Annotated in this window: 53 protein-coding genes (2 of these 53 only partly in view); 29 read left to right on the forward strand and 24 right to left on the reverse strand. The window is 67.5% G+C overall.

All coding sequences use genetic code 11. The features are described from left to right. Positions 1-28 carry the 5' portion of a TonB-dependent receptor gene (locus tag ACQR50_RS16430; RefSeq protein WP_428969131.1) on the reverse strand. 2,768 nt of this gene lie to the left of the window's left edge, so only the first 28 of its 2,796 coding nucleotides appear in the window; it begins with the start codon at positions 26-28; the stop codon falls past the left edge of the window. Between the two features lie 202 nt (positions 29-230). Between ACQR50_RS16430 and ACQR50_RS16435 the strand changes: the two genes are divergently transcribed. From ACQR50_RS16435 to ACQR50_RS16445, 3 genes are all read left to right on the forward strand, one after another. Continuing rightward, on the forward strand, positions 231-1,454 hold the full coding sequence (locus ACQR50_RS16435) for a histidine-type phosphatase (protein ID WP_428969132.1): 1,224 nt from the start codon (positions 231-233) through the stop codon (positions 1,452-1,454). A gap of 87 nt (positions 1,455-1,541) precedes the next feature. Continuing rightward, positions 1,542-2,222, forward strand: coding sequence for a response regulator transcription factor (locus ACQR50_RS16440; protein WP_428969133.1), 681 nt, complete (start codon positions 1,542-1,544; stop codon positions 2,220-2,222). Next, positions 2,219-3,586 (forward strand): ATP-binding protein, encoded by a 1,368-nt coding sequence (locus tag ACQR50_RS16445; protein ID WP_428969134.1) that lies wholly within the window; start codon positions 2,219-2,221, stop codon positions 3,584-3,586. The genes ACQR50_RS16440 and ACQR50_RS16445 overlap by 4 nt, the downstream gene beginning before the upstream one ends. 187 nt (positions 3,587-3,773) lie before the next feature. Here ACQR50_RS16445 and ACQR50_RS16450 read toward each other — a convergent pair whose 3' ends face one another. Continuing rightward, the gene (locus ACQR50_RS16450) at positions 3,774-6,182 is read right to left on the reverse strand and encodes a TonB-dependent receptor (protein WP_428969135.1); all 2,409 of its coding nucleotides are present in this window, start codon (positions 6,180-6,182) and stop codon (positions 3,774-3,776) included. 109 nt (positions 6,183-6,291) lie between these two features. Beyond that, a complete protein-coding gene (locus ACQR50_RS16455; RefSeq protein WP_428969136.1) occupies positions 6,292-8,760 on the reverse strand; it encodes a DUF3772 domain-containing protein in 2,469 nt (822 codons plus the stop codon). 196 nt (positions 8,761-8,956) lie between these two features. Here ACQR50_RS16455 and ACQR50_RS16460 point away from each other — a divergent pair, with 196 nt between their 5' ends. From ACQR50_RS16460 to ACQR50_RS16490, 7 genes are all read left to right on the forward strand, one after another. Beyond that, a complete protein-coding gene (locus ACQR50_RS16460; RefSeq protein WP_428969137.1) occupies positions 8,957-10,516 on the forward strand; it encodes a sensor histidine kinase in 1,560 nt (519 codons plus the stop codon). Continuing rightward, positions 10,513-10,896, forward strand: coding sequence for a response regulator (locus ACQR50_RS16465; protein WP_058745339.1), 384 nt, complete (start codon positions 10,513-10,515; stop codon positions 10,894-10,896). Before ACQR50_RS16460 ends, ACQR50_RS16465 begins: the two co-directional genes overlap by 4 nt. After that, complete coding sequence (locus ACQR50_RS16470) at positions 10,893-11,669, forward strand: Crp/Fnr family transcriptional regulator (RefSeq protein ID WP_428969138.1); 777 nt, start codon at positions 10,893-10,895, stop codon at positions 11,667-11,669. The genes ACQR50_RS16465 and ACQR50_RS16470 overlap by 4 nt, the downstream gene beginning before the upstream one ends. A 280-nt stretch (positions 11,670-11,949) precedes the next feature. Continuing rightward, positions 11,950-14,625, forward strand: coding sequence for a TonB-dependent receptor (locus ACQR50_RS16475; RefSeq protein ID WP_428969139.1), 2,676 nt, complete (start codon positions 11,950-11,952; stop codon positions 14,623-14,625). Next, a complete protein-coding gene (locus ACQR50_RS16480) occupies positions 14,625-15,719 on the forward strand; it encodes a phosphatidylinositol-specific phospholipase C1-like protein (RefSeq protein WP_428969140.1) in 1,095 nt (364 codons plus the stop codon). The genes ACQR50_RS16475 and ACQR50_RS16480 overlap by 1 nt, the downstream gene beginning before the upstream one ends. Positions 15,720-15,875: 156 nt before the next feature. Continuing rightward, entirely contained in the window at positions 15,876-17,384 is a 1,509-nt protein-coding gene (locus ACQR50_RS16485) for a DUF1800 domain-containing protein (protein ID WP_428969141.1), read from the forward strand. 9 nt (positions 17,385-17,393) lie between these two features. Further along, positions 17,394-18,605, forward strand: a complete 1,212-nt coding sequence (locus ACQR50_RS16490) for a DUF1501 domain-containing protein (protein WP_428969142.1) — start codon at positions 17,394-17,396, stop codon at positions 18,603-18,605. Here ACQR50_RS16490 and ACQR50_RS16495 read toward each other — a convergent pair. From ACQR50_RS16495 to ACQR50_RS16505, 3 genes are all read right to left on the reverse strand, one after another. After that, the gene (locus ACQR50_RS16495; protein ID WP_428969143.1) at positions 18,543-19,043 is read right to left on the reverse strand and encodes an Rrf2 family transcriptional regulator; all 501 of its coding nucleotides are present in this window, start codon (positions 19,041-19,043) and stop codon (positions 18,543-18,545) included. The genes ACQR50_RS16490 and ACQR50_RS16495 overlap by 63 nt on opposite strands. A 321-nt stretch (positions 19,044-19,364) precedes the next feature. Next, on the reverse strand, positions 19,365-20,159 hold the full coding sequence (locus ACQR50_RS16500; protein ID WP_428969144.1) for a glutaminyl-peptide cyclotransferase: 795 nt from the start codon (positions 20,157-20,159) through the stop codon (positions 19,365-19,367). Then, positions 20,156-20,719 carry a helix-turn-helix domain-containing protein gene (locus tag ACQR50_RS16505; protein WP_056435693.1) on the reverse strand — a complete coding sequence of 188 codons (564 nt, stop codon included), beginning with the start codon at positions 20,717-20,719 and terminating at the stop codon, positions 20,156-20,158. The genes ACQR50_RS16500 and ACQR50_RS16505 overlap by 4 nt, the downstream gene beginning before the upstream one ends. A 122-nt stretch (positions 20,720-20,841) precedes the next feature. Here ACQR50_RS16505 and dapF point away from each other — a divergent pair, with 122 nt between their 5' ends. Then, on the forward strand, positions 20,842-21,777 hold the full coding sequence (gene dapF, locus ACQR50_RS16510; RefSeq protein ID WP_428969145.1) for a diaminopimelate epimerase: 936 nt from the start codon (positions 20,842-20,844) through the stop codon (positions 21,775-21,777). A 353-nt stretch (positions 21,778-22,130) separates the two neighbouring features. Continuing rightward, complete coding sequence (locus tag ACQR50_RS16515) at positions 22,131-22,955, forward strand: oxygenase MpaB family protein (RefSeq protein WP_428969146.1); 825 nt, start codon at positions 22,131-22,133, stop codon at positions 22,953-22,955. Positions 22,956-22,958: 3 nt separating this feature from the next. Here ACQR50_RS16515 and ACQR50_RS16520 read toward each other — a convergent pair whose 3' ends face one another. From ACQR50_RS16520 to ACQR50_RS16545, 6 genes are all read right to left on the reverse strand, one after another. Continuing rightward, positions 22,959-23,879: a winged helix DNA-binding protein gene (locus ACQR50_RS16520; protein WP_428969147.1), complete on the reverse strand. Its 921-nt coding sequence runs from the start codon at positions 23,877-23,879 to the stop codon at positions 22,959-22,961. 146 nt (positions 23,880-24,025) lie between these two features. Further along, positions 24,026-25,549: an NAD(P)(+) transhydrogenase (Re/Si-specific) subunit beta gene (locus ACQR50_RS16525; RefSeq protein WP_428970728.1), complete on the reverse strand. Its 1,524-nt coding sequence runs from the start codon at positions 25,547-25,549 to the stop codon at positions 24,026-24,028. Between the two features lie 20 nt (positions 25,550-25,569). After that, a complete protein-coding gene (locus ACQR50_RS16530) occupies positions 25,570-25,869 on the reverse strand; it encodes a proton-translocating transhydrogenase family protein (RefSeq protein ID WP_056435707.1) in 300 nt (99 codons plus the stop codon). Then, positions 25,857-26,186, reverse strand: a complete 330-nt coding sequence (locus ACQR50_RS16535; protein WP_428969148.1) for an endonuclease domain-containing protein — start codon at positions 26,184-26,186, stop codon at positions 25,857-25,859. Before ACQR50_RS16535 ends, ACQR50_RS16530 begins: the two co-directional genes overlap by 13 nt. A gap of 183 nt (positions 26,187-26,369) precedes the next feature. Beyond that, positions 26,370-27,497, reverse strand: coding sequence for an NAD(P) transhydrogenase subunit alpha (locus ACQR50_RS16540; RefSeq protein WP_428969149.1), 1,128 nt, complete (start codon positions 27,495-27,497; stop codon positions 26,370-26,372). A 4-nt stretch (positions 27,498-27,501) separates the two neighbouring features. Beyond that, the gene (locus tag ACQR50_RS16545; protein WP_042485366.1) at positions 27,502-27,648 is read right to left on the reverse strand and encodes an aa3-type cytochrome c oxidase subunit IV; all 147 of its coding nucleotides are present in this window, start codon (positions 27,646-27,648) and stop codon (positions 27,502-27,504) included. 250 nt (positions 27,649-27,898) lie between these two features. Here ACQR50_RS16545 and ACQR50_RS16550 point away from each other — a divergent pair, with 250 nt between their 5' ends. After that, on the forward strand, positions 27,899-29,320 hold the full coding sequence (locus ACQR50_RS16550; RefSeq protein ID WP_056435710.1) for a sigma-54-dependent transcriptional regulator: 1,422 nt from the start codon (positions 27,899-27,901) through the stop codon (positions 29,318-29,320). Positions 29,321-29,453: 133 nt separating this feature from the next. Here ACQR50_RS16550 and ACQR50_RS16555 read toward each other — a convergent pair whose 3' ends face one another. Continuing rightward, positions 29,454-30,338, reverse strand: coding sequence for a bestrophin family protein (locus ACQR50_RS16555; protein ID WP_428969150.1), 885 nt, complete (start codon positions 30,336-30,338; stop codon positions 29,454-29,456). Positions 30,339-30,607: 269 nt separating this feature from the next. On the opposite strand from ACQR50_RS16555, the gene thiD reads away from it, so the two are divergent. From thiD to ACQR50_RS16595, 8 genes are all read left to right on the forward strand, one after another. After that, positions 30,608-31,435: a bifunctional hydroxymethylpyrimidine kinase/phosphomethylpyrimidine kinase gene (gene thiD / locus ACQR50_RS16560; protein WP_428969151.1), complete on the forward strand. Its 828-nt coding sequence runs from the start codon at positions 30,608-30,610 to the stop codon at positions 31,433-31,435. Between the two features lie 173 nt (positions 31,436-31,608). Beyond that, a complete protein-coding gene (locus ACQR50_RS16565; RefSeq protein ID WP_428969152.1) occupies positions 31,609-32,205 on the forward strand; it encodes a ribonuclease HII in 597 nt (198 codons plus the stop codon). Between the two features lie 338 nt (positions 32,206-32,543). Beyond that, a complete protein-coding gene (locus ACQR50_RS16570) occupies positions 32,544-33,683 on the forward strand; it encodes a site-specific DNA-methyltransferase (protein ID WP_428969153.1) in 1,140 nt (379 codons plus the stop codon). 140 nt (positions 33,684-33,823) lie between these two features. Then, positions 33,824-34,879, forward strand: a complete 1,056-nt coding sequence (gene folP / locus ACQR50_RS16575; RefSeq protein ID WP_428969154.1) for a dihydropteroate synthase — start codon at positions 33,824-33,826, stop codon at positions 34,877-34,879. 39 nt (positions 34,880-34,918) lie between these two features. After that, on the forward strand, positions 34,919-35,680 hold the full coding sequence (locus ACQR50_RS16580) for an exonuclease domain-containing protein (protein ID WP_056435726.1): 762 nt from the start codon (positions 34,919-34,921) through the stop codon (positions 35,678-35,680). A gap of 78 nt (positions 35,681-35,758) precedes the next feature. Continuing rightward, positions 35,759-37,273: a sensor histidine kinase gene (locus ACQR50_RS16585; RefSeq protein ID WP_428969155.1), complete on the forward strand. Its 1,515-nt coding sequence runs from the start codon at positions 35,759-35,761 to the stop codon at positions 37,271-37,273. Continuing rightward, entirely contained in the window at positions 37,274-37,717 is a 444-nt protein-coding gene (locus ACQR50_RS16590; RefSeq protein ID WP_042485336.1) for a response regulator, read from the forward strand. It abuts the gene before it with no gap. Between the two features lie 10 nt (positions 37,718-37,727). After that, on the forward strand, positions 37,728-38,774 hold the full coding sequence (locus tag ACQR50_RS16595) for a sensor histidine kinase (RefSeq protein WP_076714031.1): 1,047 nt from the start codon (positions 37,728-37,730) through the stop codon (positions 38,772-38,774). Positions 38,775-39,177: 403 nt separating this feature from the next. Here the strand turns inward: ACQR50_RS16595 and ACQR50_RS16600 are convergent, their stop codons facing one another. Both ACQR50_RS16600 and gyrB read right to left on the reverse strand, forming a co-directional pair. Further along, positions 39,178-39,927: a class I SAM-dependent methyltransferase gene (locus ACQR50_RS16600; RefSeq protein ID WP_428969156.1), complete on the reverse strand. Its 750-nt coding sequence runs from the start codon at positions 39,925-39,927 to the stop codon at positions 39,178-39,180. A 122-nt stretch (positions 39,928-40,049) separates the two neighbouring features. Then, complete coding sequence (gene gyrB / locus ACQR50_RS16605; protein WP_428969157.1) at positions 40,050-42,542, reverse strand: DNA topoisomerase (ATP-hydrolyzing) subunit B; 2,493 nt, start codon at positions 42,540-42,542, stop codon at positions 40,050-40,052. 195 nt (positions 42,543-42,737) lie between these two features. On the opposite strand from gyrB, the gene ACQR50_RS16610 reads away from it, so the two are divergent. Beyond that, the gene (locus ACQR50_RS16610; protein WP_428969158.1) at positions 42,738-42,965 is read left to right on the forward strand and encodes a hypothetical protein; all 228 of its coding nucleotides are present in this window, start codon (positions 42,738-42,740) and stop codon (positions 42,963-42,965) included. A gap of 320 nt (positions 42,966-43,285) precedes the next feature. Here the strand turns inward: ACQR50_RS16610 and recF are convergent, their stop codons facing one another. The 3 genes from recF to ACQR50_RS16625 form a co-directional block, all read right to left on the reverse strand. Further along, positions 43,286-44,329, reverse strand: a complete 1,044-nt coding sequence (gene recF, locus ACQR50_RS16615) for a DNA replication/repair protein RecF (protein ID WP_428970729.1) — start codon at positions 44,327-44,329, stop codon at positions 43,286-43,288. A 180-nt stretch (positions 44,330-44,509) separates the two neighbouring features. Further along, positions 44,510-45,625, reverse strand: coding sequence for a DNA polymerase III subunit beta (gene dnaN, locus ACQR50_RS16620; protein WP_056435738.1), 1,116 nt, complete (start codon positions 45,623-45,625; stop codon positions 44,510-44,512). Between the two features lie 151 nt (positions 45,626-45,776). Next, positions 45,777-46,385, reverse strand: a complete 609-nt coding sequence (locus ACQR50_RS16625; RefSeq protein ID WP_240456398.1) for an outer membrane protein — start codon at positions 46,383-46,385, stop codon at positions 45,777-45,779. A gap of 145 nt (positions 46,386-46,530) precedes the next feature. Between ACQR50_RS16625 and ACQR50_RS16630 the strand changes: the two genes are divergently transcribed. The 3 genes from ACQR50_RS16630 (at position 46,531) to rlmN (ending at position 49,031) form a co-directional block, all read left to right on the forward strand. Further along, positions 46,531-47,187, forward strand: coding sequence for a histidine phosphatase family protein (locus tag ACQR50_RS16630; protein WP_428969159.1), 657 nt, complete (start codon positions 46,531-46,533; stop codon positions 47,185-47,187). Beyond that, on the forward strand, positions 47,184-47,651 hold the full coding sequence (locus ACQR50_RS16635) for a hypothetical protein (RefSeq protein ID WP_428969160.1): 468 nt from the start codon (positions 47,184-47,186) through the stop codon (positions 47,649-47,651). Before ACQR50_RS16630 ends, ACQR50_RS16635 begins: the two co-directional genes overlap by 4 nt. A 171-nt stretch (positions 47,652-47,822) precedes the next feature. After that, positions 47,823-49,031: a 23S rRNA (adenine(2503)-C(2))-methyltransferase RlmN gene (gene rlmN / locus ACQR50_RS16640; protein ID WP_042485348.1), complete on the forward strand. Its 1,209-nt coding sequence runs from the start codon at positions 47,823-47,825 to the stop codon at positions 49,029-49,031. Between the two features lie 132 nt (positions 49,032-49,163). On the opposite strand, the gene ACQR50_RS16645 is transcribed toward rlmN, so the two are convergent. Genes ACQR50_RS16645 through ACQR50_RS16655 form a run of 3 tightly spaced genes read right to left on the reverse strand, consistent with a single transcriptional unit; the run spans position 49,164 to position 51,895 of the window. Then, on the reverse strand, positions 49,164-50,390 hold the full coding sequence (locus ACQR50_RS16645; protein WP_184105607.1) for an SAM-dependent methyltransferase: 1,227 nt from the start codon (positions 50,388-50,390) through the stop codon (positions 49,164-49,166). Positions 50,391-50,408: 18 nt separating this feature from the next. Further along, positions 50,409-51,164: a molybdopterin-dependent oxidoreductase gene (locus ACQR50_RS16650; RefSeq protein ID WP_428969161.1), complete on the reverse strand. Its 756-nt coding sequence runs from the start codon at positions 51,162-51,164 to the stop codon at positions 50,409-50,411. Next, entirely contained in the window at positions 51,161-51,895 is a 735-nt protein-coding gene (locus ACQR50_RS16655) for a cytochrome b/b6 domain-containing protein (protein ID WP_428969162.1), read from the reverse strand. Before ACQR50_RS16655 ends, ACQR50_RS16650 begins: the two co-directional genes overlap by 4 nt. 25 nt (positions 51,896-51,920) lie before the next feature. On the opposite strand from ACQR50_RS16655, the gene ACQR50_RS16660 reads away from it, so the two are divergent. From ACQR50_RS16660 to ACQR50_RS16670, 3 genes are all read left to right on the forward strand, one after another. After that, a complete protein-coding gene (locus ACQR50_RS16660; protein WP_428969163.1) occupies positions 51,921-52,544 on the forward strand; it encodes a flavin reductase family protein in 624 nt (207 codons plus the stop codon). 101 nt (positions 52,545-52,645) lie between these two features. After that, entirely contained in the window at positions 52,646-53,113 is a 468-nt protein-coding gene (locus ACQR50_RS16665; protein ID WP_428969164.1) for a hypothetical protein, read from the forward strand. A gap of 465 nt (positions 53,114-53,578) precedes the next feature. After that, positions 53,579-54,031: a hypothetical protein gene (locus ACQR50_RS16670; RefSeq protein ID WP_428969165.1), complete on the forward strand. Its 453-nt coding sequence runs from the start codon at positions 53,579-53,581 to the stop codon at positions 54,029-54,031. On the opposite strand, the gene ACQR50_RS16675 is transcribed toward ACQR50_RS16670, so the two are convergent. The 3 genes from ACQR50_RS16675 to ACQR50_RS16685 form a co-directional block, all read right to left on the reverse strand. Next, a complete protein-coding gene (locus ACQR50_RS16675; RefSeq protein ID WP_056435770.1) occupies positions 54,013-54,771 on the reverse strand; it encodes a sulfite exporter TauE/SafE family protein in 759 nt (252 codons plus the stop codon). The two genes, ACQR50_RS16670 and ACQR50_RS16675, sit on opposite strands and share 19 nt — an antisense overlap. Positions 54,772-54,916: 145 nt before the next feature. Continuing rightward, positions 54,917-55,321: a hypothetical protein gene (locus ACQR50_RS16680; protein ID WP_056435773.1), complete on the reverse strand. Its 405-nt coding sequence runs from the start codon at positions 55,319-55,321 to the stop codon at positions 54,917-54,919. Next, the gene (locus ACQR50_RS16685; protein WP_042485259.1) at positions 55,318-55,749 is read right to left on the reverse strand and encodes a TIGR01244 family sulfur transferase; all 432 of its coding nucleotides are present in this window, start codon (positions 55,747-55,749) and stop codon (positions 55,318-55,320) included. Before ACQR50_RS16685 ends, ACQR50_RS16680 begins: the two co-directional genes overlap by 4 nt. A gap of 160 nt (positions 55,750-55,909) precedes the next feature. On the opposite strand from ACQR50_RS16685, the gene ACQR50_RS16690 reads away from it, so the two are divergent. Beyond that, a protein-coding gene (locus tag ACQR50_RS16690; protein ID WP_428969166.1) for a YncE family protein crosses the window boundary here: on the forward strand, positions 55,910-56,523 show its 5' portion. The gene runs 412 nt beyond the window's last position; 614 of the gene's 1,026 nt are visible here — the first part of the coding sequence; it begins with the start codon at positions 55,910-55,912; its stop codon lies beyond the right edge, outside the window.

Raw genomic sequence — 56,523 nt, forward strand, 5'->3', positions numbered from 1 at the left:
CATGCGCCCGCTTGGCCGAAGCGGTCATGGAATTTCCCCTGGATCAATTGCGATGGCGACGCCCCCCAGGACGCCTTCGACGGCCCCGCTAGGGATGGCATGTGACAGCGCGATGACTTATTGACCGAATTTTGATGACTTCTCAAAATTCTTGCCGGGCCGGTGGTCTATCCTGGTAAAGCCGTGGCCAATGTCACAGTCCTGACCCGAAATAGGTCCAAAGCCGCGCGATGACCGCCTTCTCCCGCCGCCTGATCGCACCGCTCGCCCTCTATGCCCTGTCCATGCTGGCCGCGCCGGTCGCAGCGCAGGATGCCCCCGCCCCCAAGGGGCTGACGCTCGACCGGGTGGTGGTGCTGATGCGGCATGGCGTCCGCGCGCCGCTGGACGGCGAGGTGCCGCACGGCACGCGCACCGCCAAGCCCTGGCCGATCTGGACCACGCCCGAAAGCGAACTGACCCCGCGCGGGGCCGAGGCGCTGGCCGCCGAGGCGCGGGCCGATCGCGCCGCCTGGGTCGCGCGCGGCCTGTTGCCGCAGGGGTGCCCCACGCCCGGCAGCATCCGCATCCGCACCAACAGCTCGTCGCGCACGATCGCCAGCGGGGAGGCCTATGCCAAGGCGCTGACCCCGGGTTGCGCGGTGCCCGTCGCGCATGATCCGATGGGCCAGGTCGATCCCCTGTTCGAGCCGCTGCGCGCCCGTGCCACCCGTTTCGATGCCGACGCGGCGGTGGCGGACATCAACCGCTTCACCGGCGGCATGGATGCGCTGGTCGCGCGCCACCGCCCGGCACTTCGGCTGCTGGACCAAGTGCTGGGCTGCGGCGATGCCAAGGGCTGCGATCCGGCAGGCCCCGCCCGGCTGACGCCTTCGGCCGATGGCCATGGCATCGACCTGACCGGGCCGATCCGCACCGCCTCGGGCACCGCGCAGGTGCTGCTGCTGCAATATGCCGAAGGGCTGTCGCCCTCGGTCGGCGGCGTGCCGGTCGACGGCAGGATGCTGGCACGGCTGGGTACGGTCCATGCCGCGCTGTTCGACGTCTATTCACGCTCGCCCTATATGGCCGCGCACCAGTCGGCGGCGTTCGGGCGGCACATGATCGACGCGCTGACCGCGAAGGACGGCGCAAAGCTGGACATGCTGGTCGGGCACGATACCAATGTCACCGCGCTGGCCGCCTTGCTCGGCTTCGATCTGGTCGCGCCGGGCTATGCGGTGAACGACGCCGCGCCAGGCGGGGCGATCCTGATCGAACGCTGGCATGATGCGAAGGACCGGGCCTTCGTTACCGTCCATTACCGCACCCAGTCGCCTGCACAGATCCGCGCCCATTCCGCCGCCGTCTCGACACGGGCCGTGACGGTGCGCGGCTGCCCCGCCAATGCGCCCTGCCCGCTCGACCGTTTCGTGCGGCTGTTCGGCGAGCGACTGGCCCCGCTGGCCCGGTGAAATTGGTGGGGTAGGATCGGCGGGGCAGGACTTGCCACCGCGCATTTGCCCGGTAGGGCGGATGCCATCACGGTCTGGATGATATCGATGAGCCTGCATCTTCTTCTGGTCGAGGACGACGCCACCTATGCCCATGGCCTCGCCGCCGACCTGATGGGGCTGGGCCACCGGGTCGAACATGTCGCCGATGGCCGCTCCGCACTCGCCGTGATCGACCGCGAGCAATATGACGCGGTGATCCTCGACCGGATGATGCCGCGCCTGGACGGGCTGTCGGTGGTCGAGACGCTGCGCGCGCGTGGGATCACCCTGCCCGTCGTCATGCTGACCGCCCTGTCCATGGCGACGGACAAGGTCGACGGACTGGAAGCGGGCGCGGACGATTATGTCGTCAAGCCGGTCGAGCCGCAGGAACTGGTCGCGCGCATCCAGGCGGTGATCCGGGGCCGCCGCTGGACGGTCAGCGAAACCGACACCATCCGCGCAGGGAACATCGTGGTCAGCCCGACCAGCTTTCGCGCCTGGCGCGACGGGCAACCGATCACGCTGGCCAATCTGGAGCTGAAGCTGCTGGCCGAGCTGGCCCGCCATGCGAGCGAGGTTCTGACCCGCGCCATGCTGATCGAGCGGGTCTGGGGTTATGATTTCGAGCCGGAGACGAACATCGTCGACGTCTATATCCGGCGCCTGCGCATCAAGTTGACCGAGAATGGCGGCGAGGATCCCATCGAAACGGTGCGCGGAATCGGCTATTCGCTGAAACCATGATCAAGCGCGCGATCCGTCGTCTGTCGCTGCGCGGGCTGACCATCGCCGTCCTGGCCCTGTTCCTGATCGCCACGGTCGCCACCGGCATCTCGATCCTGGCCGCCAACCGGTTGACGGTCGCACGCGCGGTCGATCGCCGGATCGAGGCGATCGCCGATCTGGTGCTGGAGCGGGATGCGGGCGAGACGCTGCTCCCCACACCGCTGCTGCTCGCGCGGATCGCCACCTTGTCGGGGCAGCGCGATACCGGCGATATCGGCCTGTTGCTGCTGGGGGCGGACGGGCGGCGGCTGGGCGGCAATATCGCCCCGCGCTTCACCCTGCCGATGGGCCGGTCGGACCTGCGCCAGCGCGACGGGATCATCGGCCTGTCGCATGGCCGCGCGCTGGTTCGCGATGCGGGCGAAGGGCGGCGGCTGGCGGTGGTGGCGGAGACCGAACCGTTCGACAGCCACCGGGCGACGCGGACGCGCATCTATCTGACCGGGTTCGGCTCGATCATCCTGATCGTGGTCGGCGGCGTCATCGCCTTTTCGATGCTGGTCGGCCGCCGCATCGCCGACCAGCGCGCCACGGTCGAGGCGATCATCGCAGGCAATATCCGCCACCGTGTCCCCGTGACCGGATCGGGCGACGAGTTCGACCGCCAGGCCGCCGCCTTCAACCGGATGCTCGACCGCATCGCCGAGCTGATGGACGCGATGCGCAGCCAGTCCAACGACATCGCGCATGACCTGCGCACGCCCCTGTCGCGGCTGCGCGGCCAGCTGGTGCGCATGGTCGAGGACGCCCGCGACCCCGCCCAGGCCGAGCGCGCCGGTGCCGCGCTGGCCCAGTGCGACGCGCTGCTCGCCATGTTCGCCGCCCTGCTCCGCATCGCCGAGATCGAGGCGGGGCACCGTCAGGCGGGCTTCGCCCCCTTCGACCTGTCCGCGCTGGTCCGCGACACGGGCGCGATGATGATTCCCGTCGCCGAGGATGCGGGCCATTCCCTGAGCATCGCGGTCCATGCCGCGCTCCCGGATTTCGTCGGGGACCGGCAGTTGCTGACCCAGGTGCTGGTCAACCTGATCGGCAATGCGATCAAATATGGCGCGGCGGGCGGCACGATCCGGGTGTCGCTGGACGCGGGCGAGGAGGGCGTGACCCTGAGCATCGCCGATAACGGCCCCGGCATCGCGCCTGAGAATCGCGCCCATGCGCTGCGCCGTTTCGGACGGCTCGACACCGCGCGGGCGGCGGCGGGGGGCCATGGCCTGGGTCTTCCGCTGGTCGAAGCGATCGCGCGGCTGCATCGCGGGCGGCTGACGCTGGAGGACGCCGCGCCGGGGCTCCTCGTGTCGATCGTCCTGCCCACCCAGTAGGACGGAATCATTCCTCCCCTGCAAGGGGAGGGGGACCATGCGCAGCATGGTGGAGGGGTGTCCCGCTATCGAGAGGGTGACACCCCTCCGTCAGGCCTTCGGCCTGCCACCTCCCCTTGCAGGGGAGGAACGATAAAAAAAGGGCCACCCCGAAGGGCGGCCCTGAGGTCGGGTATCCGGGTCGGGATCAGAAGCGAACCGTGCCCTCCAGACCGATGGTGCGCGGCGGGTTGAAGTTGCCGTAATCGCCCAGCGTCGCGGCATTGGCGGCCGAGCGGCGATAGACGAAGCTGTTGTTGAGCAGATTGCGGCTCCACAGCGACAGGGTCATCTTCGTGCCGCCCTCGGTCAGCGGCAGGTCGGCCAGCGCGATGCGGCCGTTCATCACGAAGGTCTTGTCGGTGCGCGTCGTCTCGTTCTGGAAGCTGTAGGCCGGGTCGGCATAGTTGGCGTCCAGGTGGAAACGGACCTTGGCCTCCGAACCTGCCAGCGGCACTTCGTAATCGGCATAGGCCGAGGCGGCGTTGCGCGGCGTATAGACCACGAACACCTGGGTCAGCGCGTTGCCCAGGAACGGGTTCGGCGTCAGCGGCACGTTGGTGTAGGTGTAGGCGTAGGAGGCGCCGACCGTCATGCCCTCGATCGGGCTGGTCGTGATGTCAGCCTCGACCCCGCGAATCTTGGACGTGCCCGGCGCGTTGCGGGTTTCCTCGGTGTGCAGGTTGTAGGTCGGGCTGGCCGGGTTGGTGTCGACATTGTCGAAGTCGATCTGGGTGCCGGTGCGGTCCATGATATAGCCCGCCAGGTTCAGGCGGACGCGCTTGTCGAACAGGTCCATCTTCGACCCGATCTCATAGGACTTGACCGCTTCGGCGCCGAACGAGGCGAAGGTCTGCGACCGGTCATTGGCACCGCCCGCACGGTAGCCGGTCGAATATTTCGCATAGAGATGGACCGTGTCGGTCGCGTCGAACGCCGCCGTCACCATCGGATCGAACCGGCTGTTGTCGAAGGTGAAGGGGAAGTTGGTCGACTTGCCCTGCACCAGGTACAGCGTGCCGTTGCGCTTGTCGTGGGTGTAGCGCCCGCCCAGCGTCAGGTGGAAGGCATCGAAGCCCGCCGGGGTATAGGTCGCCTGCGCGAAGGCCGCATAGCTATAGGCGCGGGCGAAGCTGCCGCGCTGGAAGAAGAACGAGCCCGGTGCCCAGCCCTGGTTGCCCGAACCGATGGTGCCCAGCGCGGTCTGCGACAGGATGGTGTAGCCGGTGCCGTCCGCATTCCACTGGTTGGTCGACGGGGTCGCCGCCGTCTCGCGCGCGTTTTCGGTGAAGTAGAACAGGCCCGCCACGTAATCGAGCTGCGGCAGGCTGCCCACCGCCTGGAATTCCTGGCTGAACTGGTGCTGCTGCATGAAGGACAGGCTGTAGCGGCTGAACTTGCCGTTCGGCAGGAACACGGTGCGGTGCGCGCCGCCCGAATTGTCCCACTGGTCGGTCGACACGCCGCGCCATGCGGTGATCGAGCGCAGCTCCAGGCCCGGCGCCACGTCATAGTTTAGCTTGGCGGAAAAGCCGTGGGTGCGGTCGACGCTGTACTGCTGCGGCACGCCGATATCGGCGGTCTTCATGCGATCGTCGCCCGACACGACGACCAGAGGCGACAGCGGCGCGATGGTGCCGGAGGGCAGCTTGCCGCCATTGGCGTTGATCTGCGCGATGGTCGCGACCGGCAGGCCGCGCGGGTTGTAGTTCAGCAGCTGGCTGTAGAAAGGCGAGTTCTCGTCCTTCGCCTGGTCATAGGACAGTTCGGCCGAGAAGCCGTCGACCGGCTTCCAGAGCGCCGCGACATGGCCGCCCACGCGGTTGTACGCGCCCCAGCCCACGCTGCCGGGCAGCGGGTTCTTCACGAACGGGTTCTGGTGCTGGATCACGCCATCCAGCTTGATCGAGATGTTGTTGAACTCGGGCAGGTTGACGTGCGCGGCGGTGTTGTACGCACCGTAATTGCCGAAGCCCGCGGTCAGCGAGCCGCCGAACTTGCCGGTCGGCTTGGCGGTGACGATCGACAGTGCGCCGCCCTCGGTATTGCGGCCGAACAGCGTGCCCTGCGGCCCGCGCAGCACTTCGACGCGCTCGATGTCGAACAGCGCGGCGTTCAGGCCCTGCGAACGCCCCAGATACACGCCGTCGAAATAGACGCCGACGCCGGTGTCGCGCGCGGTCTGGTTCTGGTCGAACGGCACGATGCCGCGGATACCGACGGTCAGCGCCGACTGGCGCGCCTCGAAGGTGGCGACGCGGAGCGACGGCACGGTGCCGTCGGCCAGGTCGAGCAGGCTCTGGACGTGACGGTCCTTCAACACGGTCGGGTCGATGACCGAGATGGCGATCGGCGTCTTCTGAAGGCTGGTCTCGCGCTTGGTCGCGGTGACGACGATGTCCCTCAGCTCACCCGAATCGGTGGCGGGATCGGTCGCCGCGGCGGCGGGTGCCGGATCGGCGGCAGGCTTGGTGTCGGCGGCGAAAGCAGGCGTGGCGGCGAGTGCCAGAAGCGCGGAACCGCCCAGCAGCGCGGCGCGAACGAAATTGGTGTTCATGGTGGTTATTATCCCTATCCCCCGATCGACCTTCCGGTCGTCGCTGGCCGCGCGGATAGGGATGCTCCAAGAAGCTGGTGTTACCTTTCCATGACCAATCCCAACTTGTTCATTTCATCCTGGTTTCATCTTGGCCTTGTGCGGCAGGCGCAGCCGGGCTGGCCGTCCCGCCATGGCGCACCAATTCCATCTTCTGCGGCAGGGTGCCGATCTCGATATCCTTGTCCCGGAGCGCCGCGAGCAGCGCGAACAGCACCGCGCTGCGCGTGCCATAGGCCGCACGCGGGCTTTCGACATGGGCGAAGCAGTTGAAATGGATTCGCCCGTCGACGATCGAGTCGATGAACGCCTTGGGCGGCGGATCGGCCAGCACCGCCTCCTCGGCGGTGAAACAGTCGAGCACGATGCCCCGCACCATATCCGCATCCGTCTCGATCGGGACCGAGAACTGGATCTGGACGCGCCCCAGCGGCCCGGCCAGCGTCTTGTTGAGCACCGATTTGGTGATCAGCTCGGAATTGGGGACGATCAGCGTCGAATGGTCGGCCAGTTCGATCTCGGTCGAGCGCACGCTGATCCGCTTGACGTCGCCCTCGTCGGTGCCGACCCGGATCAGGTCGCCGATCTTGATCGGCCGCTCGGCCAGCAGGATCAGACCGGAGACGAAATTCTGGGTGATCGCCTGAAGGCCGAAACCGATACCGACCGACAAAGCCGACAGCAGAAGCGCGATCCGCTCCACCCCGATGCCCAGCGATGCCAGCGCCCAGATCACCGCCAGTGCGATGCCGATATAGCGCGCGACCAGGCTGACCGAGTTGCGCCCCGACCCGTCCAGATCGGTCGCGGGCAGATAGCGTTGCTCCAGCCAGCGCATGAACAGGCGCACCAGCCCCAGCCCGACGAACAGCACCGCCAGCCCGCGCAGGATCGCACCGGGCGAGATCCAGACATTGCCGATCTTGACCCCGTCGGCGACGCTGGTGATCTGGTCGAACACCGCCCCCGGATCGCCGCTCGCCCCGAACGGCTGGAGCAGCACGCCCAGCGTCAGCAGCACCAGCACCAGCCGGATCATGCCCGACAGGACCAGCCCGAACTGGTCGATCATGCTGCCCCGCACGCCCAGCGCGCGGGTCAGGGTGACGCCGACCTTGCTGTCGCGCACGAAGACCGAGGTGGCGATATCATCGGCCGCCACCAGCATCAGATAGAGCGCCGAGCCGAGCAGCACGGTCCACCCGATCATCAGCGCGACGAACCAGCTGAACCAGATATAGCCGACCAGCAGCGCCAGCCCGGCCACGCCGACCGCGATCCAGGCGACGAGCGTCGCAACGCTTAGCCCCGCACTGACCCCGGCATGGGTCGCGGCATCGGCCTGCGCGACGCGGCGGGCGCGCAACTGGCCCAGCACCACCAGGGTCGCAACGATCAACAGCAGGTGAAGCAGCGCCTCGACCGCCTGGCTGGCGATCACCGCGCTGCGGCTGCTGCCGATCGCGCCCTCGAACGACATCACCATCGTGGTGATGAAGGTCAGCAGGGTCAGGCCCCAGGACAGGGGCCGCAGCCGCTGCGCCGTTTCATTGTCGAGCGGCGCGATCCGCCACGAGGGCTGGCTGCGCATCAGGACGGCGCCGGTCACCGCCGCGGTGAATCCCGCCACGCCCGAGGCGAAGACGAAGCCGTCGAGGAAGCTCGTCCAACGCTGTGGCAGCAACCCCGCCCAGCGCAGCCCCTGAACGAAGACGAAGGCGGCGGCGAGCGGGCAGAGCGTGCCCACCGCCACCCGCCAGAAGGTATAGGCCGAGCGCCGCACCCGGCTGGGCGGCGCCTCGGCGATCAGGCGGCGCTGCGCCAGCCGGTGTCCGCCCAGCCGTACCGGGCCGATCAGGATGACCGCCAGGGCAAAGCCCAGCAGCGCCTGCCACGGGATGCCGCCGCGCCATTGCTGCGCGATCTGTTCGCCGCCCTGTTTCAGGAACAGCCCGACCCGCCGCCAGTCGCGCGGGGCCTGTTCCAGCACGATGGTCCAGAAGGCGGGGCTCAGCGGCGACGGCGCCTTGGACGACAATTTCTCGTTGAACTGCGCGGCCTTGCTCTGGTCGATCTCGTCGACCAGCTGCCCCGCCTCGACCCCTGCCAGCCGCCCGCGCTTGATTGCCGCATCGATGGTCGAGCGCAGCAGCGACAGCGCCTTGCGCTGCGCGACCAGCTCGGGGGCCTCCGCCTCGCCGGGCGTCGGCGTGCCCAGCCCGGTGATCCGCGCATTCACCAGCGCCAGCTGCTCGGTCAGGTCGGACACCGCCTGGTCGGTCGAGTCCTTGGCCCCCTGCGCCCGGTCGCGCAGTTCGCGCCGGTCGTCATCATCGACCTTGGAGTCGAGCGCGCGGTCGACCGCGCGCACCTCCGCCTCGGCCTCGGCGATACGGGTGGCCGAGGCCGTCGCCGGATTGCCCTGCGCCGACACCGGCACCCCCGTTCCGACTAGCCCGACCATGATGCAGGCCAGGACGAGGAAGCGCAGGACAGCGGAGGGCGCGGGACAGGACAGCGCAAAAGAGGACCGGGACATGGGGCATGCTCATAACCCCCCGCCGCCGGTCAGGCGAGAGGCTGACGGTTCCGCGCGTCCATTCGGTCCATCCCGGACATTTGCCACTTGATCCGAAATCGTGTGTATCGGGGAGCCCGCACCGGCCGGGATCGTTGACACCGATCGGACAATTTTGCGCATGACTGAACTCGCCTCCCCTCACGGACAAACGCCCTTGTCCGCTCCCCCCAGGGAACCGCTGCCGCACGACTCGCATGTGCTGGCGGGGATCAACCGCATCCTGCAGGAAGCCCTGCGCGCCTCGACCGAAGAGGAACTGGGCCAGCTGTGCCTGGCGGTGGCCGAGGACCTGACCGGCGCGGCGTTCAGCTTTTTCGGCGAGCGGCGGGACTCGCACGACCGGCTGGATCATATCGCGATCAGCGAGCGCGGCTGGGCCGCCTATGCGGGCGACGATCCCGACTTCAGTCAGCGCCAGCTGCCCAACGGCATGAAGATCCACGGCATTTTCGGCCAGGTGATCCTTCAGGACCGCAGCATGATCGTGAACGACCCCGCCAACCACCCCGACCGGGTGGGCACGCCCGAGGGTCATCCCATGTTGCGCAACTTCCTGGGCGTGCCGCTGCGCCGCGATGGCGAGACCTTCGCGATGTTCGCCCTGGGCAACCACCCCACCGGCTTTACCGAGCGCGAACGCGCCATCGCCGAGGAACTGGCCCCCGCCATCGTCCAGGCCCTGTTGCGCAAGCGGGCCGAGATCGCCTCGCGCGCCAGCCAGCGGCGGTTGCTGAGCCTGATCGAGGGTATCCCGCAACTGGTCTGGACCGCGACGCGCGACGGGCAATGGACCTGGGTCAGCCCGCAATGGGTCGCCATGACGGGGCTCAGCGTCGAGGAAAGCCTGGGTCATGGCTGGCTGGCCGCCGTCCACCCCGACGACCGCGATGCCGCGCGGCGTTTCTGGAACGGCGCGGGCGAGCATGGCGAACTGGCCATGGAGGGGCGGCTGCGCCATGGCCAGACCGGCCGCTATCGCTGGTTCAAGACGCGCGCGACGCCGGTGCGGGACGATCACGGCACCATCGTCGAATGGTTCGGCACCTCGACCGATATCGACACGCTGCGCCGTCTTCGCGAGCGGCAGGAGACGCTGGTCGCCGAGTTGCAGCACCGGGTCCGCAACATCCTGACCATCGTTCGTTCGATCTTCACCCGCACCGTCGAAAGCGGCGGGCCGATCGACGAGATTTCGGATCATTTCCGCGGACGGCTCGACTCGCTGGCCCGCACCCAGGTGGTCGCGACCCAGACACGGTCGGGCCGGGTGGACCTGGAAAACCTGATCCGCGACGAGCTATTGGGTGTGGGCGCTATCGAGGACGACCGGCTGTCGATCGAAGGGCCGGACATCTCGCTGCCCGCGGATACGGCGGAAACCATGGGTCTGGCGATCCACGAACTGACCACCAATGCCCTGAAATATGGGGCGCTGCGCCATCCCGCCGGCCGGTTGTCGATTGCGTGGGCGATCGAACTTAAATCAAATAGCGAATGCGAACTGATTGTAAAATGGGATGAAACAGGTGTACCAGCAATGCCGGTCCCGCCTGTACGTCAGGGATTCGGGACCGAGTTGATCCGTGAAGCCTTGCCTTACGGGCTGGGCGCACGGACCAGACTGGAATTTCGCGGTGGCGGCGTCCTATGTGTGATAACGCTACCATGGGCTGCAGATGACGCCGACGCGTTGAACCGGAGCACCGAGGGATGAACCGCCGATCGCCGCTGGCCGACAAGCGTATCCTCGTGGTCGAGGACGAGTATTTCATTGCGCGCGACCTGGAGCGCGCGCTGCGCGCCGCCGACGCCATCGTGGTCGGCCCCGTCGCCACGCTGGAACAGGGGCTCGACCTTGCCGAGAACCAGCCGCTCGACGCGGCGGTGCTCGACGTCAATCTGGCGGGCGAACGCGCCTTCGAGATCGCGGACCGCCTGTCGGCGCGCGACGTGCCCTGGACCTTCCTGACCGGCTATGACGAATGGGCGCTGCCCGCCCCCTATCGATCGGCCTCGATCGTCGCCAAGCCGTTCCAGCCCGATCGCATCATCCGCGCGATCGGCGCCTTGATCCCCGACAAAGGATGCGCATGACCTCTTCCACCGCCGCCCTGTCGTCTGCCTCCTCCCCGGCCGCCGCGTCCGAGGGGATCGCCGGCGCTGCGATCCGTCGGTTGACTGCGCTGACGCCGCTGGCCGATGCGGACCGCGCGCTGCTCGACGCCGCTGCCGACCGGGCGCTGACCTATCCGGTGCGCCACACCTTCCAGACGATCGGCCGTCCGGTGGCCGACCCGCTGCTCCTGTTGCAGGGCTGGGCCGCGCGGGTGCGCATCCTGCCCGATGGGCGGCGGCAGTTCATGAGCTTCTACCTGCCCGGCGACGTCATCGGTTCGGCGCATCATGCGCACCCCATCGCCTCCGCGACGGTGGTGGCCATCACCGAATGCGTCGCCTGCCCCGCCCCCGCCGCCCCGGCCGGATCGGGACTGGCCCAGGCCTATGCGGTCGGCGAGGCGCTGGACGAGGCCTATCTGCTGGGCCATGTCGTCCAGCTCGGCCGACTGAACGCGCAGGAGCGGATCAGCGACTTCCTGCTCGAAATCTATGAGCGGCTGTCGCTCGCCGGGCTGACCGTGGGCGGCAGTTTCGAGATGCCGCTGACCCAGGAAATGCTGGCCGATGCGCTGGGCCTGACCCCGGTGCACGTCAACCGGATGATCCAGCAGGCGCGACGCGACGGCGACCTGATGTGGAAATCGGGCCGCGTCCTGCTCCGCGATCCCGAACGCACCGCGCGCACCATCGGCCGGTTGAGCCCGCAGGTGACCAGCACCCAGACCATGCCGCAGGCGAAAGCGGACTGATCCTCCCCGCTCGCGGGGAGGTGGCAGGCCGCAGGCCTGACGGAGGGGAATCGCCGCCAGAGACGTCCTTTGCGGCGAGCCCCCTCCACCAGCCCCGCTGGTCCCCCTCCCCGTGCCGGGGAGGATTTTGAAGGCCACCCGTCATTCCCGCATCATTCTGATGGCTTTCTGACCCGTTCGGCCGGTTTCACACATTCGTCATCAATTTTACGCCAAGCTGACACCGACCGATCCTAACGCCCCCGCCGAACCGGCAAGACAGCCGATGGGGGATCAAGACATGCTGACGTTTCGCGGCCTGCTGAAGGCATCGGTTTCGCTTATTCTGGTGACGGGCCCGCTCGCCGCCCATGCGCAGGACAGTGCAGGCGCCACCGCCGCCGCGCCGCAGGCCGCGCAGGCGACCGATGCCGACGCCATGGGCGAGGATATCGTCGTCAACGGCACCTATGCGCGCAGCCTGGCGGCGGGCATCGAGACCAAGCGGCGCGCAGCATACGGCGTCGACTCGATCAGTTCGACCGATATCGGCAAGTTCCCGACCCAGAACGTCGCCGAAGCGTTGCAGCTCGTCCCCGGCGTGGCGATCACCCGCCCGCGCGGCGAGGGCCTGTATGTCAGCGTCCGTGGCCTGGGGCCGCAGTTCCAGAACACGCTGATGAACGGCCGCACCGTCGCGCTGAACGACCTGATCGAGAATGGCGGTGCCGCCGGGCGTCAGTTCCGCTTCGAGATGCTGCCCGCCGAATTCACCTCCAGCATCGACGTGGTGAAGACGCCGACCGCCGACATGAGCGAGGGCGCGCTGGGCGGCAATATCGACGTCAAGACCTTCCGCCCGCTGGAGGTCGGCAACAAGACGACCGTCAACATTCGCGGCACCTATACGACCCAGACCAAGGATGTTCGCCCCAACGTCACCGTGCTGACCAGCGCGAAGAACGGCGACGGCACCTTCGGCATCCTGGCGGGCGCGCAATATTGGGGCAAGACGGTCCGCAACGACCGCTTCATGAATTTCGGCTGGCTGACCGACCGCTATACGGCGGCCAACAAGGGCGGCATCCCCGCCGGTCTCTACTCGCCGACCCGCACCCGTCCGACCGTCGAGACCGAGGATCGCAAGCGCATCTCGGGCATCGTCTCGGCCCAGTGGCAGCCGACGCCCGAGCTTCAGACGACGCTCGACGTGGTCGCGACGCGCCTCGACGTCGCCTATGACGAGTTCGGCCTCGACATCTATCCCGATGACGGCGGCACGGCGGGCGGCCCCCCGGCGCAGATCCAGCCGGGCTATACGGTCGTCGGCGATACGATCACCAAGGCGACGATCAACAATGTCCGCTTCATGGGCACGCGCGAATACAGCCTCAATCGCCACGACCTGCTGACCGTCGGGCTGAAGCAGACGTGGAACCCCGACCGCTGGCATGTCGCCGCCAACGTCAACTGGTCGGCGGCGCACAGCTATCACCCCGACTACCGCACCGGCACCGTGCGCAGCCGCGCCTATTTCGTCGCGCCGCTGACCTATGACGCAAGCGCCGGTTACCAGTCGGTGCCGACCTTCACCACGCCGGTCGATGTCACCAACCCGGCCAATTACAAGCTGTTCCAGTTCAACATCGCGCCGAAGGACAGCAAGGACTGGGACTTCTACTCGCGCCTCGATATCGGTCATGATTTCGACGGCTTCCTGTCGAAGCTGCAGGCGGGTGGCGAATATCACTGGCGCAAGCGCGACTATTTCCGTCGCGATTACCTGATCGATACCGCGACCAACCAGCCGCTGACCAACCTGGGCGCGGGCGCGTATCAGCAGCTTCCCTATGACGACTTCCTGTCCGGCGTGTCGGGCAACGGCTTCCGCAACTGGCTGGTGCCCGTCAGCCAGGCCTATGTCGGCAATTTCTTCACCCCCGCCATCCAGGCGCAGCCGATCACCAATGGCGATCGCCGTTCGTCCTTCGTCGTGTCGGAAAAGATCGCGGCGGCCTATATTCGCGCCGATTACCAGTTCGACGCAGGCGCGGTGCCCATCACCGGCAATCTGGGCGTCCGCTATGTCCACACCGATCAGGTGGCCAGCGGCACGCTGACCAGCGGCAATCTCGCCACCCCGGTCAGCTACCCGAAGACGTTCAACAATGTCCTGCCCAGCTTCAACCTGCGCGCCGACCTGTCGCCGTCGCTCGTCGGTCGTCTGGCCGCCAGCCGGGTGCTGACCCGTCCCAACGTCACCGACACCGCGCCGCGCATCACCGTGTCGACCGACGCGCCGACCGCCAGCGGCGGCAACCCGCAGCTGGTGCCGTTCCTCGCCACCCAGTTCGACGGGTCGCTGGAATGGTATTTCGCCCCCTCGGGCATGCTGTCGGGTGCGGTCTTCTACAAGGCGATGGACAATTACATCACCCAGTCGAATACCGAGATCACTATTCCGGGTCGCGGCACCGTCCGCCTGTCCAGCTCGGTCAATGGCGGCAATGCCAAGGTCTACGGCGCGGAAGCGGCCTATAGCCAGGTCTTCACCTTCCTGCCCGAGCCCTTCGACGGCTTCGGCGTGCAGGGGTCCTACACCCACACGGAGGTGAAGGCCGACTACACGGCGGGTTCGCGCACCATCAAGGACCAGCTGATCGGCCTGTCGAAGAACAGCTTCAACCTGGTCGGCTTCTACGACAAGGGGCCGCTGTCGGCGCGCCTCTCCTATGTCTGGCGCGACAAGTATCTGTCGAGCACGGGCAGCACGGTGCAGGCGCCCACTTACGTCGCCGCCTTCGGTTCGCTCGACGGCCAGCTGTCGGTGCGCGCCGCCGACAATCTGACGCTCAGCCTGGAGGCGATCAACATCGCGGGCGCGCATCAGGACACCTATAACGACAATGCTCTGCGCTTCGGCGAGATCAACTATTATGGCCGGACGATCCTGTTCGGCATCCGGGCGGAGTTCTGATGAAGGCTTTCCTCACCCTGGCGGCGGTCCTCGCGACCGCCGCCGCTCCGGCGCCGCGACAGCCGCTCCGGATGAACGACATCCAGGTCGTCGGATCGCACAACAGCTATAAGAAGCGGATCGCGCCTGCGGTCTTTGCCGAACTGGAACGGCGCGACCCGAAGCTCGCCGCCGCGCTGGATTACGATCATCTGACGCTCGCGCAGCAGCTCGACCGGGGCGTGCGCCAGTTGGAGATCGACATCTTCGCCGATCCCGAAGGCGGGCGCTTCGCCCATCCCAAGGGCGAGGCGTTGGCCAAGGCGGCGGGCCAGCAGACCGGCTTCGACGAGGCCGCCATGATGAAGCCCGGCTTCAAGGTCTTCCACATTCCCGAAGTCGATTACCGGTCCTGCGGCACCTTCAAGCAGTGCCTCGGCCAGATCGACGCTTGGTCGCGCGCGCATCCGCGCCACTTGCCGATCATGGTGACGATCAACGCCGCCGACCGGCCGATCAACAAGCCCGGCGTCACCGATCCGCTGCCGCTGACCGCGCCGCTGCTCGACGCGCTGGATGCGGAAATCCGCGACGTGCTGACGCGCAACCGGATCCTTACGCCCGATGACGTGCGCGGGAATGCGAAGACCTTGCGTGAGGCGGTGACCACCAAGGGGTGGCCGACGCTGGAGCAGGCGCGCGGAAAAATCTACTTCGTGCTGGATACCCCCGGCGACGTGTCCGACCGTTACCGCGCCGGGCATCCCTCGCTGAAGGGTCGCCCGATCTTCGGCTGGTACGACACCGACCAGCCCGAGGCTTCGGTCGAGATCGTCGGCGATCCGCGCACCGACGGCGCAAAGATCAGGGAATGGGTGAAGCAGGGCTTCATCGTCCGCACCCGCACCGACGCCGACACGGTCGAAGCCCGCGCCAACGATCATGCCCGCCAGCAAGCCGCGATCGACAGCGGCGCGCAGGCCGTATCGACCGACTATTATCCCGGCGCGCCGACGCGGGCATGGCAGCGGGGCTTCACGGTAACGCTGCCGGGCGGGGTGATGGAGCGGTGCAACCCGGTGACGCAGCCGGTGGGTTGCAAGCTGCCGAAGTAACGAATGTTCCTCCCCTGGAAGGGGAGGAAAGGTGGAGGGCCGCTGACGTCCTTTTCATCTCCGGGCAAGCCGGGGTTCAGCCTCCCGACGACATAGTAATCTCCGAAGAAGCCTGCGCCCAACCCGTTGGCGGCAGGCGGAAATGGAGAGCGAGGCGTGGCGCGGATCGCTTCCTGGATCGGCATGATGGCGCTGATGGCCCCGGTTCCGGCCTATGCCGCCGACCCCGCGCGTGACGCGGCCTGGGCGGAAAGGCTGGGCTGGGGGCCGTCGGCCGCGCCCGAAACCGGGCCTGCCCCGGGCAGCGATGCCTGGCTGCGGCAGCAGCTGGACGACCAGCCCGCCCCCCTGCCCCCCGCCGTCCAGGCGCAGATCGATGCAATGCGCATCTCCCGGGAGCGCGTCGCCGCGCTCGTCGTCGAGACCGACGCGATGCAGCGCGATTTCAAGGCGATCACCGACCCCGACCGGAAAAAAGCCGCCCGCGAAGCCTATCAGAAGGCCATGAACGGCCTGGCCGACGAAGCCCGGCAACGTTTCGTCCTACGCGCGCTCTATGCACCCGACCAGCTGCGCGAGCGGATGACCTGGTTCTGGTTCAACCATTTCAACGTGCAGGCGGCCAAGCGCGACATCCGCGCGATGGTCGGCGATTATGAAGAGACGATCCGCGCCCATGCGCTGGGCCGGTATCGCGACCTGCTGGAGGCGACGCTGCGCCACCCGGCGATGCTGCGCTATCTGGACAACGACCAGAACGCCAAAGGCAAGATCAACGAGAATTACGCGCGCGAGATCATGGAACTGCACTCCATGGGCGTCGGCTCCGGCTACAGCCAGCAGGACGTGCAGGAGTTGGCGCGCATCCTGACCGGGGTGGGCGTCGACCAGAAACCCGATGCGCCGAAACTGAAGCCCGAGCTTCAGCCGCTCTACATCCGTGCCGGGCTGTTCGAGTTCAATCCGGCGCGCCATGATTTCGGCACCAAGCATTTCCTGGGCCACACCATACAGGGATCGGGCTTCGCCGAGGTCGAGCAGGCGCTGGACCTGATCGCCGAAAGTCCGGCGACCGCGCATCATGTCAGCCTGAAACTGGCGACCTATTTCATGGGCGACAATCCGCCGCCCGCTTTGGTCGACCGGATGGCGGCGAAATTCCGCCAGAGCCATGGCGACATCGCCGAGGTGCTGAAGACCATGATCCGGTCACGCGAATTTTCGGGCTCGCTGGGCAAGGGCTTCAAGGACCCGGTCGGCTACACGCTGTCGGCGGTGCGGCTGGCTTATGGCGACCGGGCGATCACCAATGCGCAGCCGGTGGTCGGCTGGATCCGCCAGATGGGCGAAGGGCTGTACGATCACGAAACGCCCGATGGTTACGACCTGTCGAGCGCCGCTTGGGTAGCGCCGGGGCAGATGGCGACGCGGTTCGACATTGCGCGGCAACTGGGCAGTGGTGCGGCGCGGCTGTTCCAGCCCGCCGATGCCGCGCCGGGCACCCCGCCCCCGCCTTCCCCGCCGCCGATGCTGAGGGATTCTCCCATCCTCGCCGCGCGGATGCCGATGCTGGGCAAGCCGACACTCGCGGCACTCGGCCAGGCGCGGTCCCCGGCTGAGTGGAACGCACTCTATTTCTCCTCACCCGAATTCATGCACCGATAGGAGGATCGCATGATGTTCCCCCATCTTCATCGCCGTGACCTCTTGCGCGGAGCCGCCGCGCTCGCCCCCATGGTGATGGCGGGCCGTGCCTTTGCCGCGCCGCAGGCGGGCAGCCGGTTGCTGGTCGTGTTTCTGCGCGGCGCCTATGACGCGGTGAACATCGTCGTGCCCAGCACCAGCGACTTCTACCGCCAGTCGCGCCCGACCATCGCGCTGCCCAAGCCCGATCCGGCGAACCCTAACGCGCCGTTGCCGCTCGATGCCGACTGGGCGCTGCACCCGGCGCTGAAGGACTCGATCCTGCCGCTATGGCAGGCCAAGCAGATCGCCTTCATACCCTTTGCGGGCACCGACGATATGAGCCGCAGCCATTTCGAGACCCAGGACACGATCGAGCTGGGCCAGCCGGTCGGCGGCCACCGCGATTATGGCTCGGGCTTCATGGCGCGGCTGGCGGATATTCTCGGCACAGGCGAGCGGCCGATCGCCTTTACCGACCAGCTGCCGCTATGCTTTCGGGGCGGCGAGGACCCGATCCCCAATCTGGCACTCGCCAATGTCGGCAAGCCGATCGACCAGCGCCAGGCCGCGCTGATCCGGAGCATGTATGCCGGACACCCCGACCTCGCCCGCTCGGTCAGCGAAGGCTTCACCGTGCGCGACACCGTCTACAAGACGCTGGATCAGGAGATGAAGGCCGCCAGTCGCGGCGCGGTTTCTGCCAAGGGCTTTGCGCTATCGGCGCAGCGGATCGGCACGCTGATGCGCGACCGATTCAACCTGGCATTCGTCGATGTCGGCGGCTGGGACACGCATGTGAACCAGGGCGGCGCGACCGGCTATCTCGCCGACCGGATCGGCGATCTGGGACGGGGCCTCGCCAGCTTCGCCCAGGCGATCGGGCCCGACGCATGGCGCACCACCACGGTCGTCGTCGTGTCGGAGTTCGGCCGCACCTTCCGCGAAAATGGCGATCGGGGCACCGATCACGGCCATGGCAGCATCTATTGGGTGCTGGGCGGCGGCGTGTCGGGCGGACGCATGGCGGGCGAACAGGTCGCCCTGTCCGCCGCCACGCTCAACCAGAATCGCGATCTGCCCGTGCTGACCGATTACCGCGCGCTGATCGGCGGGCTGGTCCAGCGGCAGTTCGGTCTGTCAGGCGACCGCCTCGCGACGTTGTTCCCCGACACGCGCCCGGCCGATCTGAATCTCGTCTGACCCGGCCTCATCGTTACCGGCCCTTGCACGGATATCGTCCAGCACGTCGTCCAGCGTCAGCCCGGCCAGCTTGTTCTCCAAAGCCTCGCGCACCGGAGTCAGGATCGATTCTAGGCTGGACGTGATGTGCCGGTCGATCATCCCCTCGCCTTCGGGCGGCTGGCGATGAAAGGCGAAGAAGTTCCGGTCCTCCACCGCCTGGTACACATCGACCAGCCTGATGTCGGACGACGGCTTGGCGAGCATCGCGCCGCCGCGATTGCCCAGTTGCGACCGGGTCAGCCCCGCCGCCGCCAGCCGCAGCAGCAGCGCGCGGACCACCGCCGCGTTGGAATTGACGCTGACCGCGATATCCTCGGAGCGCAGCGGCGTATCGCCATGCTCCGCCATCAGGGCGAGCATATGCAGCGAGACGACAAAACGAGTACTGGTCGGCAAGAAACTGCGCTCCCTTATCCACCTGACCCGCGCATCGCCCCGTGAACGAGGGGCATGGCGGGATTGCATGACGATCGGATCATGGCGGCCTTAAACGCTATAATCCATGTTATATTTATACCAATATACTACGGTAACGCGCCAGTCATCCGCAGTATCCAACACTTTATCCGTCGGATTGGGGGATACGCACATGTCATGGAGCCGGACGGGCTTTGTCGGACTTGCCACGATGTCGCCCTTGGGCGTGACGACCCCGGGCTGCACGTTCGTTCGGCTGATGGGCGGCTGGCCGGGCTGGGCGAGACCGACCGGCCGGGATCAGCGCGCCGCCCTGGGCAGGCGGATCTCGAACAGTTCGGGCCAGTTCTTGCCGGTCACGAAGATGCGGTGCCTGGCCCGGTCATAGGCGATGCCGTTGGCCACCGAATCCCGATCGGTCAGCCCGACCCGCGCGACCAGATCGCCGAGGTCGACGACGCCCGCGACCACGCCCGTCGCCGGATCGATCCGCACGATATAGGGCGTCATCCAGACATTGGCCCAGACTTGCCCGTCGATATATTCCAGCTCGTTCAGATTGCGCAGCGGCCGTCCGTTCACCGTCACGTCCAGCGTGCGGACGACCTTCATCGTGGCGGGGTCCAGGAAGCGCAGGCGCGGCGTACCGTCCGACAGGATGATGTGATGCCCGTCATCGGTCATCGCCCAGCCTTCGCCGTCATAGCGCCACTCGCCCAGCTTCTTGAGCGCCGGGCGGCTCCAGCGGAAACCGCGTCCGCCATGCCAGGTGACGCTGCGCAGCTCCGCCCCCCAGGCGACGATGCCCTCGCCAAACAGGCCATCGGGCACGGTCGCGCGGCGCAGCGTCTTGCCGGTGGCCAGATCGACCTGACGGATAAAGCTTTCCCCCTCGCGCCCGGTGCTTTCATACAGCGTGCCATCGGCGATCAGCAGCCCTTCGGTGAAGGCCGTCGGATCATGCGGGAAGGCATGGACCAGCACGGGCTTTTCGATCAGCGGCGGGGTCGGCGCGGCGGGGGCGGGCGTCGCCTGTTGCGGCACGGCGGCAGGCCATGCCAGCGCAAGGACCAGCGGCAGGATGGCGCGGATCACAGCGTGCGCACCAGCCGCGCCACGCGCGCGATCCAGGCGGGCGCGGACACCGTCACCCCCGCCGCCCCGGGTTCCAGCGGCAACAGGCGCAGCGCGTCGGGCATCACGCCCGCCAGCCGGGCAAAGACATAGCCACCGGCGGCGCGGGGCACGAGGATATCGCGATTCATGGCATCGGCGAACCTATCGGGGGCCAGCGGTTCGCACCAGAGCTCATCGCCCGCGCGGTAATCGCCGACCGCGCCGCTGACCGTCACCGCCAGCATCCCCGGCGTCGCACAGGGCGGCGAGACCGAACGGGCGCTGCGCGGCGCCACGGCGCCACGGGGTCCCAGCAACGCCGCGACCGGCAGCGTCTCGCGGATCGGCAACGTCACCAGATCGGCGGGCGTGCAGCCGAGGGCAGCGGCGATCCGGTTCAGCCAGGGCAGCGAGACGGTGCGCGTGCCCATCTCCAGCCGCCCGATCGTCTGCGGCGTGGTGGGGGGCGAGCAGGCGCGGGCGACATCGTCCAGGGTCATGCCCTTGGCCCGGCGCACCTCGCGGATCGCGGTAATCATCCCCCTCTTCCCCTTCCGTTTCTCGGCCCGACGGCCCTGGCCCCTTCCATCTGGTCCATCCATCTGGCGAACCCGGTCCGGCTGGGCTAAGCGCCACATCCTGTCCTGTCGGAGTTATCGCCATGCGGTTCGCGATCGTCAAATGCCATGGATCGGGCAATGATTTCCCGATGATCGACGCCCGCGAACTGTCGCTTTCCGAGGCCGAATGGGCGGGCGTCGCGCGTGCGCTGGCCGACCGGGCGGGGTCGGTGGGCGGCGACGGGCTGCTGCTGCTGGTCCCCGGCGACGAACGCGCGGCCTTCGGCATGGTGATGCGCAACAGCGACGGCAGCGAGGCGGAGACCTGCCTCAACGGTGTGCGCTGCGTCGCGCGCGCGGGGTTCGAGGCGCTGGGGATCGCGGCGGCGACGGTGCGGCTGAAGACCTCGCACGCCGATGCGGTCCACGATGCCGACCTCGCGCCCGGCGTCTATACGGTGCGCGAGACGGCGGGCCCTGCCGGACTGTCGACCGCCGCCTGGCCGATCCATGGCGCCCCCGAGCGACTGGTCGAGGCGGTGCTGCCGATGCTCGACGCAGACAAGTGCTTCACCGCCGTCACCATGCCCAACCCGCATCTCGTCCATTTCGTCGAGACGGTGGACGAAGCCGAACTCGTCCGCCTGGGCGAAATCTGCGAGGCGGCGCCCGACTGGCTGCCCAACCGCGCCAATGTGTCCTTCGTCGAGGTGCGCGGAGATTCGCTGTTCGTCCGCACCTTCGAGCGGGGCGTGGGCCTGACCGACAGCTGCGGCAGCGCGATGGCGGCGTCGACCTATGCCGCGTGCCTGACCGGACGGATCGCCTGGGATACGCCGACCGTGGTGTTCAACCGCGGCGGCCTGGTCCGTGCCTTTGCGGGCGAGGACGGGATGGTCACGCTGTCGGGCAATGCGACCTATGAATGGGCGGGGTCGGTGACGGTCGACCTGGCGAGCGAAACGGCGAGCGATCTGGTGGTGGAGCAGCGCTTCCCCGAAGAGATCGCCGCCTGGGATGTCGCCAAGCGGGGGTGATCGGCCTGCGGCTACGGCGCAGCATGCGCTTCGATTTCGCGCAGCGTGAACGGACGCGGGGACGGGGGACGGATCGAGGTCCAAGATCACTTCTTCCCCTCGCCCCTCGCAGAGGGGAGAGGGTTGCGCAGACTTGGTCTTTGCGAAGCAAAGGCCTAGTCGAAGCTGGGTGAGGGGTGGGCGCTTGCGTAAGCAGGCGCGCGAGCCATTCGGCTCGCTCAACCCCTCACCCAAGCTTCGCTAACCCTCTCCCCTGCCCAGGGGAGAGGGAAAGAAGAAGCGATCATGAGTCTCGATCGGCCTGGAACGTCCGGCCCCACGCAACGCCCCGCCGCCCGGCGCGTTCTTCCCCCATGCTTCCCGTGCGCCGCCAGATCGCTGACCAGATACGTGACGTGGTGGGCAGCCGCGCGCTCGACCTGACCCGGCCACCGGGGGATGACGGGCTGTTCGGCCCCGGCTCCGCGACCTGGGTCGTGCATGGCGACTTCACCGCGATGATGGCGGGTGGGATCGCCTCGCTGCTGGTTCAGATGCTGCACCCCGCCGCCCTTGCAGGCGTATGGGACCATAGCGATTTCCGTCGCGACATGGCCGGGCGGCTGCGGCGGACGGCGGGGTTCATCTCGGTCACCACCTATGGCGCGACCGAGGCCGCCGAGCGGATGATCGCGCGCGTGCGGGCGGTGCATGACCGGGTTGGCGGCACCCTGCCCGACGGCACGCCCTATGCGGCGAACGACCCGCATCTGCTGACCTTCGTCCACGCTGCCGAAGTCGACAGCTTCCTGCGCGCGCACCGCACCTATCGCGATCCCGATTTCTCCGATGCCGAGGCGGATCGCTATCTGGCGGAAATGGCGACGATCGCCCGGCGGCTGGGGGCCGAGCAGGTGCCCGAGAATCGGCAGCAACTGGCGCGCTTCCTGGATTCGATCCGCCCCGAACTGCGCGTCGATGCGCGGACGCGGGCAGTGGCGCGCACCCTGCTCAACCAGCCGGCACCCAGCCCCGCCCTCGCACCGATCAGCAATTGGCTGACCCAGGCGGGTATCGCGCTGCTCCCCGACTGGGCGGCGCGGTTGCATGGCCTGGACGGTTACGGCGCGGTCAAACCGGCGATCCGGGCGGGCACGCGCGGACTGGGCGGCGCGATCCGCTGGGCCCTGGCGGGATAGAATCTAGACGCCGCCGATCCGGTGCAGCGCGTTCAGATAGCCCCGCATCCCCTCCAGCGCGCGATCGGTCAGCTCCATGAAGGCGCGGCGGCGATCGACGGGATCGGGCTGGCGCGCGAACAGCCCCGCCTCGGTCATCTTGCCGATCCAGCGCAGCGCGGTGGTCGGCGCGACGGCGGCGGCGATGCACAGGCTGGACACGGACACCCGCGCCCCCTCCAGATGCGCAGCATAGAGGTCGAGCAGCATGTCCCAGGCCGGTTCCTCGAACAGCCCGCCCTCGAAAAACCCGTCGCGCAGCCGCCGGGCGCGGATCATCCGGCGGACCCGTTCGGCATCGCCCGGCTGGGCGCGCGGCGGGGCGGCGTGGAAGCTCTGATGCCGGTCGCCGACGCCGCCGCGCCGGTCCTCATCCTCCTGCACCGACAGCCTGGCCAGCGCCTCGGCGATGCGCGCGACCTCGGCGTTCAGCTTGCGGAGCCGTTCGGATTCGCCCTCGCGGACATAGGCGTGGAGCAGCGCCGCGCCGCCATGGCTGGCCCCCGCCACCGCCAGCGCGGCGACCAGTTCCAGCGGGCTGGCGTCGCACAGCATCGCCACGCGCGGACCGATCAGCATCGCGGCGACCAGATCGATATCGCCCGTCGCCATGCTGACCACGATGGGCAGGTCCAGCGCGGTGGCGACCGCGTCGATGCGGGCGAGCGCGATCTCCATCGTCGCCACCTCCGCGCCGTGCGTGTCGACCAGCAGCAGCGGCCGCCCCGCCTGTTGCCCGATCTCCTCCGCCACCGCCGGCCAGGCGATATGGCGCAGCACCCGGCCGCCCGCCTGCCCGACCAGATCGCCCGCCGCCTGCGCCAGCGCGGGCGCGCCGATCACCACGACCGCAAAGCCGGTGCCGTAAAGATCCTGTTCGTCCACGCTCGTCCCCCGCCGCCAGCCTTGCGGGCTGGTCCATCGTCATGGTCGCGATCGGCGCAACGGGCGCGGGGCCCCCGCCCCTTCGCCCATGCCCCGATGCAACCCCGACCGACGTCCGGGAGTCGACGTCAGTCCGAATCGGACACTCAGCCGAGTGCCTTGACGATCTCTTCGACCATCTTCTTGGCGTCCGCCAGAAGCATCATGGTGTTGTCCCGATAAAATAGCTCGTTATCCACGCCCGCATAACCGACGCCGCCCATCGAACGCTTGATGAACAGCACCGTCTTGGCCTTTTCCACGTCGAGCACCGGCATGCCGTAAATGGGCGAGGACTTGTCGGTCTTGGCCGCCGGGTTGGTCACATCGTTCGCGCCGATGACGAAGGCGACATCGGTCTGCGCGAATTCGGCGTTGATGTCCTCCAGCTCGAACACCTCGTTATAGGGCACGTTCGCCTCGGCCAGCAGCACGTTCATATGGCCGGGCATCCGCCCCGCGACCGGGTGGATGGCGTATTTGACCCGCACGCCTTCCTTCTTGAGCAGGTCGCCCATCTCGCGCAGGACATGCTGCGCCTGTGCCACCGCCATGCCATAGCCGGGGACGATGACGACCTGTTCGGCCTGGCTCATCAGGAAGGCCGCGTCCTCGGCGCTGCCGCGCTTCCACGGGCGATCGACCGCCGCGCCACCGCCGCTGCTCCCCGCATCGCTGGCACCGAAGCCGCCCGCGATCACGCTGATGAAGCTGCGGTTCATCGCCCGGCACATGATATAGGACAGGATCGCGCCCGAGCTGCCGACCAGCGCGCCGGTGATGATCATCGCGCTGTTGTGGAGCGTGAAGCCCATCGCAGCGGCGGCCCAGCCCGAATAGCTGTTCAGCATCGACACCACGACCGGCATGTCCGCGCCGCCGATGGGGATGATCAGCAGGAAGCCGATGGCGAAGGACAGGATCGTGATCGTCCAGAAAATCCATGGCGACTGGTCGCGTGTGAACATCGCCACCAGGATGACGATCGCGCCCAGCAGCCCCGCGTTCAGCGCATGACGGCCGGGCAGCAGGATCGGCTTGCCACCCATATTGCCGTTGAGCTTCAGGAAGGCGATGACCGATCCCGAAAAGGTGATCGCACCGATCGCGACACCCAGCGCCATCTCGACCCGGCTGACGACATGGATGCTGGCAAAGGGCTGGCCGATCATCGGCACCACCATGTCGGCGATGTCGAACGCGACCGGGTTCAGGAAGGCGGCACAGGCGACCGCGACGGCGGCGAGGCCGACCAGCGAGTGGAAGGCCGCGACCAGCTGCGGCATCGCGGTCATCGCGATGCGGCGGGCGGCGGTGATGCCGATCAGGGCACCGAGGCCGATGGCGGCGAGAATTTCGAGGATGGCTAGATAATCGTACCTCCATGTCTCGCCATAGAGGTCGGCTCGATCCGACAACCCACCGGCAATCGGCACATGCGTCACCAGCGTCGTGACGACGGCAATCGCCATGCCGATCATGCCGAAGCGATTACCCCGCTGGCTGGTTGTCGGGCTGGACAGCCCACGCAGCGCCAAGATGAAGCATACCCCCGCCACCAGATAGGCGAGCGAGACGAAGGGGTTCGCGGCAACGGCCTCGACCGCAGGGGCGAGCGGTGCGGGCGGCAGCGCAGGTGACACTGGGGCGATCACGAGCGCTTCTCCTTCTTGCGGTACATGGCGAGCATCCGCTGCGTCACCGCAAAGCCGCCGAAGATGTTGATGCTGGCCAGCACGACCGCCGCCAGCCCCAGCCATTTGGCCACGCCTGATCCCGTCGCGCCGGAAGACGCGGCAGCGGCGATCAGCGCGCCGACGATGATGACCGAGGAGATGGCGTTGGTGACCGCCATCAACGGCGTATGCAGCGCGGGCGTCACCGACCAGACGACATAATAGCCGACGAAACACGCCAGCACGAAGATCGACAGGATCGCTATGAAGTCCATGATGTATCCTCCCCGGCACGGCGGCTCGCAGCGGTCGCGAGGATAAGGCCGGTCACGCCATCGATATTGTTATGGATGTCGGTGGCCGCGATGCGCAGTGTCTTAAGGCCACGTTCGGCGAGCCAGCGATCTCGGGCGATGTCGCGCAGCGGACGGTCGCCACGATTATGCGCTTCGCCATCGATTTCGATGACGAGCCTCGCCTCATGGCAATAGAAGTCCGCGATATAGGGCCCCGCAGGATGCTGGCGGCGAAATTTGAGACCGCCGGGGCGATTGCGAAGAATCTGCCATAGGGTGATTTCGGGCGCAGACATGTCCTGCCGTAGCACCCGTGCACGATCACCGACCGCTCCATGACCCTGCAACATCTCAATTCCTCCCCTTGCAGGGGAGGTGGCAGGCCGAAGGCCTGACGGAGGGGTGTCGCGCTATCGAGAGGGGGACACCCCTCCGACGCGCTACGCGCGCCACCTCCCCTGCAAGGGGAGGAATTACGGTCACGACTGCAACCTCGGGTTCACCACCTGGCCACCGCGGGTCAGCCGGATCGCGTCGCCGATCTCGGCGTCCAGCACGGGCCGCCCGGCCTCCTTGTCCCAGAAGGCCGCCAGGAAATTGTGCAGGTTGCGTGCGAACAGCGCCGAGGCATCCGCCGCCAGGCGGCTGGGCATGTTGCGGTGGCCGATGATCCTGACGCCATGTCGCTCGGCAACCTCGCCCGGCACCGCACCCTCGACATTGCCGCCCGCCTCGACCGCCAGGTCGACGATGACGCTGCCGGGCCGCATCGTCGCGATCTGGGCATCCGTTACCAGCCTCGGCGCGGGGCGGACGGGGATCAGCGCGGTGGTGATGACGATATCCTGCTTGGCGATATGCCCGGCGACCAGTTCGGCTTGCGCACGGCGATAGTCCTCGCTCGTCTCGCCCGCATAGCCGCCGGTGCCCTCGCCCTCGATGCCCGCCACGCCCTCGACGAAGATGGGCTTGGCACCAAGCGACTGGATCTGCTCCTTCGTGGCCGAACGGACATCGGTGGCCGACACCTGCGCGCCCAGTCGCCGGGCGGTCGCGATCGCCTGGAGCCCCGCCACGCCGACGCCCATCACGAAGACGCGCGCGGCGGGAATCGTCCCCGCCGCCGTCATCATCATCGGAAAGGCGCGGCCATAGGCGCTCGCCGCCTCCAGCACCGCCTTGTAACCCGCCAGATTCGACTGGGACGACAGGATGTCCATCGACTGGGCACGGGTGATGCGCGGCATCCAGTCCATCGCCATCGCCTCAAGCCCCGCCGCCGCATAGGCCGCAACCATGTCACCGCGACGGAAGGGATCGAACGCCGCGACCACCCAGGCGTCCGGCGCGGTCCCGGCCAGCGTCGCGGGGTCGGGCGCCTGCACCGCCAGGACGATCGCGGCCCCCGCCAGTACCCCGGCGCGTTCGCCGAGCTGCGCGCCGGCCTGCTCGTAATCGCGGTCGGCGATGCCCGCCCCGAGCCCTGCGCCCCGCTCCACCGCCAGCGTCGCGCCCAGCGCGGTCAGCTTCCTGACGGTTTCCGGCGTGGCGGCGACGCGAGCCTCGTCGGCTGCGGTTTCGCGCAGCACCGCGATGCGCGGGGCCACCGGATCAGGCGATCAGCCAGAGGACGATCGCCACCAGGATGGCGGCGACCACCGCGCCCCATTTGAGCATGCCGATCATCAGGTCATAGGTGGCGACATGCGCCTTCATGCCGCCGGGGCCGTTGTTGATGCCGGTATCGTTGCCCGCCATGATCCTCACCTCCGCTATCGTCCTGCCGCCGTGACCCGCGCCGCATGGACCTGTCGGGAGCTTATTCGACGGACCGCCGGGATCAACCCCGAAACGACCAGCGCGGATCCTTGCCGCTTTCGGCATGATCCGCCAACCATCTCAAAAATGATCCGGGGCTTGGCCTATGGCAAAAGGGATTGTCCCGAATTAACGCGGATTTTAACAAAGTTGCGCTATACAGTGGCGAATAGGGGTTACAGGACAAGCTATGACGCGCAACGGCCAACGTTTGCTGCTGCTGATCGATGACGAGCCGGCACAGCAACGCCTGATCGCGGCGCTGGCGCAGCGCGGCGGATGGCGCACGCTGTTCGCGACGGATGCGGACATGGCGGCTTCGGTCCTGGGTTCGGCGCAGGGGCGCGAGCTGGACGCCGTGCTGATCGACCATTGGGCGCCGGGCACCGATGCCACCGCGCTGATCGCCGACTGCCACGCCCTTCGCCCCGAACTCCCCATCCTGATGCTGACCGCCAATGATTCGGTGGCGCAGGCGGTGGCGGCGATCCGCGCCGGTGCGACCGACTTCCTGGTCAAGCCGCTCGCCCCCGAACGGCTGCTGGCCGCGCTGGAGGCCTGTGTCGCGGGCCAGACCAGCGGCGAGCTTCGCCCGCTGACCGAGAAGATTCCCGCCCTTCTCGCCTTTGACGAGATCGTCGGCGACGCCCCCGACTTCCGCGCCGCGCTGGCCGTCGCCGCCAAGGCCGCGCGCACCCGTGCCCCCGTCCTGATCGAGGGCGAGGGCGGCGTCGGCAAGGAATCGCTCGCCATGGCGATCCACGCCGCCTCGCCCCGTGCCGAGCGGGCGATGATCGGCGTCAACTGTTCGACGATCGCGGCCAATCTGCTCGACAGCGTGATTTTCGGCCATGAGGAAGGCGCCTTTGCGGGCGCGTTCGAACGGCGTATCGGCCAGATGGTCGAGGCGCATGGATCGACGCTGTTCCTCGACGAAGTGTCGGGAATGCCGCCCGAAACCCAGGCACGACTGCTCGACATGCTCCAGACCGGCGCGATCCTGCCGCTGGGCGCCCGCCATGCGCGCGAGGTCGATGTGCGGATCATCGCCGCCAGCGACGTGCGGCTGGTCGAGGCGGTCGAGGCCGGGCGTTTCCGCGAAGACCTGTATTACAAGCTGAACGTCACCCATGTCGCCGTGCCGCCGCTGCGCGAACGCGCCGACGACATCGCCGCGCTGACCCGCCATCTGCTCGACCGCATCGCGCAGCAGCCGGGCCTGCGCCAGCTCGACATTACCGAGGACGCGCTCGACCTGCTCCGCCGTTACGACTGGCCGGGCAATGTCCGCCAGTTGCAGAACGCGCTCTTCCGCGCCGCCGTGCTGTGCGAGGGCGATGCGCTGACCACCGCCGATTTCCCGCAGATCGCCTCGCTGGGGGATCGACCCTCGGCCACGACGGGCGCGACGGCGGGAAGCCCCAATGGCGGGGTCAGCCTGTTCCGCCCAGACGGGCATCTCCGCCCGCTGGAGGATATCGAGGCCGACGTCATCCGCCTGGCGATCGGCCATTATCGCGGCCGCATGACCGAGGTCGCCCGGCGACTGGGGATCGGCCGCTCGACGCTCTATCGCAAGCTCGGCGAACTGGGCATCGACAACGCGGCTTAGAAATTCCTCCCCTGCAAGGGGAGGGGACCAGCGAAGCTGGTGGAGGGGTGTCGCCATCTCGATAGCGGGACACCCCTCCGTCAGCACTTCGCCCTGCCACCTCCCCTTACAGGGGAGGAATCCAAAAAACGTCTTACCACAACACTCCATCAACCGGCTTCATCGGCTCGGGCGCGGGGTCGCCGATCGCCTGGAGCAGGTCGATCTCGATCGTCCGGCACATGGCGCTGAGCGGCAGGTCGTGGACCGTGTCGCTGAACGGATCGACCAGATCGTCGCCGATCTGCAGCGCGGCCAGGAACATCAGCCCCGCGATCGACGAGCCGACCGGCGTCGCGAACCCCAGCGTCTCGACCAGGCCGATGGGCAGCAGCACGCAGAACAGCCGCGTGAAGAAGGCCGGGATGAAGCGATACTGGTTGGGCAGCGGCGTGTTCTTCAGCCGCTCCATGCCGCCTTGCGAATTGGCGATGTCGACCAGCACCGATTCCATCTGCGTCTGCTGGATGGTGTCGATCCAGCCCCGGCGCTGCGCATCGGCGATGCGGCGGCCGGTGCCGTCGAGCAGGCCGTTGGCGGTGTTGGTCCGCTCCAGCGCGGGCTCGGCCTCGCCACGCGACAGGAAACGCAGGACCTCGCCGTCGACCGGCTGCTTGCGCAACTGGCAGCGCAGCGCGTTCACATAGGCGATCTGGCGCAGCACGATCGACCGCTTCAGGTCATGCCCTTCGGGTTCGGGCAGGAAGTTGCGCGCGCTACGGGCGATGTTGCGCGAGGCGTTGATCATCAGGCCCCAGAGCTGCCGCCCCTCCCACCAGCGCTGATAGGCCGAATTGGTGCGGAACCCCAGGAACAGCGCCAGCGCGGTACCGAACAGCGTCAGCGGCAGAGAGGGTGCCTTGAAGGGCAGGACATAATAAGCGACCGTGACGATCACGTCCCAGATGAACAGCGCCAGCAGCGGACGCCAAACCTCGGCGATGATGATTCGAGTGCGGGGTACGGCATCGACGATCAACTCTGGTCTCCCTCATCATCCACGATGCGCAGCAACGCGAAAGCGCGCCGATGGATGCGCGACCGAAATAATGACGCGGTGCAGCAGGAGAAGGGGCCGCAGGGGTCCGGAAACCAAACGTCACGAACAGGCCATATAGCCGCCTTCCATCCTCGGGCGGCCAAGTGCTTCTTTCCGCGACCATTCCCGCCCCATGTCGCCGATGGACACCGCCCTTATCCCTATGGTCGCGCTTGCCCGGCACCGGCCCGCCGGGCATGACAAAAAATATGAGCGTCACACCCCCGCCCCGCATCCTGATCGTCGCCGGTTCCGATTCAGGCGGAGGCGCGGGGATACAGGCGGATATCAAGACGGTCGCGATACTGGGCGGCTATCCGATGACCGCGATCACCGCGATCACCGCGCAGAATACGCTCGGCGTGCAGGCGGTCCACCCCGTCCCGACCGACATGGTGATGGCGCAGATCGACAGCGTGCTGGCCGATATCGGCGCGGATGCCGTCAAGATCGGCATGATCGGATCGGCCGAGACCGCCCATGCGCTGGCCGACCGGCTCGAGGCGCTGGACCTGCCCGTCGTGTTCGATCCGGTGATGATCGCGACCAGCGGGTCGGTGCTGGCCGATGCGGACGTGATCGCCGCCTTTCGCCGCTTCCTAGGGCTGGCCGCGCTGACCACGCCCAACCTTCCCGAACTGGCGGCACTGGGCGGCGAGGCGGTGGTGCGGCACCAGACGCGCGCGCTGCTGGTCAAGGGCGGCCATGGCGAAGGCCCGGTGATCGAGGACCGACTGGTCGAGTCCGGGGCCGAGCAACGCTGGCAGCATCCCCGTCGCGAAACGAGCTCGACCCATGGCACCGGCTGTACGCTGGCCAGCGCTATCGCGACCGGGCTGGGCCAGGGATTGCCGCTGGCCGATGCGGTCGACCGCGCCATCGCCTTCGTTCAGGCGGCGCTCGCCGCCGCGCCGGGGCTGGGCCGGGGGCATGGGCCGATGGGGCATGGCCTGGGCATGGTGCCCTTCTACCATCTGCTCGCCGCGATCAGCCGCGAAGGCTGGGACGCCGCCGCCTTCGCCGCGCGCTGGGGGTGAGCCTTATCCTCCCCGGCACGGGGAGGTGGCAGGCCGCCAGGCCTGACGGAGGGGGGCTCCCACACAGGATGACCTTTGCGGCACACCCCCTCCACCAGCCTGCGGCTGGTCCCCCTCCCCGTGCCGGGGAGGATCATCTTCCCTTCCCCGCCACCCCGCGATACAGCGCGCTCATGGTCGATCACAGTTTTCCCGCCCCCCTGTGCGGCGTGGACGAGGCGGGTCGTGGACCGCTGGCGGGGCCGGTGGTCGCCGCCGCCGTCATCCTGCCCGAGCGGGACTGCCCCCCCGGCATCAATGATTCCAAGAAGCTGACCGAAAAGACGCGCGCGCGCCTCTGCGCCGAGATCCGGTCTTGCGCGATCGTCGGTGTCGGCGTGGTCCATCCCGAGGAGATCGATCGGCTCAACATCTATTGGGCGACGATGAAGGCGATGACGCTCGCGGTCGATGCGGTGGTCGAGGCGCTGGGATGCCATCCCGCCCATGTGGTGGTCGACGGCAACAAGCTGCCCAAATGGGGTTATAGCGCCACCGCGATCGTCGGGGGCGATGCCAAGTCGCTGGCGATCGGCGCGGCCTCGATCGTCGCCAAGCATGTCCGCGACGAGATGATGATCGCGGCGGCGGCGGAATGGCCCGCTTATGGCTGGCACAGCAACAAGGGCTATGGCTCGGCCGTCCATCTGGCAGCGCTGCGCGAACATGGCCCGACGCCGCTCCACCGCCGCAGCTTCGCGCCCGTGGCGCAATGTTATCTGGATTTGTGACGCCCCAATTCCTCCCCATCGTCAGATGGGGAGGGGGACCGCGCCCGCAGGGCGTGGTGGAGGGGCATGGCCGATCCGTCAGCCCCTCCACCATCGCTGATGCGATGGTCCCCCTCCCCAAGCTCAGCTTGGGGAGGATTTTAGGTTAACCGCGAGTCGCAGCGGCCACACCCCACTCCCTTGGGGGCGAAGTTATCCACAGCCCCAACATCTGCCACGAAATCGCAACACGTCATCGAATCTGGCGGAATCGCGCGAGTCGCTGACACGAATCGCCTCTTGACGTGCGACTCGTTCCGGGTGGATGCGAGGGTTCGAGGGTAGAAGGAACGGGTAGCATGGGGGTGATCCAGACGGTGGGAAAGCCGATCGGGACGCGGCCGGTATCGGCGCACCGCGAAAGCGACCTACCGCTCGACCAGATCCTGATGGGCGATTGTATCGCGGCGCTCCGCTCGCTGCCCGACAAGTCGGTCGACATGGTGTTCGCCGACCCGCCCTATAACCTCCAGCTCGGCGGCGAGCTGTTCCGCCCCGATGGCAGCCATGTCGATGCCGTCACCAACGCCTGGGACAAGTTCGACACCTTCGCCGCCTATGACGCCTTCACCCGCACCTGGCTTGCGGAATGCTACCGCGTCCTGAAGGACAATGGCTCGCTCTGGGTCATCGGCAGCTATCACAACATCTTCCGCGTCGGGACCGCGGTGCAGGATCTGGGCTTCTGGATCCTCAACGACATCATCTGGCGCAAGTCGAACCCCATGCCCAATTTCAAGGGTACCCGCTTCACCAACGCGCATGAAACGCTGATCTGGGCATCGAAGGGTGAGAAGGCGAAATACACCTTCAACTATCGCTCGATGAAGACCCTGAACGACGAGATCCAGATGCGCTCGGACTGGGAGTTCCCGATCTGCGGCGGTCAGGAGCGGCTGAAGAAGGACGGGCACAAGGTCCATCCGACCCAGAAGCCCGAGGCGCTGCTCTATCGCATCCTGCTCGCCTGCACCCGGCCCGGCGACGTGATCGCCGATCCGTTCTTCGGCACCGGCACGACCGGCGCGGTCGCCAAGCGGCTGGGTCGCCGCTGGATCGGGATCGAGCGCGAGCCGACCTATTGCGCCGCCGCGATCGAGCGGATCGAGGCCGCCCTGCCGCTCGACGAAAGCGCGCTGGCGACGATGCAGAGCCCCAAGGCGCAGCCCAAGGTCGCGTTCGGAACGTTGGTCGAGAATGGCTATCTGCTGCCCGGCATGCCGTTGATGGATGCCAAGCGCAAATGGCGCGCGACGGTGCGCGCGGACGGGTCGCTGCTGTCCGAATGCGGGCAGGCGGGGTCGATCCACCGGCTGGGCTCGGTGTTGCAGAACCGGCCGACCTGCAATGGCTGGACCTTCTGGCATTATGAGCTGGAAGGCGCGCTGAAGCCGATCGACGCGATGCGCCAGACCTGGCTGCTGGCGACGCAGCCGTAACCCCATATTCCTCCCCTGGAAGGGGAGGTGGCAGGGCGAAGCCCTGACGGAGCGGTGTTACGCTATCGAGAGGGGGACACCCCTCCGACGCGCTGCGCGCGCCACCTCCCCTGCAAGGGGAGGAATAAGAGGAAGACACCATGCACCTGCGCCCCGTCCAATTCGTCGACACCCCCGTGGGATTGGAAGACGGCAGCGTCGCGCGGCTGGCGGGCGGGATGCAGTGGTTCGCGGCCTATGAGGTTCGCGAAGGCACAAGCCGCCGCATCGTCCCCGTCGCGCGGTTCGCGGAGGAACTGGGCGGCTCCCCCCGCGCCCGGGCGCTGCACGTCGCCTTCACGTCGCCCCGTGCGCCCTGGGTCATGGGTCCGCGCACCCTGCGCTTCGACCAGCCGCAGGTCGCCGCGATCCTGAACGTAACCCCCGACAGCTTCTCCGACGGCGGCAAGCATATCGGCGACCCGGCCGCTGCCGTCGACAGCGGCATGGCGATGGCGGCAATGGGCGCGGCGGTCATCGATCTGGGCGGCGAGTCCACCCGCCCCGGTGCCGCGACCGTCTGGGAAGGCGACGAGATCGCGCGCACCGCCCCCGTCATCGAGCGGCTGGCCAAGGGCGGCGCGCTGGTGTCGATCGACACGCGCAAGGCCGCCGTGATGGAGGCCGCGCTGGTGGCGGGCGCAGGGATCGTCAACGATGTCGCCGCGCTTCTCTGGGACGACCGCGCGCTGGAGGTGGTGGCCAAGGCGGGCTGCCCCGTCATCCTGATGCACTCCCCCGACCCCGACAAGGGCGGCCATGGCCGGGTCGGTTATGCCGATGTCCTCACCGATGTGTTCGGCTGGCTGGAGGCACGCATCGCGGCGGTCGAGGCGGCGGGGGTTCCCCGGTCGCGGATCATGGTCGATCCCGGCATCGGCTTCGGCAAGTCGCTGGCCGACAATCTGGCGCTCATCAACGGCTTGGCCATCTTCCACGGCCTGGGCTGCCCGATCATGCTGGGGGCCAGCCGCAAGCGGATGATCGGCGCGCTGTCGAACGAGGCCCCGGTCGATGCGCGGCTCGGCGGATCGCTGGCGCTGGCGATCAAGGGCGCGGAAGCAGGAGTCCAGCTGATCCGCGTGCATGACGTGGCGGAAACCGTACAGGCGCTGCATGTCTGGCGGGGCTTACGCGACCGCGCGCTGATCGGATAAGCCCTCGCTTTTCGGGGCTCGAACGCCCACATAGGGGCGATGCAGCGTCCCCAGCCCCAGATCATCCGCGTCATCGACCTGGAGACCACCGGACAGGCCCCGCCCACGCACGGCGTGTGCGAGATCGGCTGGCAGGATGTCGCACTGGGCAAGGACGGCCGCTGGGAGCTGGAGGGCGAGGGCGGCAGCATTCTCGTCAATCCCGGCCGCCCCATTCCGCCGATCACCCAGGCCATCCATCATATCCTGGACGAACAGGTCGCCGACGCCCCCTGGTGGCATGACGTCGCGCGTCGCGTGCTCGATCCCTGGCCGCGCCGCCTGGCGCTGGCGGCGCATCGCGCGGATTTCGAGCAGCAATATTGCACCCCGGCCATGACCCAATCGGCCGACTGGATCTGCACCTGGAAATGCGCGCTGCGCCTGTGGCCCGACAGCCCCAGCTTCTCCAACCAGGTATTGCGCTACTGGCGCAAGCCGCACGGACTGGTCCATGAGCGCGGCCTGCCCATCCACCGCGCCTTCCCGGACGCCTATGTCACGGCACATCACCTGCGCGACCAGCTGAACGAGGCGAGCCTGGCGCAGCTGCTGGAATGGTCGCGCAGTCCGGGGCTGTTGCCGCGTGTCCGCTACGGCCCCGATCGCGGCAAGGACTGGCGCGAGATCGACGAGGACTCGCTGATCGGCTTCCTCAGCGACCGCGATCCCGACGTCCGATTCACCGCCGAGACCGAGATGGCGCGGCGGCGTGGCGGCGGTCATGTCGGGCGGCCCAGCCCGCAGGAACTGCTGCTGTAATGCCACGTTTAATTGATACCGTAATGTTGACGTAACGGCTCTGGCGTCGCTGCTTTTCCTTCGATAAGGCATGGCGCCATGCAGGGGTCTCCCACGCTCGCACCGGCCGAAAATCCCATCGGCCGCATCCTGGTCGCCGCCATGGCGATCGGCTTTCTGGCGCTGCTCGTCGCGGCGGGCGCGGCGGGTTATGTCGTGCGCCAGACGAACCGGCACAGCGACTGGGTCATCCACACCTACCGCGTCGAAAGCGTCCTGATCGAGGTGCGCCGTCTGGCCGAGCAGCAGGAGACCGCCCGGCGCGGTTACATGCTGGCGGGCTCCCAGGCCTTTCTGAACAGTTTCGAGCGCGCCCATACCGAGCTGACCCCGCAGGTCGACGAACTCCGCCGACTGACCGCGGACAATCCGCGCCAGCGTGCGCCGATGGCGATGGTGGAGCAGCGCCTCGCCGATCTCGACGCCGCGCAGCGCCAGACCAACGCCCTGGTCCAGCAGGGGCGCGGCGCCGATGCGCTGCGCCAGTTCCGTGCCGACAGCGGTTTGCTGCGGATGCAGAAGCTGCGCCACGTATTCGATGCGATGGCGCGCGAGGAACGCCGCCTGTTGGCCCTTCGCGATGCCGAGCAGGTCGCCAGCCGCCAGACCTTCTCCACCGTCATGGCGATCGCCGCCTTGCTGTTCGTCGCGGTCGCGGTCGTCACCTTCCTGACGATCCGCCGCTACACCCGCGACCTGCATCGTTCGCGCAGCGCGCTCGCCGTGCTCAACGCCACGCTGGAGGATCAGGTCAAGGAGCGGACCGCCGACCTCGCCCTGGCGAACGAGGAGATCCAGCGCTTCGCCTATATCGTCAGCCACGATCTGCGCTCGCCGCTGGTCAACGTCATGGGCTTCACCGCTGAGCTCTCGGCCGCGACCCAGCCACTCGCCGAGCTGATCGACCGCGCCGAGGCGGAGGCGCCGCAGATCGTGACCGAGGAAGCGCGACTGGCGGCACGCGAGGACCTGCCCGAGGCAATCGGCTTTATTCGCACCTCGACCGCCAAGATGGACCGGCTGATCAACGCCATCCTGAAACTCAGCCGCGAAGGCCGCCGGGTGCTCGCGCCCGAGATGATCGCGCTGGACCATCTGGTCGAACAGATCACCGATGCGATCCGCCACGTCATCGACGATCGCGGCGTCACCGTGACGATCGAGCGACCGATGCCGGTCGTCGTCAGCGACCGCATCGCGCTGGAACAGATCCTGTCCAACCTGATCGAGAATGCGACCAAATACCGCCACCCGTCGCGCCCCGCCGAAGTGCATGTCTCCGCGCAGGAGACGCCGGGCCGGGTCATCGTGGCGGTGCGCGACAATGGCCGGGGCATCGACCCGCGCGACCATCAGCGCATCTTCGATCTGTTCCGCCGCTCGGGCCAGCAGGACCAGCCGGGCGAGGGTATCGGCCTGGCCCATGTCCGCGCGCTCGCCTATCGTCTGGGCGGTACGATTTCCGTCGAATCCCAACTGGGTGAAGGCGCGACCTTCTTCCTCTCGCTACCCCCCACCCTTTCCATTGCCCCTCCCCCCCAGGAAAGTGCCTGAATGAACGACCATCGCTCCGTGGGCATCGTCATGATCGAGGACGATGAGGGCCATGCCCGCCTGATCGAGAAGAATATTCGGCGCGCCGGTATCCTGAACGACATCCGTCACTTCACCGACGGCACCACCGCACTGGAATATCTGTTCCACGCGCCCGACGGTCCGGCCAAGAGCGGCCCGGCGATGGTCCTGCTCGACCTGAACCTGCCCGACATGAGCGGCACCGACATCCTCGCCAGGATCAAGGAGGAGAACAGCCCGCTGCGCCGCGCGCCGGTCGTCGTGCTGACCACCACCGACGACAAGGTCGAGATTCAGCGCTGCTACGATCTGGGCTGCAACGTCTATATCACCAAGCCGGTGAACTATGAGAATTTCGCCCAGGCGATCCGCCAGCTGGGCCTGTTCCTGTCGGTGATCCAGGTGCCCGAGGTCGAGGGCTGAACGCCCCGTCATGACGACCGGCGCGGCCCCCCGCATCCTCTATATCGATGATGACGACGCGCTGCGGCGGCTGGTGTCGCGCGCGCTGGGGCGGCATGGCTATGACGTGGCGTCCGCCGCCTCGGGGGCGGAGGGCGTCGCGATGGCTGGTGCGGGGACGGCGGAGGGCGGCTTCGATCTGGTCGCGGTCGATCATTATATGCCCGGCATGGACGGCCTGGAGACGCTCGCCGCGATCACTGCGCTGCCCGACCCACCCCCCGTGGTCTATGTCACCGGATCGGACGAGGGGCGCATTGCCGTCGCCGCGCTGAAGGCAGGCGCGGCGGATTATGTGGTGAAGACGGTCGGCGAGGATTTCTTCGATCTGCTCTCCGCCAGCTTTGCCCAGGTGCTCGACCGCGCCCGACTGGAGCGCGCCAAGGCGGCGGCCGAAGCCGAGTTGCGCGCCACCAATGCCCGGCTGGAGGCGATGCTAAGCGAGGTGAACCACCGCGTCGCCAACTCGCTGCAACTCGTCTCGGCGATGATCGGGTTGCAGAAGGGCGTGCTGACCGACCCTCGCGCCCGCGACATGCTGGAGGACACCCAACGCCGCATCCGCGCGATCGCGCAGGTGCACCGGCGGCTCTATACCGCCAATGACGTGGAACAGGTCGACCTGCGCGACTATCTGGGTTCGCTGATCGAGGAACTGGGGGAAAGCTGGTCGAGCGATGCCCTGCCCCGCACCCTGACCCTCTCGGCCGAGCCGATCCGGGTGAAGACCGACCGCGCGGTGTCGATCGGGGTGATCATCACCGAACTCGTCACCAATGCCTGCAAATATGCCTATCCCGATGGCGGAGGCGAGGTGCGGATTTTCGTGAACGAAGCCGATGGCCATTGCGTGCTGACCGTCGAGGATGACGGCTGCGGCATGGCAGCGGACCAGAAGCCGCAAGGCACGGGGCTGGGCGCGAAGCTGATCCGGGTGATGGCGCAGAGCCTGCAGACGGCAGTGGAATATGACCCGGCGCATCGCGGGGTCCGGGCGGTGTTGCGGGTGCCGGTCTAGACTCTGAAGACCTGAAATGGCCCCACCCCTCCCCTTCAGGGGAGGGGCCGGGGGTGGGGCGCTTCGGCAAGCGCGGCGTTCGTGGAAAGTCCCCACCCCAACCCCTCCCCTGAGGGGGGCTCACATTGACTCAGCGTAATGTCATCCTGCTTTAGGTCTCACGGTTGCGGGTGGTCCGTGGCCTTCGACTTCGCTCAGGCTGAACAGCTATCGTGGAAGAGCTACTCCCTCGCTCCGTTCAGCCTGAGCAAAGTCGAAGGCCAAGCCCTGCCCTCTCCGCGCATCACGCCCCTCCCGTTTACGGGAGGGGATGGGGGAGGGAACGCCACAAGCGACCGTCTCTACGAGGCACCCGCCCTCCCCAAACCCCTCCCGCCTGCGGGAGGGGCTTAAGTCTTCGATCTCAAGGCTTGCGGAACTTGTAGACGAACTGGTCCGTCCGCCCGCGAATGGCGGGATCGAAGACATTCTTCGAATGATCGTCCGCCGGATTGCGCAGCACCTTGCTCTCGCCGACGAAGCGGAAGCCGACCGACTGGACCTGCCGCTTCACCGCCTCCGGGTCGATCCGGTGCGTCGTGTTGGTGTTGGCCAGCCCCTTGCCCACCGTATCGGCGTGGTCGATGATGACATAGGTGCCGCCGGACTTCAGCAGCTTGAACACCGCCTGATCGAAGGCGCGCAGCGCGGGTTCGGCCGCATCCTTGTTGGCGACGTCATGATAATTCTGGACGGTCCAGAACAGGTCGACCGGCTTGTCGGCGGCGGGCAGGTTGACCGCCTGCACCTGCGCGGTCGCATTGGGCAGGTTCCAGCCCTGGATCGTGCCCAGCGACTTCTCGGCATATTTCTGCCCGGCGGCAGGCCAATAAGCATAGACATGGCCCTTCGGCCGGACGACGCCCGAGAAGATACGCGTCCAATAGCCCTTGCCCGGCAGGTAATCGATCACCGTGTCGCCGGGCTTCACGCCGGAAAAGGCGAGGACGGCGGCGGCCTGTCGCCGTTCGTCGTCCCCCGCCTGATCGGCGCGTGCGGGGTCGGCCAGCGCGGCGGTGATATAAGCCGGGACCTTGGCCGGAGCGGCAGGCTTTTGCTGCGCCACCGCGACGGTGCCCGCCGCCAGCATCAGTCCCAGTGCGATCGCCTTCATGCCTGCTCTCTCCTCGACTGTTCTATTCCCCCGCCCCGTTCAGCCTGAGCGCAGTCGAAGGCCACGCGATTCCCTTAGGCTTCGACTTCGCTCAGCCCGAACGGAGGGCGGACTACTTTGGCTTACACGTCCAGATTGGCCACGTTCAGCGCATTGTCCTGGATGAACTCGCGACGCGGCTCCACCACTTCACCCATCAAACGGCTGAACACCTCGTCCGCCGCCGCGACATCGTCGGAGGTCACGCGCAGCATCGAGCGGACCGCCGGGTCGAGCGTGGTTTCCCACAGCTGCTCGGCATTCATCTCGCCCAGACCCTTGTAGCGCTGGATCGCCAGCCCCTTGCGGCCCGAGGTCAGGATCGCCTCCAGCAGCTGGCTCGGCCGTGCGACGCGGGTTTCGCCGCGTGCGAGCGTTGTGGCGTTGCCGTCCTCATCGGTCGGCACGACATCCGCCGACGGCTCGGTCGCAGCTTGGCGCAGCGGCACCAGCTTGGCGGCATGGGCGAAGCTCTCCGCCTGTTCGGCGGCCAGCGTGTGCAGCTTGCGCGCCTCGGCCGAGGCGATGAAGCTGGCCTCGACGATATGGTGGTCGGTCACGCCGCGCCACAGCCGCTCGAAATGGACGCCGCCATCTTCCGTAAGACGCGCCGACCAGCGCGCTTCGTGATCGCCCGACTCCAGACGCCGCGTCGTTTCGGTGACCGTCGCCATGCGCTGCTCGCGGGTCAGCACGGGGTCGAGCGCACCCGCCAGCGCCAGCACCTCGATGATCGAGGCATCGTAGCGGCGCGGCACGTACCGCATCAGGGTCCGCATCCGCCGCGCATGATCGACCAGCGTCTTCAGGTCGTTGCCCGACCGCGCGCCGCCCGCGCCCTCCAGCACCATGGTCGAGACGCCCGCCTCGACCAGATATTCGTCGAGTGCCGTATCGTCCTTGAGGTAGACTTCCGACCGCCCCTTGGTCGCCTTGTAGAGCGGCGGCTGGGCGATGTAGAGATGCCCGCGCTCGATCAGCTCGGGCATCTGGCGATAGAAGAAGGTCAGCAGCAGCGTGCGGATATGCGCGCCGTCGACGTCTGCGTCGGTCATGATGACGATCTTGTGGTAGCGCAGCTTGTCCGCGTTGAAGTCGTCGCGGCCGATGCCGGTGCCCATCGCCTGGATCAGCGTGCCGATCTCCTTGGACGAAATCATGCGGTCGAACCGCGCGCGCTCGGTGTTCAGGATCTTGCCGCGCAAGGGGAGGATCGCCTGGAAATGGCGGTTGCGCCCCTGCTTGGCCGAACCACCGGCCGAGTCACCCTCGACCAGAAAGAGTTCGGACTTGGCGGGATCGCGCTCCTGGCAATCGGCCAGCTTGCCGGGCAGCGAGGCGATGTCCATCACGCCCTTGCGCCGGGTCAGCTCGCGGGCGCGCTTGGCGGCCTCACGCGCGGCCGCCGCGTCGATCACCTTGGCGATGATCGCGCGGGCGTTCTGCGGATTTTCCTCCAGCCAGTCGGCCAGCTTGTCGGCGATCAGCGATTCCAGCGGCTGGCGCACCTCGGAGGAGACCAGCTTGTCCTTGGTCTGGCTGCTGAACTTCGGGTCGGGCAGCTTGACCGAGACGATCGCGGTCAGGCCTTCGCGCATGTCGTCACCGGTCAGCGTGACCTTCTCCTTCTTCAGGAGACCCGATTTGTCGGCATAATTGTTGAGCGTACGGGTCAGCGCCGCGCGGAACGCCGCGATATGGGTGCCGCCGTCGCGCTGCGGGATGTTGTTGGTGAAGGCGAGGACGTTTTCATAGTAAGAATCATTCCACTCCAGCGCCACATCCATGCCGATCGCATCGCGCTGGCCATGGATGGCGATGGGTTCGGGGAAGAGCGGCGACTTGGAGCGGTCCAGCCACTTCACGAACGCAGCGATTCCGCCCTCGTAATAGAGCTCGACCGTCTTGGGCTCTTCGTGCCGTGCATCGGTCAGGAACAGGCGCACGCCCGAATTCAGGAAGGCCAACTCGCGATAGCGGTGTTCGAGCTTGGCGAAGTCGAACTCGGTGATCTTGAACGTCGCGGGCGACGGCAGGAAGGTGACGCGGGTGCCCTTCTGCCCCGGCTCGGCCTTGCCGACGACCTTGAGCGGCGCGACCGCGTCGCCGTGGGCGAAGCGCATGTAATGCTCCTCGCCGTCGCGCCAGATGGTCAGGTCCAGAAATTCGGACAGCGCGTTCACCACCGACACGCCGACGCCGTGCAGACCGCCCGACACCTTGTAGGCGTTGTCGTCCGACGTGTTCTCGAACTTGCCGCCCGCGTGCAGCTGGGTCATGATCACCTCGGCCGCCGACACGCCCTCTTCGGGGTGGATGCCGGTCGGGATGCCGCGGCCGTTATCGGTCACGCTGACCGAGCCGTCGGCGTTCAGCTGGATGTCGATGCGGTCGCAATGCCCCGCCAGCGCTTCGTCGATCGCGTTGTCCGAAACCTCGAACACCATGTGGTGGAGGCCCGAGCCGTCGTCGGTGTCGCCGATATACATGCCCGGCCGCTTGCGTACCGCGTCGAGGCCCTTCAGCACCTTGATCGAGGAGGCGCCATATTCGTTCGTCTGGGGGGTATCTGCCATAGCGAGTATATAGGAATTACAGGCCCTCAGGGAAAGCGAAATGGGAGGGGCGGCGGCCCTTTCGCCCGCCCTGGCGCCGGGCGGCAAAACCCGGCGACGACCCGCCGTTCGTGACGCCGATTTCATGCCCCGATCGGGAGCCGGACGCCCCGTTTGCGCGTATCCCGATCCCGCTTCTTGGCATCGGAGACGGCGATGACCGGCAAGGCCTTATTCTTCCCCATCCTGCTGGCGACGCTCGCCGCCGCCCCGCTTTCGGCGCAGTCGCTGCGGCAGGACTATCCCAGCTGCAACCTGACGCAGCAGCGCGCGCTCAAGGGGCCGGTCGGCGGCACGATCCGCGATCCCCGCCAGGCCCATATCGCGATGCGCGCCGATATCCTTCAGGCGGATATCGGCACCACGCGAACCGCTTCGTGGTGAAACAGGGATTTCTGAGCGCGGGCGAGACGGCGAGCTACGACCGGGCGCTGGATGGGGTGGCGAGGCGGGTCTGTCGCGGGTGATGGTCTCTGTGAGACCCTGAGCCCTCCCCCATCCCCTCCCGCCTGCGGGAGGGGCGTGCCTTGGCGCTACGGTAGGACGCCGTTTCTCAGTATGCTGAACGTCGCCCGGTAACGCACCCCTCCCGCAGGCGAGTTTCAGGTCAGTCATGCCCCCGGCATGACTTAAACGATGCTGGGCATCGTTTACCTGAAACTGGGATGGGGGAGGGTCCGGTGTCTCACCGAGCCCCGCCCCCCTCAAAACTCCACCCGCGTTGCCTCCCCGGGCACATCGGTGAACAGTCCAGGCTCGGTCCCGGTCATCCACACCTGCCCCCGCCCCGCCAGCCGCTCGAACAGCGCGGCGCGGCGCGACGGATCGAGATGCGCAGCCACCTCGTCCAGCAGCAACACCGGGGGCAGCCCACGTTGCTCGGTCACCAGATCGGCATGGGCCAAGACGATGCCGAGCAGCAGCGCCTTCTGCTCGCCCGTGGAGCACAGCGCCGCCGCCTGCCCCTTCGCCACGTGCGTCACGGACAGGTCGGCCCGGTGCGGCCCGACCAGCGTCCGCCCCGCCGCCGCGTCGCGCCTGCGCCCCATGGCCAGCGCATGGGCGAATGCCGCCGGGTCGACCGCCTCTCCCTCCAGCGCCAGCGCGGCCCGGGCGAACACGCTGTCGGGCGCCTCTTCCAACCGTTGGTCGAGCGCTGCCACTGCCGCCACCCGCGCGGCATCGAGCGCCGCGCCATGCTCGACCATCCGTGCCTCCAGCGCGCTCAGCCAGTCGGGATCGACCGGACCTTCGCTCGCCAGCAGCCGGTTGCGCTCACGCATCGCGGCGTCATAGCGGGTCGCGTGCATGCCGTGCGCCGGAGCCAGCGCCAGCACCAGCCGGTCGAGGAACCGCCGCCGCTCGGACGCGGGCTCGACGAACAGCCGGTCCATCGTCGGGGTCAGCCACAGGACGGACAGCCAGTCGGCCAGCGCATTGGCGCTCGTGGCCGCCCCCTGCACCCTGACGACCCGCCGTTCGGGCGCGGAGGCCAGCGCGCCGGTTGCGATCTCGACATCGCCGTCGAGGGTCGCCGCGACACCGAACCCGCCCTTGCCCCCCTGTCGCGCCATCGCCGACAGCGCGGCGCGCCGCAGCCCTCGGCCGGGCGCGAGCAGCGACACCGCTTCCAGAACGTTGGTTTTCCCCGCGCCGTTTTCGCCGGTCAGCACGACGAATCCCGCCGCCGGTAACAGCGCGAGGTCGGCATGATTGCGGAAATCGGTAAGGACCAGGCGGGTGAGCATCATGTCCGCCTTAAAGGGTATGCGCCCTCAATACATCCTCCCCTGCAAGGGGAGGTGGCAGGCCGAAGGCCTGACGGAGGGGTGTAACCGCCAGCGAGAAATCCATCGCAAGCCGGGACACCCCTCCACCATCGCTTCGCGATGGTCCCCCTCCCCTTGCAGGGGAGGAATAGGGGTGGCTTACACCCGCATCGGCATCAGCACGTACAGCGCGGGTGCCTTGTCATTCTCGCGGATCAGGGTCGGCGCGGCGGCGTCGGCCAAATGGACTTCGACCAGATCGCTATCGATCTGCGCCAGGATGTCGAGCAGATAACGGCTGTTGAAGCCGATCTCGAAGCCCAGCGAGGTGTACTCGCCCGGCACCTCTTCCGACGCGGTGCCGTTCTCGGGGCTGGTCACCGACAGGGTGATCCGGTCGCGGTCGAGCGCCATCTTCACCGCGCGGGTCTTTTCGGTCGCAATGGTCGACACGCGGTCGACGCCCTGCATGAACGCCTTGGGGTCCAGCTTCAGGATCTTGTCGTTCGCGGTCGGGATGACGCGGCTGTAATCGGGGAAGGTGCCGTCGATCAGCTTGGAGGTCAGGATCGCCTGGCCCAGGTCGAAGCGGATCTTGGTGCCCGACAGCGACACGCCGACCGAGCCGTCCACCTCGTCGAGCAGCTTGCGCAGCTCGCCCACGCACTTACGCGGCACGATCACATCGGGCATGCCCTCGGCGCCGTTCGGGCGCTCGATGGTGACGCGCGCCAGACGGTGGCCGTCGGTGGCGGCGGCCTTCAGCACAGGCGCACCGTTATCCTCGGCGACGTGCAGGAAGATGCCGTTCAGATAATAGCGCGTCTCTTCGGTCGAGATGGCGAAGCGCGTCTTGTCGATGATCTGCTTGAGCAGTTCGACCGGCAGCTCGAACTGGGTCGGCAGCTCGCCCTCGGCGATGACGGGGAAGTCGTCGCGCGGCAGCGTGCCGAGCGAGAAGCGGGCACGGCCCGCCACGATGGTCATGCGGCCTTCGGCGGCGGTCAGCTGGACCTGCGCGCCCTCGGGCAGCTTGCGGGCGATGTCGAACAGCGTGTGCGCCGACACGGTGGTCGAACCCGGCTGGTCGACGGCGGCGGCGACGCTGTCGTTGATCTGCAGGTCCAGGTCGGTCGCCATCATGCGCAGCTGGCCCTCGGCCGTCGCCTCCAGCAGCACGTTGGAGAGGATCGGAATCGTGTTCCGCCGCTCCACCACCGACTGGACATGGCTCAACCCCTTGAGCAGCGTTGCGCGTTCGATCGTCGCCTTCATTTCCTGATCCCCCGCCGGAACGACCGCATGGTCCCCGAGTCCGAATGATAAATGGCCTTGGTTCCTACCCGCCAAGAAGGGGCCGAAGCAAGGCTCCGACCCCTCTTACACTGGGAGTAAAACCACCGTTAATGTGGAAAAGAATCCCGGCTCAGAAGCGCAGGCCCAGACCCGCCATCAGCTGGTGGCGGTTCGGATTGATGCCGACGCCGTCCAGCTCGTCATAATGCGAATAGCGATATTCGCCCTTCACGAAGGTGTTCGGGCTGATCGCATATTCCAGACCGGCGCCCAGGCGATAGCCGCCGACTTCCTGCGAATTGACGGTGGTGACGCCCGCCGTGGTGTAGCGCGCATCGAACTTGGCGTTGGTGTAACCGGCCTTCAGATAGCCCATCGCGACCGGCGAGATGACATAGCCGACGCGCGCACCGGCATAGAGGTCACGGCCCGCACCCAGACGGAACTCGTCACCGGGCACGCGGATGCCGCTGCTGCGCGTGTCCGAGCTGCTGCCCGAAATCTCGCCCTCGGCGCCCAGGACCACGGGGCCTGCCGGAAGGTCGTAACCGATCGCGGCGCCATAGAGCACGCCGTCGCTCGAACTCTTGTCCTGACCCTGACGATCGTTGAGGCTGTCATAGCCGATCAGGCCCTCGACGCGGAAACCCGTGAAGGGCTGTGCGGTCTGGGCGGCGGCGGGGGCCGCGGCGGCGATGGCTGCCGAGGTCGCCAGGGCGGCGAGCATGAGCTTACGCATACACTATACTCCATTACTGTACCGGCCGCCGTTACATTCGGCGGTTGCGGCACTAATGACGCGAAAGCCCGGGCGTTGCATGAACCTCAGCTAAACAGGAAAAAGCGTTGCATGGAGGCAACAGCCGGGACAGGGATTGCGGGTCATGACCGCCCACCCCGCCCCGCCCGCCCGCCCGACAGACCGCAGGGGACGCGACTATATCGCCCGGCATGGCGAGACGGTGTTCAACCGGATCGGATGTATCCAGGGCGACCGGGTCGAGCTGCACACGCCGCTGACCCGGCGGGGTTTTGCGCAGGCCGATACGATCGGCCGGGTCCTGTACGAACGACTCGGTGCGGCACCGGCACTGACCCTCTGGTCCTCGCCCACCGGCCGGGCGCTTCAGACGCTGGCGGTGATCGCCGAGCATCTGGCACTCGACTGGCATGACACGCGCCATGACGTCCGGCTGATCGAACTGGGTTTCGGCAGCTGGGGCGGACAGCGTTTCGCCGATCTGACCGCGATCCATGGCCCGATCGTCCATCCGCATGGCATGGCGGTGGGGGCGCCCGACGGCGAACGCTATGCGGCGATGGCGGCGCGATTGTCGGCCTGGATGACGGATACCGCCGAGCATGACGGCGACCGGCTGATCCTGATGCACGGCCTGTCCAGCCGGGTGCTGCGCGGGTTGCTGCTGGGGTTGCCCGACGATGGCTTGTGCGGCGTGCCGGTGGCCGAGCGCCTGCCACAGGGGTCGATCGTGTTGATCGAGGGCGGGCAAGAGACGGTGATCCACCGGGCTGGCGCATGAAGCGGCTGGCGCTCTGCCTGGCGCTGGTCGCCGCGCCGGTTCTCGCGCGCGAGACGATCGGCATCTACAAGGGCTGGGGCGCGTTTCGCGATCCCGACCGGTGCTACGCCATCGCCAGACCGGTGCTGGCGAACGGGCGGGTTGGCGGCTTTGCCAGCGTCGGCACCTGGCCTGCCAAGCGCCTGCGCGAATCCTTCCACGCGCATCTCAGCAGCCCGCGCGACCGCGCCGCCGCCGTCACGCTGGCCATCGGCGAGCGCCGCTTTCCGCTGGTTGGCACGACCCAGGACGTCTGGGCGCCCGACGCGGCCACCGACCATGCGCTGGTCATGGCGATACGCTCGGGCCGCAGCATGAGCGTCTCCGCCGTCGACCCGCACCACCGGCCTTTCGCCGACACCTATGCCCTGGCGGGCGCGGCGGCGGCGATCGATGCCGCGACCTTGGCATGTGTGGGGGCCTGAAAACTTTCCTCCCCTGGAAGGGGAGGTGGCGCGCGAAGCGCGTCGGAGGGGTGTCCCGCTACCGGAGAGGGTGACACCCCTCCGTCAGACCTGCGGCCTGCCACCTCCCCTTGCAGGGGAGGAAGAGTCTGCCCTGTGGAAATCCATCCGATTTTGCGCTATGGGCAGCGCATGCAGACAGTTTCGGCCGCCCTCATGCCCATTCCGGGGCACATCGATCCCGTGCCCGTGCCGCGCGGCGTGCAACCGCGTCCCGATGGTCGCGTCGATTTGATCGGCCTGACCAAGGACCAGCTGCGCGAGGCCTTGCTGTCGGGCGGCATGGAGTTGAAGCAGGCCAAGCTGCGCTCCAAGCAGATCTGGCACTGGCTCTACAATCGCGGCGCCACCCGCTTCGCCGACATGACCGACATCGCCAAGGCGCAGCATCCCTGGCTAGAGGAACGCTTCGTCATCGGCCGTCCCGAGGTGGTCGAGGCGCAGGTGTCGAACGACGGCACGCGCAAGTGGCTGCTGCGCTCGGCCGACGGGCAGGATTACGAGATGGTGTTCATCCCCGACGCCGATCGGGGGACTTTGTGCGTTTCGAGCCAGGTCGGCTGCACGCTGAACTGCCGCTTCTGCCACACCGGCACGATGCGCCTCGTCCGCAACCTGACGGCGGGCGAGATCGTCGGACAGGTCATGCTCGCGCGCGACTCGCTGGGCGAATGGCCCAGCCAGCCCGAGGGGCGGATGCTGACCAACATCGTCATGATGGGCATGGGCGAGCCGCTCTATAATTTCGATGCGGTGCGCGATGCGTTGAAGCTGGTGATGGACGGTGACGGGCTGGCGCTGTCCAAGCGTCGCATCACCCTATCGACCAGCGGCGTCGTGCCGATGATGGCGCGTGCGGGCGCGGAGATCGGCGTGAACCTGGCGGTGTCGCTCCACGCCGTGACCAAGGACGTGCGCGACGAGCTGGTGCCGCTGAACAAGAAATACGGCATCGAGGAGCTGTTGCAGGCCTGTGCCGACTATCCGGGTGCCAACAATGCCCGGCGCATCACGTTCGAATATGTGATGCTGAAGGACAAGAACGACTCGGACGCCGATGCGCACGAGCTGGTCCGGCTGCTGCGCCATTACGACCTGCCCGCCAAGGTGAACCTGATCCCGTTCAACCCCTGGCCCGGCGCGGACTATGAATGCTCGACGCCGGAGCGGATTCGGCGCTTCTCCGACATCGTGTTCGAGGGCGGAATCTCCGCACCGGTCCGCACCCCGCGCGGGCGCGACATCGACGCGGCCTGCGGCCAGTTGAAGACCGCCGCCGAGAAGAAGAGCCGTGCGCAGCTCGACCGCGAGGCGGAAGAGAAGTTCGCCGCTTTGGGGTGAATAAATCCTCCCCTGCAAGGGGAGGGCGACCGCCGCGAAGCGGTGGTGGAGGGGTGTCCCTACTGGCGGTGACACCCCTCCGTCAGGGCTACGCCCTGCCACCTCCCCTTGCAGGGGAGGAATGAAAAAGGCTCAGTCCCGGAGCGCGCGTTCGCCCTCGAACATGTAATCCCGCGTCACCGGCACCGAGAGCCGCCCGCGCGTCAACTGCACCTGATAGTTGCACAGGCCGCCATTGCGGAACGCCGCGCCCGCACCCGCCAGATAGAAGAGCCACATGCGATAGAAGCGCTCGTCATACAGCTCGACGATGCGGTCCTTCGCCGCCACGGTCCGGTCGTACCAGATGTCGAGCGTCCAGCCATAATGGCAGCGCAGCACCTCGACATCGGTCAGGAACATGCGCAAGCCCTCCTGCGCGCGGACGATCTCCGACAGGGCGGGGTTATAGCCGCCGGGGAAGATGTACTTGGTCGTCCAGTCGTCGGTGACGCCCGGCCCGTTCAGCCGCCCGATCGTGTGGAGCAGCATCACGCCATCCTCGGTCAGCAGGTCGCGGCACTTGCGGAAGAAGGTCCGGTATTGCGGCGGGCCGACATGCTCGAACATGCCGACCGAGACGATGCGGTCGAACTGGCCCTCCACCCGGCGATAGTCGATCAGCTCGAACTTCACCTTGTCCGACACGCCCAGCGCCTCGGCACGCGCGCGCGCGACCTTCAGCTGTTCCTCGGACAGGGTGACGCCCAGCACTTCGGCGCCGCATTTCTGGTGCAGGTAGAGCGCCATGCCACCCCAGCCGCAACCGATGTCGAGGACCTTCATCCCCGGCTCGATCGCCAGCTTGGCGGCGATATGCGCCTTCTTGTCGCGTTGCGCCCGCTCCAGATCGTTCTTCGGATCGGTGAAGTACGCGCAGCTATATTGCTTGTCGGTGTCGAGGAAGAGTTCGTACAGCGTGCCCGACAGGTCGTAGTGATGGGCGACGTTCTTCTTCGACCGACGCTCCATGTTGATCCGGTCGATGCGATGCTTGATCGCGCCCGCCGCCCGGACCAGCCGCGAGGGGTTCAGGTTCGCGCGGCCCGCTTCCCATTTGTCGTTGGCGGTCAGCAGTTCGACTAGGTCGCGGACATCGCCCTTCTCGACGACCAGACGACCATCCATGAAGGACTCGCCCGCCGCCAGCGCGGGGTTGCGCACGATCTGCCCGGCAACCGACGAGTCGGTGAAGCGGATCGCGACATCGGGATAACCGGGTTCGGGCGAGCCGAACTCGCGGACCTTTCCATCATGATGGGTGAGGGACAGGCGGCCCTTGCGGACCGCGCGCGACAGAAAGAGATCGATCAGCGCCATATGGCACCGCCTAGTGCCTTAAATTCCCGCATACCAGTCATAATCGACGTGATCTTCCCAGTATCCGCCCTTGCCCAAACCTATGTTATCCAAGCTTTCCACCGCATCGATCCGCATCAGATACTTGGCGTGCTTGTATCCCAGCTGCCGCTCGACGCGCAGCCGCAAGGGCGCGCCGTGGCCGATGTCGAGCATCCGCCCGTTCATGCCCCAGGCCAGGATCGTCTGGGGATGGAAGGCGTCGATCAGATCGAGCGATTCGTAATAGGGCTGGCCGCCGTACAGGTCGGCACAGGTGAAGACGACATATCGCGCCCGCGTGCTGATATCGGCGGCCTTCAGGATCGTGCCCAGCATCGGCCCCATCCATTCGCCGATCGCGCTCCACCCCTCGACGCAGTCGTGGCGGGTGATCTGACGCCGCGCGGGGAACTCACCGATCTGGCGCAGCGACAGCGACAGCGGCTTGGCCACCAGCCCGCCGACGGTCAGCCGCCAGTCCTCGAACCGGTTGGCGGCGAGGGCGGCATATTCGGGTGTGCCCGGGTTGCGCGTGCCGTTGGTACGGAAGACCGGCGACATCTGGTCGCGGCGATATTCGGGGGCCAGCGCGCCCCGGTCCATCAGCGCGCGTTGCAGCCCCTTCTGCATATCCTCGCCCGCGAACAGGATTTTCCGCGCCGTCGGCTGCTCGATGATCCGGTCGCAGCCCGCGAGGAGCAGCCCGGCGCCGCCGGTCAGGATGGTACGACGCGCGATCAATCCGGCGGTCATTCGGGAACCCTCCAGCGGCCGGTGATCATCGACCGCATCTCGTTGAGCGGCCCGGCCAGAATGACCAGCACCAGGTGTATGACGGTGAACAGCGCCAGCAGCGTCGCCGTGATGAAGTGGATCGACCGCGCCGATTGCCGCCCGCCCAGCAGGTCCAAGACCCAGGGCCAGGCCGCATTCATACCCGGCGACAGCGCAATGCCGGTCAGGATGGCGAGCGGCAGGGCGACGAACAGCACCCCCGCATAACTCAGCTTCTGGAACAGATTATAGGCCCGCGGATCACGCTCGTCGTGAAAGCGAAGGGCCAGATGTCGCCGAAAATCCGCCCAGACCGAGCCGGGCCGAAGCTCGCGCCCCCGGATACGCAGGTCGCGCTGGAAATGCCGCGTGACCAGGCCGCCGATCATATAGGCGAGCAGCCCGAACCCCAGCACCAGCGCGAAGAACAGGTGCCAGCGCCGAGAGATCGCCAGATTGTAGCGTGCCGGAATGGTCAGCCAGGCCGGGAAGTGCGGCAGGCTGGCCCAGGCGTGATCGAAATTCGCCCCGTAACGTCCCCAATAGAGCCGGGGATGCGCGTTGGAGATGCCCAGCCCCGATCCCAGCAGGATCAGCACCGCGACCGCATTGACCCAGTGCCAGATGCGCGTCACCCATCCGTGGCGACGGATGACGGCGCCTGGCGGTTCCGGGGCTCTTTCCGGCTCGGTCGGCGTTCCGGCTTCCATCCACACTCCCTTTCGGTGACCATCCATGATCGACAACTGGCATTTCTACGAACCCGTCAACGGTCATGGGCTGGCGCATGATCCCTTGAACGCGATCGTCGCGCCCCGCCCGATCGGCTGGATCGGCAGCCGGTCGGCGCAGGGCGTCAACAATCTGGCACCCTACAGCTTTTTCAACGTCTTCAACTACCGTCCGCCGCTGATCGGCTTTTCGTCGCAGGGGTGGAAGGACTCGGTCGCCAACATTGCCGAGACCAAGGTCTTCACCTGGAACCTCGCCACCATGACGCTGGCGCAGGCGATGAACGCCAGTGCGGCGACCGTGCCCGCGGAGGTGGACGAGTTCGCGCTGTCGGGCGTGACGGCGCAGGACGGACAGTTGGTCGACGCCCCGCGCGTGGCGGAAAGTCCGGTGTCGTTCGAATGCCGCCTGACCCAGCTGATTCGCCTGGAAACCAAGGAGGGCCGCGAGCTGGACCAGTGGCTGGTCATCGGCGAGGCGGTGGGCATCCATATCGCCGCCGACCTGATCGAGAACGGCATCTACCAAACCGCGCGCGCGCGCCCGATCCTGCGCGGCGGCGGGCCGGTCGACTATTTCGAGGTGACGGAAGCCGCCCGTTTCGAGATGCGGCGCCCCGACGCCTGATCCGGTCGTCGTAACAGGGGCTGCAAGGAATTGCCAAATCGTATACGAATTTGCAACCCTTGAAGCGCGATAAGGCGGGTCGACGTTTTGAGAGGCCCACCATGCTGACCGAGCTTCGGGAGCATCATGCCGCGTTGACCCGCTGGCTGGATGCCCATCGCAACCTGTGCGACGCCGCGCAGATCGATTATCAGGCCCTGCGCCATGTCCGCTGGCAGATCGCGCGTGTCAGCCGGAAGCGGCTCGCCTTTCTGACGGACACGGTCTTTCCCTTTGCCGAAGCCCATGCCGGACTGAAAGCCGCCGCCGGGCTGCTGACCCTGCGCCAGGAGACACCGGCCCATGGCCGGATCCTGTCGGCCTTTGTCGCCCGCTGGCCGATGGAAGCGGTGGCGGAGGCGCCGGACGCCTATGCCCGCGCGGCCGATGCCTGTCGCCGGGATGCCGACAAGCGACTCCTCGCGGAGGAACGCCATCTGCGGCTGTTGCTGACCGAGGTCGAATGGCAGCCGGGGCGCGTGTTTCCTCCATCGGCGGATCAGATGCCGTCGGCCACGCCCCCCTCCTGACGGCAACTCGAGACCCATCCCTTTGTCGGTGCGGCACAGGCGGGTTCGTCATGAAATGGCTCGTCCCACAGCATCTGCCTGACCGCCGAACAGCCCGTCGAGAGCCGCGCCGGGTTGCTGACACAGGCGCATTCGGACTGCACCGTCAAAAGCGCGACCCTTGAGGGCGGCAGGGTCGAAAGCGAACCGACCCGCATGATGCCCGGCAGCACGCCATGTCACATATTAAACTTTGATTTAGATCAACGCGTCAGAAGGCCGCCATCAGGAGGCATTGATGATCCGATGATATGACAATTCCGATCGTCGCCGCGGAGAATATCGGCTCCGGGGTTACGATGACCATGCAGGAAGGTCGGGGGGCCTATCCTGTACGTGAATCTTCCGGATCGCACGGACATCGCCGGGGTGGGCCGATGGAGGGCAACCGTCGAATGCGATCGCGATTATATTGAAAGCATCCCCATGCTGCCCGAATGGCTCGAAATGCGCGACGAAGTGGTTCGCGTCATGAGCGAGCACCGCGCCCTGTGCGGCGCGCTCCAGCCCGATCCCGCTGCGCTGAGCCGCAGCCGCTGGCTGCTTTCCAACGCCAGCCGCCAGCGGGCGAGTTGGCTGATGCGCCATGCGAACCCCACCGCACAACGATTGGCACACACGCCGGGCGGTGCCGCCTGGCTGGCGGTACAGGCGAGCATGCCTGCCTATCGCCAGCGCATATCCGGCTTTGTTTCGAGCTGGCCGCTCGAAGAGATCATGGTCGACTGGGGCGGATACCGGCGCGGCTGCGCCGAGTTGCGCATCGAGGTCGCGGCATGGTTGCGCAACGAGGAATTTGCGATCCGGGCGCTGGCGGCGGAATGGGAAGCCGAGCCCTCGGCCCCGACGGCCGCCGCCCGTCAGGCATATCCCCGATAGAAGAACACCGCCGTCGTCACCGTCGTAAGAAGGAGCGTCCAGCCCCGGATAAGCCCGGCGGGCAGCCTGCGCCCGATCAGCGCGCCGCTCCACCCGCCGACGATGCCGCCCGCCAGCATGGGCAGGCACTGCGCCCAGGCGACCATGCCCGTCGCCACGAAGACCAGTGTCGCCGCCGCATTGGCGGTGGCCAGCATCAGCGTGCGCGGCGCGGCCAGCTGCGCCGGGTTGCGCCCCGAGAGCAGCCCCCAGGCGGCGGTCACCATCATGCCGATGCCGCCGCCGAAATATCCGCCATACACACCTAGCACCGCCTGCGCCCCCATCAGCGCGCGCGGCCCCGGCCGGGCGATCCGCGCCAGCCATTCCGAGGCATGCCGCCCGCCCGCGATCGCGATCGTCGCGGTCAGCAGCAGCCAGGGCACGATCAGGTCGAAGGCACGCGGCGGCGTCAGGAACAACAGGATGCTGCCCAGCAGCGCGAAGACGAAGGTCAGCGCCGCCATCCGCCGCATCGACACGCCCATCACCGGCTCCAGCCCATGGCGATAGGCCCAGACGCTGGCCATGGCGGCGGGTTGCAGCGCGACATTGGAAGTGGCGTTGGCGATGGTCGATGGCAGGCCCAGCGCGATCAGCGTCGGCATGGTCGAGAAACTGCCACCGCCCGCCAGTGCGTTCATCGCGCCCCCGACAAAGCCTCCGGCAGCGGCGAGCGCGAGAAAGGTCCAGTCGATCATGCCGGGGAATGCCCCTCCACCATCCTTCGGATGGTCCCCCTCCCCATCAAAGATGGGGAGGACTTATCTTCAATCCTCCCCAAGCTGTGCTTGGGGAGGGGGACCGCCCGGCGCAGCCGGGTGGTGGAGGGGCCAGCCCCCACCCTCAACGCGGGGCCAGCCGCCGGATGTCGAGCACGTCCACCCCGGCCAGCATCACCGGCCCGAAACGCCCCTCGACCTCCGCGACGATGCCCTCGGCGCTCGAACGCACCCGCGTCCAGGGAATTTCGCGCACCGCGATTCGCCGGCCATGCAGCTTGAGCGCCGCGACCCGGCCATCGGTCGCCACCACCAGCGCGCCCTGGCCATCGGCACCGACCACGGCTCCCGCAACGGTAAAGCCCGTCAGCGCCGCCTCGGCCGCCGCCGCGACATCCTCGGGCGAGCCGATCCGGCGGTCGCGGCGGCGCGTGCAGAGCCACGCGATTCCCGCCCCGCCCAGCGCCACGCCGACGCCCAGCCCGGTCAGCGCCCCGGTCGTCACGGTGCCGACGAGCGGCAGGATCATCCGGCGTTGCCTGCCAGCGCGTCCAGCGTCGGGCGCAGGCCGGACAGGTCATAGCCCGCCCCTTCGGCCTGCATCACGATCAGGGTCGGGTTGCGCCCCGCCTTGGCCGCCGCCAGCGCCCACAGATTGCAGCTGCGCGTGCCCGACCGGCAATAGGCCAGCACCGGGCCCTTGGCCTCGACCAGCGCCTGGGTCATCTGGTCGACCATCTCGTGGCTGAACCCGCCGGGCGTCACGGGGATGGCGGTATAGGCCAGCCCCTGATCCTCGGCCGCGGCGCGAATCGAATCGCCGGTCGGCTGACCGGGCTCCTCGCCATCGGGACGGTTGTTGACGATGGCGGCATAGCCCGCCGCCTTGATCGCGGCGACGTCCTCGGGCCGGATCTGGGGAGCGACGGCGACGCTTTCGTTGATGGGGCGGATCATGCGGTTCACCTATTCAATGGGCCGTTTCACCGCAACCGGTGGCGGGCCTGCTTTGTCGGAAAAGACGCATCAGTTTCGTATCGGCTCCGCCGCGCGGCGGAACATACGGCCCCGCGCCACGTCTGGCTGTCATCCCCCCGTTGTTCCAGGAGCCGTCCCCATGCCGCTGATCGATCGCCGTCAGGGCTTGTGGAGCCTGGCCGCCCTGGGCGTGGCCTCCGCCCTTCCCCTCGCCTGGGCGCGCCGGGCGCAGGCGGCGGCTCCGCAGCGCGGCGTGCTGGCGGTCGTCGAAAAGGGCACCGGCGGCGTCGTCTTCTACCGCGTGCCCGATGGCGAGCGGCTGGGCCAGGTGCCGCTGGGCACGCAGCCGCACGAGATGGTCGCCGATACGGGCGGCCGCTTCGCCTATGTCGGCGGGTACGGCGTGAAGGGCTGGCAGTTCGGCGGTGAGGGCGGGCATCAACTCTGGGTGATCGACCTGGAGGGACGCAAGCTGGCGCGGGCCATCGACCTGTCGCCGCACCGACGCTGGCACGGCATGCGGATGGACGCGAAGGGGCGCCTCTATGCCCTGTCCGAGACCGACAGCCTGCTCGCCCGCTTCGACACGCCCGCCAGTGCCGACAGTCCCGACCGGATGATCCCGGTCGGCGGCGCGCGCAGCCATTATTTCGTGGTGAAGGCCGATGGCAGCCGCGCCTATGTCGCCGACACGATGAGCGGCACCGTCATCATGGTCGACCCCGACGATGCCAGCTTCGCGCCCGTCAAACA

Origin of the sequence: Sphingomonas sp. Xoc002, from assembly GCF_050408055.1 — a bacterium.
In the GTDB taxonomy this organism is placed as follows: domain Bacteria; phylum Pseudomonadota; class Alphaproteobacteria; order Sphingomonadales; family Sphingomonadaceae; genus Sphingomonas; species Sphingomonas yabuuchiae.

Excerpts from the sequence above, each read along its gene's own strand:
- ACQR50_RS16435 (WP_428969132.1), top strand. The coding sequence starts at position 231 with ATGACCGCCTTCTCCCGCCGCCTGATCGCACCGCTCGCCCTCTATGCC.
- ACQR50_RS16440 (WP_428969133.1), top strand. The coding sequence starts at position 1,542 with ATGAGCCTGCATCTTCTTCTGGTCGAGGACGACGCCACCTATGCCCAT.
- ACQR50_RS16445 (WP_428969134.1), top strand. The coding sequence starts at position 2,219 with ATGATCAAGCGCGCGATCCGTCGTCTGTCGCTGCGCGGGCTGACCATC.
- ACQR50_RS16450 (WP_428969135.1), bottom strand. The coding sequence starts at position 6,182 with ATGAACACCAATTTCGTTCGCGCCGCGCTGCTGGGCGGTTCCGCGCTT.
- ACQR50_RS16455 (WP_428969136.1), bottom strand. The coding sequence starts at position 8,760 with ATGTCCCGGTCCTCTTTTGCGCTGTCCTGTCCCGCGCCCTCCGCTGTC.
- ACQR50_RS16465 (WP_058745339.1), top strand. The coding sequence starts at position 10,513 with ATGAACCGCCGATCGCCGCTGGCCGACAAGCGTATCCTCGTGGTCGAG.
- ACQR50_RS16470 (WP_428969138.1), top strand. The coding sequence starts at position 10,893 with ATGACCTCTTCCACCGCCGCCCTGTCGTCTGCCTCCTCCCCGGCCGCC.
- ACQR50_RS16475 (WP_428969139.1), top strand. The coding sequence starts at position 11,950 with ATGCTGACGTTTCGCGGCCTGCTGAAGGCATCGGTTTCGCTTATTCTG.
- ACQR50_RS16480 (WP_428969140.1), top strand. The coding sequence starts at position 14,625 with ATGAAGGCTTTCCTCACCCTGGCGGCGGTCCTCGCGACCGCCGCCGCT.
- ACQR50_RS16490 (WP_428969142.1), top strand. The coding sequence starts at position 17,394 with ATGATGTTCCCCCATCTTCATCGCCGTGACCTCTTGCGCGGAGCCGCC.
- ACQR50_RS16505 (WP_056435693.1), bottom strand. The coding sequence starts at position 20,719 with ATGATTACCGCGATCCGCGAGGTGCGCCGGGCCAAGGGCATGACCCTG.
- dapF (WP_428969145.1), top strand. The coding sequence starts at position 20,842 with ATGCGGTTCGCGATCGTCAAATGCCATGGATCGGGCAATGATTTCCCG.
- ACQR50_RS16515 (WP_428969146.1), top strand. The coding sequence starts at position 22,131 with ATGCTTCCCGTGCGCCGCCAGATCGCTGACCAGATACGTGACGTGGTG.
- ACQR50_RS16530 (WP_056435707.1), bottom strand. The coding sequence starts at position 25,869 with ATGGACTTCATAGCGATCCTGTCGATCTTCGTGCTGGCGTGTTTCGTC.
- ACQR50_RS16535 (WP_428969148.1), bottom strand. The coding sequence starts at position 26,186 with ATGTCTGCGCCCGAAATCACCCTATGGCAGATTCTTCGCAATCGCCCC.
- ACQR50_RS16545 (WP_042485366.1), bottom strand. The coding sequence starts at position 27,648 with ATGGCGGGCAACGATACCGGCATCAACAACGGCCCCGGCGGCATGAAG.
- ACQR50_RS16550 (WP_056435710.1), top strand. The coding sequence starts at position 27,899 with ATGACGCGCAACGGCCAACGTTTGCTGCTGCTGATCGATGACGAGCCG.
- thiD (WP_428969151.1), top strand. The coding sequence starts at position 30,608 with ATGAGCGTCACACCCCCGCCCCGCATCCTGATCGTCGCCGGTTCCGAT.
- ACQR50_RS16565 (WP_428969152.1), top strand. The coding sequence starts at position 31,609 with ATGGTCGATCACAGTTTTCCCGCCCCCCTGTGCGGCGTGGACGAGGCG.
- ACQR50_RS16570 (WP_428969153.1), top strand. The coding sequence starts at position 32,544 with ATGGGGGTGATCCAGACGGTGGGAAAGCCGATCGGGACGCGGCCGGTA.
- folP (WP_428969154.1), top strand. The coding sequence starts at position 33,824 with ATGCACCTGCGCCCCGTCCAATTCGTCGACACCCCCGTGGGATTGGAA.
- ACQR50_RS16580 (WP_056435726.1), top strand. The coding sequence starts at position 34,919 with ATGCAGCGTCCCCAGCCCCAGATCATCCGCGTCATCGACCTGGAGACC.
- ACQR50_RS16585 (WP_428969155.1), top strand. The coding sequence starts at position 35,759 with ATGCAGGGGTCTCCCACGCTCGCACCGGCCGAAAATCCCATCGGCCGC.
- ACQR50_RS16590 (WP_042485336.1), top strand. The coding sequence starts at position 37,274 with ATGAACGACCATCGCTCCGTGGGCATCGTCATGATCGAGGACGATGAG.
- ACQR50_RS16595 (WP_076714031.1), top strand. The coding sequence starts at position 37,728 with ATGACGACCGGCGCGGCCCCCCGCATCCTCTATATCGATGATGACGAC.
- ACQR50_RS16600 (WP_428969156.1), bottom strand. The coding sequence starts at position 39,927 with ATGAAGGCGATCGCACTGGGACTGATGCTGGCGGCGGGCACCGTCGCG.
- gyrB (WP_428969157.1), bottom strand. The coding sequence starts at position 42,542 with ATGGCAGATACCCCCCAGACGAACGAATATGGCGCCTCCTCGATCAAG.
- ACQR50_RS16610 (WP_428969158.1), top strand. The coding sequence starts at position 42,738 with ATGACCGGCAAGGCCTTATTCTTCCCCATCCTGCTGGCGACGCTCGCC.
- recF (WP_428970729.1), bottom strand. The coding sequence starts at position 44,329 with ATGCTCACCCGCCTGGTCCTTACCGATTTCCGCAATCATGCCGACCTC.
- dnaN (WP_056435738.1), bottom strand. The coding sequence starts at position 45,625 with ATGAAGGCGACGATCGAACGCGCAACGCTGCTCAAGGGGTTGAGCCAT.
- ACQR50_RS16625 (WP_240456398.1), bottom strand. The coding sequence starts at position 46,385 with ATGCGTAAGCTCATGCTCGCCGCCCTGGCGACCTCGGCAGCCATCGCC.
- ACQR50_RS16630 (WP_428969159.1), top strand. The coding sequence starts at position 46,531 with ATGACCGCCCACCCCGCCCCGCCCGCCCGCCCGACAGACCGCAGGGGA.
- ACQR50_RS16635 (WP_428969160.1), top strand. The coding sequence starts at position 47,184 with ATGAAGCGGCTGGCGCTCTGCCTGGCGCTGGTCGCCGCGCCGGTTCTC.
- rlmN (WP_042485348.1), top strand. The coding sequence starts at position 47,823 with ATGCAGACAGTTTCGGCCGCCCTCATGCCCATTCCGGGGCACATCGAT.
- ACQR50_RS16645 (WP_184105607.1), bottom strand. The coding sequence starts at position 50,390 with ATGGCGCTGATCGATCTCTTTCTGTCGCGCGCGGTCCGCAAGGGCCGC.
- ACQR50_RS16650 (WP_428969161.1), bottom strand. The coding sequence starts at position 51,164 with ATGACCGCCGGATTGATCGCGCGTCGTACCATCCTGACCGGCGGCGCC.
- ACQR50_RS16655 (WP_428969162.1), bottom strand. The coding sequence starts at position 51,895 with ATGGAAGCCGGAACGCCGACCGAGCCGGAAAGAGCCCCGGAACCGCCA.
- ACQR50_RS16660 (WP_428969163.1), top strand. The coding sequence starts at position 51,921 with ATGATCGACAACTGGCATTTCTACGAACCCGTCAACGGTCATGGGCTG.
- ACQR50_RS16665 (WP_428969164.1), top strand. The coding sequence starts at position 52,646 with ATGCTGACCGAGCTTCGGGAGCATCATGCCGCGTTGACCCGCTGGCTG.
- ACQR50_RS16670 (WP_428969165.1), top strand. The coding sequence starts at position 53,579 with ATGCTGCCCGAATGGCTCGAAATGCGCGACGAAGTGGTTCGCGTCATG.
- ACQR50_RS16675 (WP_056435770.1), bottom strand. The coding sequence starts at position 54,771 with ATGATCGACTGGACCTTTCTCGCGCTCGCCGCTGCCGGAGGCTTTGTC.
- ACQR50_RS16680 (WP_056435773.1), bottom strand. The coding sequence starts at position 55,321 with ATGATCCTGCCGCTCGTCGGCACCGTGACGACCGGGGCGCTGACCGGG.
- ACQR50_RS16685 (WP_042485259.1), bottom strand. The coding sequence starts at position 55,749 with ATGATCCGCCCCATCAACGAAAGCGTCGCCGTCGCTCCCCAGATCCGG.